Source organism: Arthrobacter sp. AL12, assembly GCF_029960645.1.
In the GTDB taxonomy this organism is placed as follows: Bacteria; Actinomycetota; Actinomycetes; order Actinomycetales; family Micrococcaceae; genus Arthrobacter.
In genome coordinates, this window is sequence record NZ_JASBQY010000004.1 from 111629 (window position 1) to 167454 (window position 55826).

The 55826-nt window shown below is 62.6% G+C and carries 59 protein-coding genes, 1 tRNA gene, 1 other RNA gene and 1 pseudogene (1 of these 62 cut by a window edge); 20 read left to right on the forward strand and 42 right to left on the reverse strand.

Annotated elements, in window-relative coordinates; all coding sequences use genetic code 11:
* Nucleotides 1–28 precede the first annotated feature (28 nt).
* Together QK291_RS06545 and ppk2 are read right to left on the reverse strand one after the other, a co-directional pair.
* Nucleotides 29–742: an alpha/beta hydrolase gene (locus QK291_RS06545; protein WP_282380215.1), complete on the reverse strand. Its 714-nt coding sequence runs from the start codon at nt 740–742 to the stop codon at nt 29–31.
* Between the two features lie 82 nt (nt 743–824).
* A complete protein-coding gene (ppk2, locus tag QK291_RS06550; RefSeq protein ID WP_282380216.1) occupies nt 825–1751 on the reverse strand; it encodes a polyphosphate kinase 2 in 927 nt (308 codons plus the stop codon).
* A 136-nt stretch (nt 1752–1887) separates the two neighbouring features.
* Between ppk2 and QK291_RS06555 the strand changes: the two genes are divergently transcribed.
* Together QK291_RS06555 and QK291_RS06560 are read left to right on the forward strand one after the other, a co-directional pair.
* A complete protein-coding gene (locus QK291_RS06555) occupies nt 1888–2868 on the forward strand; it encodes a 1-phosphofructokinase family hexose kinase (RefSeq protein WP_282380217.1) in 981 nt (326 codons plus the stop codon).
* Nucleotides 2865–3386 (forward strand): hypothetical protein, encoded by a 522-nt coding sequence (locus tag QK291_RS06560; protein WP_282380218.1) that lies wholly within the window; start codon nt 2865–2867, stop codon nt 3384–3386. Before QK291_RS06555 ends, QK291_RS06560 begins: the two co-directional genes overlap by 4 nt.
* A 36-nt stretch (nt 3387–3422) precedes the next feature.
* Here the strand turns inward: QK291_RS06560 and QK291_RS06565 are convergent, their stop codons facing one another.
* The 3 genes from QK291_RS06565 to QK291_RS06575 form a co-directional block, all read right to left on the reverse strand.
* The gene (locus tag QK291_RS06565) at nt 3423–4226 is read right to left on the reverse strand and encodes an HNH endonuclease family protein (RefSeq protein ID WP_282380219.1); all 804 of its coding nucleotides are present in this window, start codon (nt 4224–4226) and stop codon (nt 3423–3425) included.
* Between the two features lie 130 nt (nt 4227–4356).
* Entirely contained in the window at nt 4357–4566 is a 210-nt protein-coding gene (locus tag QK291_RS06570) for a hypothetical protein (RefSeq protein ID WP_282380220.1), read from the reverse strand.
* Nucleotides 4567–4644: 78 nt separating this feature from the next.
* The gene (locus QK291_RS06575; RefSeq protein WP_282380222.1) at nt 4645–6141 is read right to left on the reverse strand and encodes a glyceraldehyde-3-phosphate dehydrogenase; all 1497 of its coding nucleotides are present in this window, start codon (nt 6139–6141) and stop codon (nt 4645–4647) included.
* 226 nt (nt 6142–6367) lie between these two features.
* On the opposite strand from QK291_RS06575, the gene QK291_RS06580 reads away from it, so the two are divergent.
* Entirely contained in the window at nt 6368–7240 is an 873-nt protein-coding gene (locus QK291_RS06580) for a glycerophosphodiester phosphodiesterase (RefSeq protein WP_282380223.1), read from the forward strand.
* A 5-nt stretch (nt 7241–7245) separates the two neighbouring features.
* Here the strand turns inward: QK291_RS06580 and QK291_RS06585 are convergent, their stop codons facing one another.
* Both QK291_RS06585 and rnpB read right to left on the reverse strand, forming a co-directional pair.
* Nucleotides 7246–8856, reverse strand: a complete 1611-nt coding sequence (locus QK291_RS06585) for a GMC family oxidoreductase N-terminal domain-containing protein (RefSeq protein ID WP_282380225.1) — start codon at nt 8854–8856, stop codon at nt 7246–7248.
* A gap of 207 nt (nt 8857–9063) precedes the next feature.
* An RNA gene (gene rnpB, locus QK291_RS06590) (RNase P RNA component class A) lies at nt 9064–9457 on the reverse strand.
* 72 nt (nt 9458–9529) lie between these two features.
* Between rnpB and QK291_RS06595 the strand changes: the two genes are divergently transcribed.
* Together QK291_RS06595 and QK291_RS06600 are read left to right on the forward strand one after the other, a co-directional pair.
* Entirely contained in the window at nt 9530–10447 is a 918-nt protein-coding gene (locus QK291_RS06595) for an alpha/beta hydrolase-fold protein (protein ID WP_282380226.1), read from the forward strand.
* Between the two features lie 104 nt (nt 10448–10551).
* Nucleotides 10552–11316: a peroxide stress protein YaaA gene (locus tag QK291_RS06600; RefSeq protein ID WP_282380228.1), complete on the forward strand. Its 765-nt coding sequence runs from the start codon at nt 10552–10554 to the stop codon at nt 11314–11316.
* A gap of 60 nt (nt 11317–11376) precedes the next feature.
* Here the strand turns inward: QK291_RS06600 and QK291_RS06605 are convergent, their stop codons facing one another.
* Nucleotides 11377–12114 carry a C4-type zinc ribbon domain-containing protein gene (locus tag QK291_RS06605; protein WP_282380230.1) on the reverse strand — a complete coding sequence of 246 codons (738 nt, stop codon included), beginning with the start codon at nt 12112–12114 and terminating at the stop codon, nt 11377–11379.
* Between the two features lie 123 nt (nt 12115–12237).
* A complete protein-coding gene (locus tag QK291_RS06610) occupies nt 12238–13155 on the reverse strand; it encodes a Nif3-like dinuclear metal center hexameric protein (protein ID WP_282380232.1) in 918 nt (305 codons plus the stop codon).
* A 79-nt stretch (nt 13156–13234) separates the two neighbouring features.
* On the opposite strand from QK291_RS06610, the gene msrA reads away from it, so the two are divergent.
* The 3 genes from msrA (at nt 13235) to epsC (ending at nt 15381) form a co-directional block, all read left to right on the forward strand.
* Nucleotides 13235–13759 carry a peptide-methionine (S)-S-oxide reductase MsrA gene (gene msrA / locus QK291_RS06615; RefSeq protein ID WP_282380234.1) on the forward strand — a complete coding sequence of 175 codons (525 nt, stop codon included), beginning with the start codon at nt 13235–13237 and terminating at the stop codon, nt 13757–13759.
* 68 nt (nt 13760–13827) lie between these two features.
* Complete coding sequence (gene cysK / locus QK291_RS06620) at nt 13828–14763, forward strand: cysteine synthase A (RefSeq protein WP_282380236.1); 936 nt, start codon at nt 13828–13830, stop codon at nt 14761–14763.
* Between the two features lie 33 nt (nt 14764–14796).
* Complete coding sequence (gene epsC, locus QK291_RS06625) at nt 14797–15381, forward strand: serine O-acetyltransferase EpsC (RefSeq protein WP_282380237.1); 585 nt, start codon at nt 14797–14799, stop codon at nt 15379–15381.
* A 37-nt stretch (nt 15382–15418) separates the two neighbouring features.
* On the opposite strand, the gene QK291_RS06630 is transcribed toward epsC, so the two are convergent.
* Together QK291_RS06630 and gndA are read right to left on the reverse strand one after the other, a co-directional pair.
* Nucleotides 15419–16252, reverse strand: coding sequence for an oxidoreductase (locus QK291_RS06630; RefSeq protein WP_282380238.1), 834 nt, complete (start codon nt 16250–16252; stop codon nt 15419–15421).
* 140 nt (nt 16253–16392) lie between these two features.
* Nucleotides 16393–17829, reverse strand: a complete 1437-nt coding sequence (gene gndA, locus QK291_RS06635; RefSeq protein WP_282380239.1) for an NADP-dependent phosphogluconate dehydrogenase — start codon at nt 17827–17829, stop codon at nt 16393–16395.
* A 238-nt stretch (nt 17830–18067) separates the two neighbouring features.
* Between gndA and QK291_RS06640 the strand changes: the two genes are divergently transcribed.
* Complete coding sequence (locus QK291_RS06640; protein WP_282380241.1) at nt 18068–18796, forward strand: FadR/GntR family transcriptional regulator; 729 nt, start codon at nt 18068–18070, stop codon at nt 18794–18796.
* A gap of 244 nt (nt 18797–19040) precedes the next feature.
* Here QK291_RS06640 and QK291_RS06645 read toward each other — a convergent pair whose 3' ends face one another.
* The 5 genes from QK291_RS06645 to QK291_RS06665 form a co-directional block, all read right to left on the reverse strand.
* Nucleotides 19041–19331 (reverse strand): hypothetical protein, encoded by a 291-nt coding sequence (locus tag QK291_RS06645; protein ID WP_282380243.1) that lies wholly within the window; start codon nt 19329–19331, stop codon nt 19041–19043.
* 141 nt (nt 19332–19472) lie between these two features.
* Nucleotides 19473–19548: transfer RNA gene (locus QK291_RS06650), tRNA-Val, on the reverse strand.
* Nucleotides 19549–19657: 109 nt separating this feature from the next.
* Nucleotides 19658–20578 (reverse strand): NAD-dependent protein deacetylase, encoded by a 921-nt coding sequence (locus QK291_RS06655; RefSeq protein ID WP_282380245.1) that lies wholly within the window; start codon nt 20576–20578, stop codon nt 19658–19660.
* A 4-nt stretch (nt 20579–20582) separates the two neighbouring features.
* On the reverse strand, nt 20583–21077 hold the full coding sequence (locus QK291_RS06660; protein WP_282380490.1) for a peroxiredoxin: 495 nt from the start codon (nt 21075–21077) through the stop codon (nt 20583–20585).
* A 20-nt stretch (nt 21078–21097) separates the two neighbouring features.
* Nucleotides 21098–21514 carry a DUF3052 domain-containing protein gene (locus QK291_RS06665; protein WP_226761795.1) on the reverse strand — a complete coding sequence of 139 codons (417 nt, stop codon included), beginning with the start codon at nt 21512–21514 and terminating at the stop codon, nt 21098–21100.
* 397 nt (nt 21515–21911) lie between these two features.
* On the opposite strand from QK291_RS06665, the gene aceE reads away from it, so the two are divergent.
* The 6 genes from aceE to fabF all read left to right on the forward strand — a co-directional run bounded on the left by aceE (nt 21912) and on the right by fabF (nt 30022).
* Nucleotides 21912–24692, forward strand: coding sequence for a pyruvate dehydrogenase (acetyl-transferring), homodimeric type (aceE, locus tag QK291_RS06670; protein WP_282380249.1), 2781 nt, complete (start codon nt 21912–21914; stop codon nt 24690–24692).
* A gap of 213 nt (nt 24693–24905) precedes the next feature.
* Nucleotides 24906–26150 (forward strand): helix-turn-helix domain-containing protein, encoded by a 1245-nt coding sequence (locus QK291_RS06675; protein ID WP_282380250.1) that lies wholly within the window; start codon nt 24906–24908, stop codon nt 26148–26150.
* Nucleotides 26151–26237: 87 nt separating this feature from the next.
* Nucleotides 26238–27167 carry an ACP S-malonyltransferase gene (locus QK291_RS06680; protein WP_282380252.1) on the forward strand — a complete coding sequence of 310 codons (930 nt, stop codon included), beginning with the start codon at nt 26238–26240 and terminating at the stop codon, nt 27165–27167.
* Entirely contained in the window at nt 27164–28225 is a 1062-nt protein-coding gene (locus tag QK291_RS06685) for a beta-ketoacyl-ACP synthase III (protein WP_282380253.1), read from the forward strand. The genes QK291_RS06680 and QK291_RS06685 overlap by 4 nt, the downstream gene beginning before the upstream one ends.
* A 131-nt stretch (nt 28226–28356) precedes the next feature.
* Nucleotides 28357–28602 carry an acyl carrier protein gene (locus tag QK291_RS06690; protein ID WP_079554778.1) on the forward strand — a complete coding sequence of 82 codons (246 nt, stop codon included), beginning with the start codon at nt 28357–28359 and terminating at the stop codon, nt 28600–28602.
* Nucleotides 28603–28786: 184 nt separating this feature from the next.
* Nucleotides 28787–30022: a beta-ketoacyl-ACP synthase II gene (gene fabF / locus QK291_RS06695; RefSeq protein WP_282380261.1), complete on the forward strand. Its 1236-nt coding sequence runs from the start codon at nt 28787–28789 to the stop codon at nt 30020–30022.
* Between the two features lie 149 nt (nt 30023–30171).
* Here the strand turns inward: fabF and QK291_RS06700 are convergent, their stop codons facing one another.
* The 4 genes and pseudogenes from QK291_RS06700 to QK291_RS06715 all read right to left on the reverse strand — a co-directional run.
* Entirely contained in the window at nt 30172–30675 is a 504-nt protein-coding gene (locus QK291_RS06700) for a DUF3145 domain-containing protein (protein WP_056426723.1), read from the reverse strand.
* Nucleotides 30676–30975: 300 nt separating this feature from the next.
* Nucleotides 30976–31902 carry a tyrosine recombinase XerC gene (locus QK291_RS06705; protein ID WP_282380262.1) on the reverse strand — a complete coding sequence of 309 codons (927 nt, stop codon included), beginning with the start codon at nt 31900–31902 and terminating at the stop codon, nt 30976–30978.
* Nucleotides 31903–32013: 111 nt separating this feature from the next.
* Nucleotides 32014–33204 (reverse strand): DNA-processing protein DprA, encoded by a 1191-nt coding sequence (dprA, locus tag QK291_RS06710; protein ID WP_282380264.1) that lies wholly within the window; start codon nt 33202–33204, stop codon nt 32014–32016.
* Between the two features lie 73 nt (nt 33205–33277).
* A pseudogene (locus QK291_RS06715) lies at nt 33278–33889 on the reverse strand (ATP-binding protein); the annotation flags it as partial.
* A 37-nt stretch (nt 33890–33926) separates the two neighbouring features.
* Between QK291_RS06715 and QK291_RS06720 the strand changes: the two are divergent.
* Nucleotides 33927–35384, forward strand: a complete 1458-nt coding sequence (locus QK291_RS06720) for a recombinase family protein (protein ID WP_282380266.1) — start codon at nt 33927–33929, stop codon at nt 35382–35384.
* Here QK291_RS06720 and QK291_RS06725 read toward each other — a convergent pair.
* The gene (locus QK291_RS06725) at nt 35381–36049 is read right to left on the reverse strand and encodes a hypothetical protein (protein ID WP_282380267.1); all 669 of its coding nucleotides are present in this window, start codon (nt 36047–36049) and stop codon (nt 35381–35383) included. The genes QK291_RS06720 and QK291_RS06725 overlap by 4 nt on opposite strands.
* A 284-nt stretch (nt 36050–36333) precedes the next feature.
* On the opposite strand from QK291_RS06725, the gene QK291_RS06730 reads away from it, so the two are divergent.
* The 3 genes from QK291_RS06730 (at nt 36334) to QK291_RS06740 (ending at nt 39536) form a co-directional block, all read left to right on the forward strand.
* Complete coding sequence (locus QK291_RS06730; RefSeq protein WP_282380269.1) at nt 36334–36552, forward strand: hypothetical protein; 219 nt, start codon at nt 36334–36336, stop codon at nt 36550–36552.
* Nucleotides 36553–36831: 279 nt separating this feature from the next.
* A complete protein-coding gene (locus QK291_RS06735) occupies nt 36832–39015 on the forward strand; it encodes a type IV secretion system DNA-binding domain-containing protein (RefSeq protein ID WP_282380270.1) in 2184 nt (727 codons plus the stop codon).
* A complete protein-coding gene (locus QK291_RS06740; RefSeq protein WP_282380271.1) occupies nt 39015–39536 on the forward strand; it encodes a hypothetical protein in 522 nt (173 codons plus the stop codon). The genes QK291_RS06735 and QK291_RS06740 overlap by 1 nt, the downstream gene beginning before the upstream one ends.
* Before the next feature lie 49 nt (nt 39537–39585).
* On the opposite strand, the gene QK291_RS06745 is transcribed toward QK291_RS06740, so the two are convergent.
* The 16 genes from QK291_RS06745 to QK291_RS06820 form a co-directional block, all read right to left on the reverse strand.
* The gene (locus QK291_RS06745) at nt 39586–39927 is read right to left on the reverse strand and encodes an Lsr2 family protein (protein ID WP_282380273.1); all 342 of its coding nucleotides are present in this window, start codon (nt 39925–39927) and stop codon (nt 39586–39588) included.
* A gap of 115 nt (nt 39928–40042) precedes the next feature.
* Nucleotides 40043–40249: a hypothetical protein gene (locus tag QK291_RS06750; protein ID WP_282380275.1), complete on the reverse strand. Its 207-nt coding sequence runs from the start codon at nt 40247–40249 to the stop codon at nt 40043–40045.
* Nucleotides 40250–40251: 2 nt separating this feature from the next.
* A complete protein-coding gene (locus tag QK291_RS06755) occupies nt 40252–41142 on the reverse strand; it encodes a hypothetical protein (RefSeq protein WP_282380277.1) in 891 nt (296 codons plus the stop codon).
* Between the two features lie 24 nt (nt 41143–41166).
* Nucleotides 41167–41781, reverse strand: coding sequence for a hypothetical protein (locus QK291_RS06760; RefSeq protein ID WP_282380279.1), 615 nt, complete (start codon nt 41779–41781; stop codon nt 41167–41169).
* Nucleotides 41778–42086: a hypothetical protein gene (locus QK291_RS06765; RefSeq protein ID WP_282380282.1), complete on the reverse strand. Its 309-nt coding sequence runs from the start codon at nt 42084–42086 to the stop codon at nt 41778–41780. Before QK291_RS06765 ends, QK291_RS06760 begins: the two co-directional genes overlap by 4 nt.
* 84 nt (nt 42087–42170) lie before the next feature.
* The gene (locus tag QK291_RS06770) at nt 42171–42707 is read right to left on the reverse strand and encodes a hypothetical protein (protein WP_282380284.1); all 537 of its coding nucleotides are present in this window, start codon (nt 42705–42707) and stop codon (nt 42171–42173) included.
* 34 nt (nt 42708–42741) lie between these two features.
* The gene (locus QK291_RS06775) at nt 42742–45255 is read right to left on the reverse strand and encodes a hypothetical protein (RefSeq protein ID WP_282380286.1); all 2514 of its coding nucleotides are present in this window, start codon (nt 45253–45255) and stop codon (nt 42742–42744) included.
* 12 nt (nt 45256–45267) lie between these two features.
* Nucleotides 45268–45672 carry a hypothetical protein gene (locus QK291_RS06780; protein WP_282380288.1) on the reverse strand — a complete coding sequence of 135 codons (405 nt, stop codon included), beginning with the start codon at nt 45670–45672 and terminating at the stop codon, nt 45268–45270.
* A gap of 38 nt (nt 45673–45710) precedes the next feature.
* Complete coding sequence (locus QK291_RS06785) at nt 45711–46475, reverse strand: phage tail domain-containing protein (RefSeq protein ID WP_282380290.1); 765 nt, start codon at nt 46473–46475, stop codon at nt 45711–45713.
* The gene (locus QK291_RS06790; RefSeq protein ID WP_282380292.1) at nt 46472–47989 is read right to left on the reverse strand and encodes a hypothetical protein; all 1518 of its coding nucleotides are present in this window, start codon (nt 47987–47989) and stop codon (nt 46472–46474) included. The genes QK291_RS06785 and QK291_RS06790 overlap by 4 nt, the downstream gene beginning before the upstream one ends.
* Nucleotides 47990–48161: 172 nt before the next feature.
* Nucleotides 48162–48599 (reverse strand): hypothetical protein, encoded by a 438-nt coding sequence (locus QK291_RS06795; RefSeq protein ID WP_282380293.1) that lies wholly within the window; start codon nt 48597–48599, stop codon nt 48162–48164.
* Nucleotides 48600–48663: 64 nt separating this feature from the next.
* Entirely contained in the window at nt 48664–49626 is a 963-nt protein-coding gene (locus QK291_RS06800; protein WP_282380295.1) for a phage tail tube protein, read from the reverse strand.
* A complete protein-coding gene (locus QK291_RS06805) occupies nt 49613–49789 on the reverse strand; it encodes a hypothetical protein (RefSeq protein WP_282380297.1) in 177 nt (58 codons plus the stop codon). The genes QK291_RS06800 and QK291_RS06805 overlap by 14 nt, the downstream gene beginning before the upstream one ends.
* Before the next feature lie 37 nt (nt 49790–49826).
* Nucleotides 49827–50336 carry a hypothetical protein gene (locus QK291_RS06810; protein WP_282380298.1) on the reverse strand — a complete coding sequence of 170 codons (510 nt, stop codon included), beginning with the start codon at nt 50334–50336 and terminating at the stop codon, nt 49827–49829.
* Nucleotides 50329–50781 (reverse strand): hypothetical protein, encoded by a 453-nt coding sequence (locus QK291_RS06815; protein WP_282380299.1) that lies wholly within the window; start codon nt 50779–50781, stop codon nt 50329–50331. Before QK291_RS06815 ends, QK291_RS06810 begins: the two co-directional genes overlap by 8 nt.
* Nucleotides 50781–51686 carry a phage protein Gp36 family protein gene (locus QK291_RS06820; RefSeq protein WP_282380300.1) on the reverse strand — a complete coding sequence of 302 codons (906 nt, stop codon included), beginning with the start codon at nt 51684–51686 and terminating at the stop codon, nt 50781–50783. The genes QK291_RS06815 and QK291_RS06820 overlap by 1 nt, the downstream gene beginning before the upstream one ends.
* Nucleotides 51687–51729: 43 nt before the next feature.
* Between QK291_RS06820 and QK291_RS06825 the strand changes: the two genes are divergently transcribed.
* The gene (locus QK291_RS06825; protein WP_282380301.1) at nt 51730–52299 is read left to right on the forward strand and encodes a hypothetical protein; all 570 of its coding nucleotides are present in this window, start codon (nt 51730–51732) and stop codon (nt 52297–52299) included.
* A 56-nt stretch (nt 52300–52355) separates the two neighbouring features.
* On the opposite strand, the gene QK291_RS06830 is transcribed toward QK291_RS06825, so the two are convergent.
* The 5 genes in view from QK291_RS06830 to QK291_RS06850 are tightly spaced (at most 50 nt apart) and all read right to left on the reverse strand, a layout consistent with a single transcriptional unit that may run on beyond the window.
* Nucleotides 52356–52595: a hypothetical protein gene (locus QK291_RS06830; protein WP_282380303.1), complete on the reverse strand. Its 240-nt coding sequence runs from the start codon at nt 52593–52595 to the stop codon at nt 52356–52358.
* Between the two features lie 18 nt (nt 52596–52613).
* On the reverse strand, nt 52614–53507 hold the full coding sequence (locus tag QK291_RS06835) for a Mu-like prophage major head subunit gpT family protein (protein ID WP_282380305.1): 894 nt from the start codon (nt 53505–53507) through the stop codon (nt 52614–52616).
* Nucleotides 53508–53534: 27 nt separating this feature from the next.
* Nucleotides 53535–53933 carry a hypothetical protein gene (locus QK291_RS06840; protein ID WP_282380307.1) on the reverse strand — a complete coding sequence of 133 codons (399 nt, stop codon included), beginning with the start codon at nt 53931–53933 and terminating at the stop codon, nt 53535–53537.
* A gap of 16 nt (nt 53934–53949) precedes the next feature.
* Nucleotides 53950–55104: a phage protease gene (locus QK291_RS06845; RefSeq protein ID WP_282380309.1), complete on the reverse strand. Its 1155-nt coding sequence runs from the start codon at nt 55102–55104 to the stop codon at nt 53950–53952.
* A 50-nt stretch (nt 55105–55154) separates the two neighbouring features.
* Nucleotides 55155–55826 carry the 3' portion of a hypothetical protein gene (locus QK291_RS06850; protein WP_282380311.1) on the reverse strand. It continues 138 nt past the right edge of the window, so the window shows 672 of its 810 coding nt (coding positions 139–810); its start codon lies beyond the right edge, outside the window — the gene reads right to left on this strand; the stop codon is at nt 55155–55157.

The following is a 55826-nucleotide window of genomic DNA, read 5'->3' on the forward strand; positions in this document are numbered from 1 at the left end:
GGTCCCGGCTCAATTCTGCCGGTTACTTCTAGCGGCCTACGGCTCCCCGGTCGACGGCCGCCAGGATCGCCGCCCCCAGTTCGGCCGGCTTGGTGAACTGGGGCCAGTGCCCGGTGGGAAGGTCCACGTAGTCGACGTCGCGGACGCGCCCGAGTTCGGCGACGTACGGGTGACCGGCCGCGATCATCTCGATCAGCATGGCGGACGGGAACTCGCAGGCGATGACGGTGGCCGGGACGCCGAAGCGGGCCTCATTGTGCAACCGCTGCTGGTCCTGGGCCACGCCCTTCGGCTCCGGGACGGCGCGGGCGCGGAACATGGCCCGCAGCTCCTCGTTGAGGCCGGTAAGGTCCTCATCCTCGAACAGCTCCCACGGCGGGAGCGGCACGTCGTCGCCGTCCTCCGGGAGCTCGTCGTTGATCACCCCGCCCTCGCCGAGCGGACCACTGTCAACGTAGATCGCCCGGACCACGCGGTCCGGGCGGGCGTCGACGGCGCCGTGGATGATGGCGCCCCCGCCCGAATGGCCCACCAGGACCACCACGTGATCAAGCGCGTCGATCCTGGCCACGACGGCGTCGATGTGGGTGCGCAGGCCAATGCCGGCGCGGGGCGCGTCGACCGATTCCAGCCCGGGCAGGGTCAGCGGGTGGACCTGATGCCCGGCGGCGGCGAGCGCCGGAGTCACCTCCGCCCACGACGAGGCGTCCAACCAGAATCCGGGAACCAGAATGATGTCCATGCCGGTACCCTACCCGCCCCGGACCGCGGGCGGCACGGTCCGGGTAAAAATTCCCATCCGGGCTGGTACAGCCACCCCTCGTCTACTCCTCGTCGGATTTCTGCAATATCGAGGCGTGATCCGGAACGTACCGGAACAACTCCCGCGGCGGGCGCGTGTAGTTGACGGCCTTGGGCCTTTCCGGCAACGTCACCTGCTCCGTCCGGACCTCCGTGTAGTCGATGCTGGAGAGCAGATGGGCGATCATGTTGATCCGGGCCCGGCGCTTATCCTCCGCCTCGACCACATACCAGGGCGATTCGGCAGTATCAGTCTGCATGAACATGTCGTCCTTGGCCCGGGAATAGTCTTCCCAGCGGAGGATCGCCTCCCGGTCCATCGGCGAGAGTTTCCATTGCCGCATCGGATCATCCAGCCGGGACTTGAAGCGCCGTTCCTGTTCCGCGTGGCTGATCGAGAACCAGTATTTGAACATCAGGATGCCGTCCTGGACCAGGAGGCGTTCAAAGACCGGGCACTGGGCCATAAAGCGCTTGTGTTCCGCGGGCGTGCAGAATCCCATCACATGTTCGACGCCGGCCCGGTTGTACCAGGAACGGTCCATCAGGACGATCTCCCCGGCGGCGGGCAGATGCTGCACATAGCGCTGGAAATACCATTCACCCCGCTGCCGGTCCGTCGGGGCCGGCAACGCCACGATGCGGGCGACGCGCGGATTCAGGTACTCCGTCAGCCGTTTGATCGCGCTGCCCTTGCCGGCGGCGTCGCGTCCCTCAAAGATCACCAGCACCCGCGCCCCCGTGCTGCGGACCCATTCCTGCAGCGCGACGAGCTCGGCCTGGAGCCGGAAGAGCTCGGCCTCATAAACGCTCAGGGGCAACCGTCCCGGGCGTTTCGAGGCACGCCCCTTGGCGCCTTTCCGGCCAGATTTTCCCTTGCCGGAGCCGGACTTGCCGTTGCCGTCCTTGCCGGAGCCGGATTTGCCGGCGCCGTCCTTGCCATCTGCCATGGTTCCCGTCCCACTCGTTGCGGCGGACGTTCGTCCCGCCAGTCCTGCCGCGCCCATTCTCGCCGAGCCGGCAACTGCGGCACAAGGGGACTTGCCGCCGAAGACACCGGCAACCTCATGCTCCTATGCTTGGGCCATGGAAGCCCCCCGACCGATGCCGATGCAGCCCATTCTCACGCTCACCGTCAACCCCGCCCTGGACGTCAGCACCACCACGGAGCAGGTCATCAGCGGCCACAAGCTGCGCTGCGGCACCAGCCGCCTCGACCCGGGCGGCGGCGGCGTGAACGTCTCCCGGGTGGTCCAGCGCCTCGGCGGCAGGACCCTGGCGGTCTACACCGCCGGAGGACCCACCGGAGAGGCGTACCGCCGGCTCATCGAAGCCGAACGCGTCCCCACCCTGGCCGTGCCGATCCAGGGAAGCACCCGCCAGGACTTCACCGTCGATGAGACGACGACGGGCAAGCAGTTCCGCTTCGTTCTACAGGGCCCGGAATTGAGTGAGCCCGAGTGGCGTTTGTGCCTGGCGCTCGTGGCGGATTCGATTCCCGCGGGCGGGTATGTCGTGGCCAGCGGAAGCCTGCCGCCGGGCGTCCCGGAGGACTTCTACGCCCGGGTGGCCAGGCTCGCGCGGCAGCAGGATGCGCGCTGCATCGTGGACGCCTCCGGGCCGGCCCTGGCCGAAGCCCTCGCCGAAGGCGTCTTCCTGGTCAAGCCGAGCCGACGGGAGCTCGGGCTGCACTTCGGAACGACGCTCGAGAACAATGAAAGCCAGGTCGCCGCGGCCGCGGCGCTGGTCGCCGACGGCTCGGCGGAACATGTCGCCCTGACCCTGGGCGGCCAAGGTGCCGTGCTCGCCTCGAAATCCGGGATTCTGCGGCTGGCCGTGCCCCGGGTGAAGGTGACCAGCACCGTCGGAGCCGGCGACAGCTTCCTCGCCGCCTTCGTCCTCCGCCTGGCCCAGGGCCGCACCCCCGAGGAGGCACTCCGGGCCGCCGTCGCCGCGGGAAGCGCCACAGTGACGACCGTTGCCACGGAGCTCTGCCACCGCGCGGACGTCGAACGGCTGGAGGCGCAGCTGACCGCCCAGGCCCTAGACGGGGGTCCCGGAGAGTGAAGACGGGACCGGCCGGGCTGGCTGCCGCGATGCTGCTGGCTGTGGCCAACGCCGGCTGTTCCGGGCCCGTACCAAACGCCTGCCCTGCCATTGCGTGGTTTAACACCCTCACCGTGTCCCTGGATGGCAGCGTTGAGAAGGTCAGCCTGGTGGAGTTCTGCGCGGAAGGCGTCTGCTCGATCCGCGCGGACGGCCCGGTGCCCGCTCCCGGGACGTCCCTCACCCCGGGCACCGTGCCCGCCCCGGCCACAACCCTGGCGGTCACCCCTGCGCCGTCCCGGTCCGTGCCTGACTACAGTCCCTTCACGGCGGCGCGGGTCGACGACCGGACCTGGCGGGTCAGCCTGATGATGCGGTCCCCGAAGACGGTGACCATCAGGGCGTACTCCGCAGATGGCAGCGTCCTGGCCGGGCGCGACGTGGAACCGGGCTGGACCCGGGTGGGCGGCAGCGAGGCCTGCGGCGGCCCGGAGACCGCCGGCCCCGTCAGGCTCCAGATCCAGGCAATCAAACGTTAGGCAATCCCGCCCGTGTCCTGCCCCCGGCGGGCGTGGTTACCGGGCGGCCGCGACAACCGTCTGCTGCCCGGGACAGGAGTCGAGGATCCGGCGCATGGCGTCCTTTTCCGCCGGAGTGACCCACAGCCGGTAGGCGGCCTTGACCGAGATCTGCCGGGCAACGTAGTGGCAGCGGAAGGCCTTGTTCGGCGGAAGCCAGGTAGCGGCGTCGGAGGCGCTTTTGTCCTGGTTGGCCGGGCCGTCGACGGCGATCAGGTTCAGCGGATCGTTCGCCAGGGACTCGCGTTGTTCCGCGGTCAACTGCTGGGCGCCCTTCTGCCAGGCATCCCCCAGCGCCACCACGTGGTCGATCTGCACGTCCACGCTGCTCCCGGCTCCCCTGCGGAACGTGAGCTGGCGGCCGGTGTACGGTTCCCGGAAAGTGCCGCCGGCCACCCGGCAGCGGGAATCCGCGGTGAACTCGGCGCCCGAAAGGTCCCGGCGCAGGATATCGTTGCGGGTGTCGCAGCCGTTGCGGTCCACGTCCAGCCAGGCCTGCCCGAAGGCGCTGCGGTCGTAGTTGTCCCGGCCCGCCCGGCCCTTGACCGGGAGCGTGTCCAGCAGCGCCGCGGCGGGGCCCCGGGGAACGGGTCGCACCGCCGGGACGGGGTTCATCCAGCCGGCTGCCAGCACCGGCGCCTCACGGGGCCCGTCCGTGGGTGGCTCGGCAACGGCAAACTGCCCGGCGGTGAAGAACCAGCCGAGACCCGCGACGACGGCGAGTGCCGCGGCGGCCAGCAGCGCCCACGCCTGGCGGGACCGGCGTCGTTCCCGCCGGAATTCCGGCCAGGTGAGCGTCAAGACGGCCCCCGCGCAGGGAGTCCGGGTCCGGTGCGTCCCGGGGCGGGCCGAATTCTTACCACCCTTGAAGCCTAGGCCCGGCCTCCGCCGTCGCCGGCGTTATCCACAGTGTGGAGGACGGGTGGCCGTGCTAGTTCTCTTTCGTCACCCGCACCAGGTCTTCGTTGGCGAGGGCCAGAAGGGATTCGAGTTGCCGGACCCGTGCCTCGTCGACGTCGCCGGCCGCATGTTTGGCACGGGCATCGTCGAGAAGCCGTGTGGCTTCCTTGGCGTTCCGCCGCGCAACGTCCAGGGCGTGTTCCAGGGTGGTTTCGTGCTCCACAGCCGAGTTCTGTTCCATTGCACCATTGTGGTGCCCTTTCCCGGCCGATTCCAGAGGAACCGGCCGGGAAAGCGGAACGGATTCAGTGAGGCGGTGTCAGGCCGTGACCTCGACGGGCAGGCCGGCTGCCTCCAGGGTTGCGGCTGCGTCCTTGGCGGGGAACGACGGCGGGTTCACGCCGGCCATTTCCTCCATCACGCGGACCACCTGGCAGCTGTAGCCGAACTCGTTGTCGTACCAGACGTAGAGCACGAGGTTCTTCTCGTTGGAGATGGTGGCCAGCCCGTCGACGATCCCAGCGCGGCGGGAGCCGACGAAGTCCGTGGAGACCACCTCGGGCGAATCGATGTAGTCGACCTGCTTCCGCAGTTCCGAGTGCAGCGACATTTCCCGCAGGTAGTCGTTGACCTCGTCCTTGGTGGTGCCGTTTTCCAGGCTCAGGTTCAGGATGGCCAGGGACACGTCGGGGGTGGGGACGCGGATGGAGCTGCCTGTGAGCTTGCCCAGCAGTTCCGGCAGGGCTTTGGCCACGGCCTTGGCGGCACCGGTCTCGGTGATGACCATGTTCAGCGCGGCGGAGCGGCCGCGGCGGTCGCCCTTGTGGAAGTTGTCGATCAGGTTCTGGTCGTTGGTGAAGGAGTGGACCGTCTCGACGTGGCCGTGCACAACGCCGTAGCGGTCGTTGATCGCCTTGAGCACCGGGGTGATGGCGTTGGTGGTGCAGGAGGCCGCGGAGACGATCTTGTCCGAGTCGGTGATGGTGCCGTGATTGATGCCGTGCACGATGTTCTTCAGGTCGCCCTTGCCCGGGGCGGTGAGCAGCACCCGGGCAACTCCCTTGCTCTGCAGGTGCTGGGAGAGACCCTCGGCGTCGCGCCAGCGTCCCGTGTTGTCGACGAGGAGGGCGTTGTGGATGCCGTAGGCGGCGTAGTCGACCGTCGCGGGGTTGTCCGAGTAGATGACCTGGATCTGGACGCCGTTGGCGGTGATGGTGTCGTTCTCGAGGTCCACCTTGATGGTTCCTTCGAATGAGCCGTGGACCGAGTCGCGGCGCAGCAGGCTGGCGCGCTTGGTGAGGTCGTTGTCCGAACCCCGGCGGACCACGATGGCGCGCAGGCGCAGGCCGTGCCCGCCGCCGGCCTTTTCGATCAGGAGGCGGGCCAGGAGCCGGCCGATGCGTCCGAAGCCGTAGAGCACGACGTCGGTGCTGGTGCGGTCATCGCCGCCGCGCTTGCCGACAACCTCGGCGAGTTCCGTGCGGAGGAACTCGTCCAGGGTGGCGCTGTTGCCCTCGACGCGGTACTTCTCGGTGAGGCGTGCAATGTCGATGGCTGCGGCGCCGAGTTCCAGTTTGGTCAGGGCGTCCAGCAGCGGGGCGGTCTCTTCGAGACGCAGCTCTTCCTTGCTCATCCGGCGGGCGAAACGGTGTGCCTTGAGGATGCTCATGGTGGACTTGTTGATCAGGCTGCGGCCGTGGATGGACGTGACAACGTTGTTCTCACGGTACAGCCGGCCGATCACCGGGATCATGGCCTCGGCGAGCGCCTCCCGGCCCATCCACGTATCAAGACAAGAATCTGAAGTCTGGCTCACAGAAATACCTTCCTAGAATCCATCACATACGGCGTCGTATGCGGATGTCGGCTGCCGGAGGGTATCCGGAACCTCGGCGCCGGCAGGGATTCGGTCCACCCCCGGGCGCCTGTGTCGAGCAAAGAAAAAACGCCGGCTGCGAACGCAGACCCGGCGGCAGAACTTCTACGTTCACCGTCCAGTCTACCGGCGGCCCGGCGCGGTCCTGTCGCCGGTGACGCGTGAAATGACTCACACAAAGCCGGGGGCCAGCTACGCTGGGGCGATGTTCAAGATGGGGGCTCTCCTGCTGGGCGTCGTGCTGTGCACCGGCTGCGCCGCGGCGGCACCGCCGGCTGGCCCGTCGTCGGCGGCGGCGACGGCGGCGTCCTCGGGTCCGGCGGCGTCAAGTCCGGCGTCGGCGGCGGCGTTTACCCTGGTGGCGCACCGCGGCGGAGCGCTGGTCTACCCGGAGTCCTCCGCGGAAGCCTTCGAGGCCGTGGGCAAGACCGCGTTCCCGATCGAAACGGATCTCCGGCAGCTCCGCGACGGTACGCTTGTTCCGCTGCACGACGACGTCGCCGGGCGGACCATGTCCGGCGTCAGCGGCCGCCCCGGCGGCATCACCGTGGAGCAGTGGGCGGCGGCCCGCATCAGGCACCCGCTGGGCGGCGCCGAGGGCAGTCCGACGACGTGGGAAGCCATGCTGGATTTGTACGGCGGGCGGAACGTCCTGGTCCCCGAGCTGAAGGACACCGCCATCGATCCGGCAGCCTTCGCGGACTCCATCCTGAAGCGCGGTATCCAGGACAAGGTGGTCGTGCAGACGTTTAGCTTCCCTGCTGCCCGGGCCCTGGCCCGGTCCGGGTTGCAAGTGCTCTATCTCCTCCGGGACGGGGAGGAACCCGATCCGGCCTCGATCAGCTCCAGCGGCATCAGCCACGTCGGCCCGCATCAGGACATCAGCTCAGGCTACCTGCGCAGCCTCAAGGACGCCGGGCTGACCGTCTGGCCCTATACCGTCAACGACGAAACAACCGCGGCAAGGCTGCGGGCCGAAGGGGCTGACGGGGTCTTCACCGACACGCCATGGGAGCTCGCGAAGCAGCTGGGTCTTTAGCCCGCCTAACGGTCGTCCTGGAGAATCAGATCAACGGCCTTCTCAGCAATCATGATGGTGGGCGCCTGCGTGTTGGCACTCACGAGCCGGGGCATGATCGACGAGTCAACGACGCGCAGTCCCTCCAGTCCGTGGACCTTCAGCCGCGGCGAGACGACGGACTCATCGGTGGTTCCCATGGCGCAGGTACCGACCGGATGGTAGGAAGTCCGCCCGAAGGAGCGCACGAACCTCACGTACTCGTCGCGGGTTTCCACCCGGCTGCCATCGCCGATGTGCTCCGCCTTGGTGAGCGCCGCCATCGACGACTGCTCCATAATCTCGCGGCTCTGCTGCACCCCGGCGATGGCCATCTCCAGGTCATAATCGTCGGCGAGATAATTCGGATCGATCAGCGGCGCCTTGCCGGGATCAGAGGACACCGGCCGGACGGTTCCCCGGCTTCGGGGCCGCAGGAAGTAGGAGTTCATCGTGGCCCCAAATCCGGGTTTCAAGGCGGTGGCGCCAGTCCCTCCCCGGGCGGCAGGCAGGAAGTGGAACTGCAGGTCTGGGGTCTTTTCGTCCTTGTTCGCGTAGCTGAAGCCACCGGCCTCGACCAGCGTGGAAGCGAACGGGCCCGAGCGGAAAGCGAGGTATTCGACGCCGGCCAGGACGGTGGCCGGGCGCATCTGGTTGAGCCTGTCCAGGCTTTGGTAGTCCGTAAGTTCGTAGACGATGTCGACGTCGCAGTGGTCATGCAGGTTCTTGCCGACGCCCGGCAGGGCATGGACGGTCTCGATGCCGGCAGCGGCAAGATCCTCCGGGTCGCCGATGCCCGACAGCTGCAGAAGCTTGGGCGAACCGAAGGCGCCGGCAGAGACAATGACCTCGCGGTTGGCGCTGTAGGTTCGCACGCATCCGCCTTCGATCGCGTGGACTCCCACGGCCCTGCCGTTGCTGATGATCACTTTGGAGACGGTGACGTTGGCGCGGACCGTGAGGTTCCGCCGCCGGCGGGCGGGCCGGAGGTAGGCGGCGGCCGCACTGCACCGGAGGCCGTTCTTCGTGGTGGTCTGGTAGAAGCCGACGCCGTACTGCAGGGCGCCGTTGAAGTCGCTGTTGTAGGGCAGCCCGAACTCCTGGCCCGCCTTGACGAAGGCCGCCGAGAGCTTGTGCGGACGCAGCAGGTCGGAGACTCCGAGCGGACCCTCGGTCCCGTGGTGCGGTGCCGAGAGCCGGATGTTGGACTCCGAGCGGACAAAGTACTTGTTCACCTCGTCCGCGGACCAGCCCTCGCAGCCGTAGTCCGTGACCCAACTGTCATAGTCTTCGGCCACGCCGCGCGTGAAGACCTGGGAGTTGATGGACCCCCCGCCGCCGATCACGCGGCCTTGGGCGAGCGGGATGCGTCGGCCGTTGCTGTGCTTTTGCGGGACGCTCGCATAGTCCCATTGGTACGGCCCGCCCTTCAGCTTCGGGAAGCCGGACGGGACGTGGATGAGCGGGTGCCGGTCGGATCTGCCTGCCTCGAGCAGAAGGACGCGGACTGAGGGGTCTTCGCTGAGCCTGCCGGCTAGGACGCTGCCGCCGCTGCCGCCCCCTGCTATCACATAGTCGTATGCTGCGTCGTTCGCCACTTTGGCTCCTAGGCACTCACTGACTTCACCGTTGCTTGAAACGTTTACCGCAGTGTCTGTTCACGCGCGGATGAAGTCAAGGCCTTCGGGTGAAGCCGTTTCCGCAGGCACGAGACCCTCGGCGCCGGAAACGGTGGCAGGGACTCCCCGCGGAGTGGGAGGCAGGGACTCCCCCGAGTGAACGGCAGGGACTTGCAGCGATGTGAATGGATGGGTTGACCGATACGCCGGGTTCTGTGTTCCCGCGCCGTTGCCGGCACGGGAGTAGCGGCCATCCATCTACGAACGCCGTTGCCGACGCCCTCCAGCAGCCTACCCGGGCACTCGGGCGAGCAGCCCTCAAACGTGCCCTGTCTGGCCTTGCTCCGGGTGGGGTTTACCTAGCCTTCCCGGTCACCCGGGAAGCTGGTGGTCTCTTACACCACCGTTTCACCCTTACCTGCCCTGCGGCCTGTGCAAGCACGCGCCGCCGGCTGGCGGTCTGTTCTCTGTGGCACTGGCCTGCGGGTTACCCCGAGTGGGCGTTACCCACCACCCTGCCCTGCGGAGCCCGGACGTTCCTCGAGCCACTTGCGTGACGCGCGGCCGCCTGGTCAACCCATCCGCAGTCCATTCTACGGTCAGGGCGGACCCGTCCGGGGACACGTCCGGGCGCCGGGCCTATGATCAGGGAATGGAGGATTCCGTTCTGGGCCGGCGCCGGCTGCTGGAGCTCGCAGGAATCGGGCTGGGCGCCCCAGCGCTCGCGGCCTGCACCGGCGGCGCGTCCACCGCCTCGACACTTTCCGCGCCCACGCCGGCGCCGTCCCGAGCCTCGCCCGCCGGCCCCGCGGCGACCGCTCCCCCCGCCCCGACCGCCCGGCTAACGGTCCGGACCAGCACCGGCTCATTCGTGTCGGCCTTCCGCCCCGGAACCGCCAGCCACTGGTCGCTGGCGGCTCCTGACATGCCACCTGTCGGCAGGCCGCCCAACCTTCCGGTTGCGGTCTTCCTGCACGGACTAGGCGGCAGCCACTCTGTCCTGCTGGACGACCTGGCGGCCCACGAGGCCCTCCAACGCCACCTCGACGCCGGGGGCGCGCCGCTTGCCATCGCCGCGGTGGACGGCGGTGACACCTGGTGGCACCGCCGCGCCGACGGCAGCGACACCCAGTCAATGCTGGTGAAGGAGTTTGTTCCCTTCCTTGGCGGGCGGGGCTGCGACCTCGGCAGGGTCGGCCTCTTTGGCCTTTCGATGGGCGGCTTCGGTTCGCTCCTGCTGGCGTCCCAGGGCCGGCTGCCCGGGGTGCGGGCCGTGGCGGCCATGAGCCCGGCGGTCTGGGCGTCGTACGAACCGGGCATGGAAGGCGCGTTCGACGGCCCGGCCGATTTCGCGGCCCACGATGTCTTCGCCCTCCGGCCCAGCCTTGCGGCGCTGCCCAAGCGGATCGACTGCGGCACCGGGGACGACCTCTTTGCCACCGTGCGGAACTACCGGGCGGAACTCCCGGGCGCCGTCGACGGCGGCTTCCAACCCGGCGGTCACGACGCCAGCTACTGGCGTTTCATCCTGCCCGAGGTGTTGTCCTTCCTCGGCCGCAACCTCGGCTGAGCCGGCACTGGACGCCGGGTCTGCGGGGTTCCGGCAGCGGCCCGCGGCAGTACCATCCCGGTACCGGGACCATCCCGGCATCGGGCCGCCGCTAGGATTGGACGGTGCTGATTCTGCTGCCGCCCTCCGAAGGCAAGACCCCCGCCACGGTGGGCAACGCCGTCGACTGGACTACCCTGAGTTTCCCCGAACTGAACACCTACCGGGCCAAGGTGCTGGAGGGACTCGGGACGGTCAGCGCCCACGAGGACGCCCTGGCGCTCCTGGGCGTTGGCGCCTCGCTGCGGGCCGACGTCGAACGCAACACCCGGCTGCACGCCGAGCCGGCGGCGCCCGCCCACCAGGTCTACTCCGGGGTGCTGTACGACGCGCTGGACTACAACTCTTTGACGCCGACGCAGCGGAGGAAGGCCGAAGAGTGCGTGCTGGTCATTTCCGCGCTCTGGGGGGCCATCCGCTTCGGCGACCGTGTGCCCGCCTACCGGCTGTCGATGGGGACCGCACTGCCCGACGTCGGACGCCTGGCGTCCTTCTGGAAGCCGCACCTCAATGCCGCCCTCGCGGCCGCCACGGAGGACGAACTGCTGGTGGACTGCCGCTCCAGCACCTACGCCGCCGCGTGGACTCCCCCGCCGGCGCAGACGGTCGCCGTCAACGTGTTCACCGAGGCCGACGGCGTTAGGAAGGTGGTCAGCCACTTCGCGAAGCACACCCGGGGCGAACTCGCCCGGCACCTGTTAACCCGCCGGGGCAGGGCGCCGCGGACCCCCCAGCAGCTCAAACAAGCGGCTACCGAGCGGTGGAGCGCCGAACTGGTCGAGGGTACGGCCCGGAAGCCGCACACCCTCAACCTGATCCTGCCTAACTAGCTAGCGGCAGGGGCCGTTTTGAGAGTTCCAAACGGCCAGAACTGCAAGTCAGGTGGGTGGTTAGGCCCACTCGGCGGAGCGGACCAGGATGCAGCCGGAATCCGGGCAGAACACGACGTCGTCCTCGGCCGCGGCCTTGATTTCGGCCAGGTCACCGGGGCTCAGCTGCATGCCTGATCCCTCGGAGGTTCCGTGGAAGAGGCGGGCCGCACCGACACCGCGCCTGGCCAGCGTCTTCTCGTAGATCGCCAGGAGGCCGGTATCCATCCCCTCGGCGAATTCGGCACGCTTGCCGCGCACCACGGTGGCCTCGGCGGCGATCTCCGCGAGCTGCTCGTCCAGTTCAGTGCGGATCGAGCCGAAGGAGCCCTGGATGTCGTCAACAATCTGCTGCTGGCTGCCCTGGCGCAGGCGGAGCGAATCCAGCCGCTCCAGGACTTCCAGCTCGACGTCCTCGAGGTCGGAGCGGCGCTTGTTCAGGGACACCAGGTCCCGCTGCAGGGCCACGAGGTCTTTGGAGAGGCCGGTGCCGCTGTTGAGCCTCGCCTCGTCGCGTTCAATCCGGGAGGCGACCTGCTCCACGTCGGCCTCGGCGCGCTTGAGCTCAAGTTCGGCGTCGTGGACCGCCACCTTCGCGGCACCGAGTTCGCCGTTGGCCACGCTGAGGGCTGCTTCAAGATCGGTGATCCGGGAGTCGCTTTCAAGGCTTCGGCGGCGGTTGGACAGGGATTTGAGCTTCGCATCAAGTCCCTGCAATTCGAGCAACTTCAACTGTTCCGCCGGTGCTGCCTTGGCCACTATTTACCTCCGCTTGTTCCCTGCCGGCCGGAGCCGGGCACCTATTCGGCGCTCCCTAGACTCTAGCGCCTAGCGTGCTCCCCAGCCTCGCTACGCTCACCCGGGGCCCCTCGCACGCCAGGCTTAGCCCGGAGTCAGAATGAAGTCCCACGGATCGCTGTTGGTGGTGCTGACCCGGATCTCGACGTCGTGCCCCTGGTCGCCCAGCACATTGCCCAGCGCCTCCGCCGCGGCCGGCAGCCACAGCCACTCACTCGCGAAGTGGGAAACATCGATCAGGTACGGCCGGCCATTGACGGCCGACTCCCGGGCTTCGGACGCCGGATGGTGCCGCAGATCCGCGGTCAGGTAGACATCGGCGTTGCTCGCCCGGACCTCCGCGAAGAGCGAATCCCCGGCGCCGCCGCAGACCGCCACCCGGCGGACCAGCCCGTCCCGGTCCCCGGACACGCGCACCCCGCCGGCGACCGCCGGCAGGATGCCGAAGACGCGGGCGGCAAAATCGCCCAGGGTCTGGACCTCCTCAAGGTCACCGACCCGCCCGATGCCTTCTTCGGGCAGCCCGTTCGCGGCCGGAGTCAGCGGGGCCACGTTCTGCAGGCCGAGGGCGTCGGCCAGGACATCCGAGACGCCGCCGACTGCTGAATCACCGTTGGTGTGCACCGTCAGCAGCCCGGTCCCGGACTCAATCAGGCGGTGCACGGCCCGGCCCTTCGCGGTGGTCGCCGCGACCGAGGTGACACCCTTGAGCAGCAGCGGATGATGGGTGATCAGCAGTTCCGCGCCGAACTCGATGGCCTCCTCGATCACCTCAAGGGTGGGATCGACGGCGAAGAGGATCCTATTCACCCCGGCGGAGGGACGGCCGGCCACGAGGCCCACTTCGTCCCAGTCCTCCGCGAGGGATTCGGGCCAGAGCTCCTCGACGGCCAGCAGGATCATGCCCAGGGTGGGCGTCCCGGGCGTTTCCCCGGATCCGCTGCCGGCGGCGCCGTTTCCTTCGGCAGGGCCGGCTGAAACATCGGTGTTTACAGGTTCCATACCCCCATTTTTACCCTATCGGCCGGCCTCCCCCGCAGACGCCGGGAATCATCGGGGCCCTTCAACCATTGAAGAGAGCATGAGAACTTTTGTCCTCGGCGGAGGCTGCTTCTGGTGCCTCGACGCCGTCTACCAGAAAACCAAGGGTGTCAGCGCCGTTATTTCGGGCTACACCGGAGGCCATGACCGCAACCCCGACTACTACGCCGTCTGCTCCGGAACCACCGGCCATGCCGAGGTGGTGGCGGTGACGTTCGATGAGGAGGTCGTCCCCCCGGAAGTCATCCTGGACATGTTCTTCGTCCTCCACGACCCCACCACACTCAACCGCCAGGGCTACGACGTCGGAACGCAGTACCGCTCCTCGATGTTCTATGAGACGACTGAGGAGAAGATCCTCTTCGAGGAAGCGATCGAACGGAACCAGCTGCTCTGGGCCCATCGGATCGTCACCGAGGTCAGCCGGCTGCCGGTGTTCCACCGGGCGGAGGAAATCCACCAGGACTACTACGGCAAGTTCCCGGAGCAGGGCTACTGCCAGGTGATCATCAATCCGAAGCTGGCCAAGGCCAGGAAATATTACTCTGCGTGGCTTAATGCTTAGCTAGGGTCCGCGGGCCCTCGTTAGGCTGACCTCAGTATCACCTCTTCAACAGACAGGCGCAGACACCCATGGCACGGATCTATGACGATGTTACCCAGCTGGTCGGCGGCACCCCGCTGGTCCGGCTCAACCGCCTGGCCGAAGGCCTTGATGCCACCGTGGCCGTCAAGCTGGAGTTCTACAACCCGGCCAACAGCGTCAAGGACCGCATCGGTGTCGCGATCGTCGACGCCGCGGAGAAGTCCGGTGCCCTCAAGCCCGGCGGCACCATCGTCGAAGGCACGTCCGGCAATACCGGCATTGCCCTGGCCATGGTGGGCGCGGCCCGCGGCTACAAGGTCATTCTGACGATGCCGGAGACCATGTCCACCGAACGCCGTGTCATGCTGCGCGCCTACGGTGCCGAGATCGTCCTCACTCCCGGTTCCGAGGGCATGCGGGGCGCCGTGGAAAAGGCCCAGGAGATCGTCGCCCACACGGAGAACTCGATCTGGGCCCAGCAGTTCGCCAACGAGGCCAACCCCGAGGTCCACCGCCAGACCACGGCCGAGGAAATCTGGTCCGACACCGACGGGAAGGTGGACATCTTCGTCGCCGGCGTCGGCACCGGCGGAACCGTCACCGGCGTCGGGCAGGTGCTCAAGGCGCGCAAGCCCGAGGTGCAGATCATCGCCGTCGAGCCGAAGGACTCCGCCATCCTCAACGGCGGCGCACCGGGCCCGCACAAAATCCAGGGCCTTGGCGCGAACTTCGTCCCGGAAATCCTGGACACCAACGTCTATGACGAGGTCATCGACGCCACCCTCGAGGACTCGGTCCGCGTGGCCCGCGAACTCGGCGTCAAGGAAGGCATCCTCGGCGGCATCTCCTCCGGCGCGATCGTGTGGGCCGCACTGGAACTCGCCAAGCGCCCGGAGAACGCCGGTAAACTGATTGTTGCCATCGTCTGCGACTTCGGTGAGCGGTACATTTCCACCGTGCTGTACGACGACATCCGCGGCTAGGTCCCTGTCCCAAGATTTCGTAGAAAGGTCTTTGTGAGCTTTTTCGCAAGACTGAAGGAAGACCTCGATGCCGCCCGGTCACACGACCCGGCGGCTCGAGGTTCTTTCGAGAACTTCTTTGCCTACTCCGGCCTGCACGCGATCTGGTTCCACCGCCTGACGCACCGGCTGTGGCAGAACCCGGTGCTGCGCTTCCCGGCCCGGCTGATCTCCCAGCTGGCCCGGTTCTGCACCGGGATCGAGATCCACCCCGGGGCCACCATCGGCCGCCGCTTCTTCATCGACCACGGCATGGGCGTCGTCATCGGGGAGACCGCCGAAATCGGCGAGGACGTCATGATCTACCACGGTGTGACCCTCGGCGGCCGTTCGCTGGCCAAGGTCAAGCGCCACCCCACCATCGAGGACCGTGTCGTGATCGGCGCCGGCGCCAAGGTCCTGGGCCCCATCACCATCGGCCGGGACAGCGCCATCGGCGCCAACGCCGTGGTGGTCAAGGATGCGCCGGCAGAGTCGATCCTGACGGGCGTGCCGGCCACGTGGCGGCACCGGGACGCCCAGCGGGAGACCAAGCCCGCCGTCGACCCGGCCGAATACCTCATCGACTACCACATTTGACCGGCGCCGGCGGCAGCCGGCATCACCCGGCGGCACCCTACGCGGGGAACCGCTTGTAGATGTTCCAGATGACGACGTCGAAGGCCCGGTCCGGCAGCAGCCGCCGCAGCAGCAGGATAGCCCGGGCGCCCTTGCCCACCGGATAGCGCGTCTTAGGCTTCGCGGACGTCGCGGCGTGGACGATGGCGTCGGCAATGACGTCCGGGGGCGTGGACATGCTGGAGCCGACGGTGGACGCCAGCGCCGCGGCCACCACCTTCGCCTGGTCCATGTAGGGCCCGTGGCCGGAGGTGGCCAGCAGACTGTCCCCGGAGATGGCGCCCCACTCCGAGGCGGTTCCGGACGGCTCGATGATGGACACATCGATGCCGTGCGGCTTAAGCTCAATCCGCAGGGAATCGCTCAGGCCCTCGACGGCGAACTTGGTCGCGTGGTACCAGGCACCCAGCGGCTCGTACATCTGTCCGCCGATCGAGGACACGTTGATGATCCTCCCCCGTCCGGCGGCCCGCATTCCGGGGAGCACCAGCTGGGTCATCCGCGCCAGTCCGAAGAGGTTGACGTCGAACTGCCGGCGCCCTTCGGCCAGCTCCACTTCCTCCAGCGAGCCGTAGGAGCCGTAACCGGCATTGTTGACCAGGACGTCGACCCGGCCGTGGGCGGCAATCACCTGTTCGACGGCGGCGGTCATGGATTCCTCGCTGGTGACGTCCAGCGCCACGACCGTCACCCCGTGGGCCTTGAGGGGCTCCATTTTTTCGACCCGGCGGGCGCCGGCGTAGACGGTGAACCCGCGGGCCGCGAGCTTCCACGCGGTCTCGTAACCGATTCCGGTGGAGGCACCGGTGACAAATGCTACGGGCTGGGTCATCTGCTGCACTCCTGGGACGCTGACGGGAACGGTTGCTGTGACTGGCACTGCGTGGCGGCCGGGACGGATCCCCGGGGAAACACGAACGGCCGGTGCTCCCAGCGTAACGGGGAGCACCGGCCGCCGGCGTCAGCCGCGGACTAGTGGGTGTCCACTGCCTCGACTTCGGCCCGGTCCTCGCCCCAGCGGGTGTGGAACGTGCCTTCGGCGTCGATGCGGCCGTAGGTGTGGGCGCCGAAGAGGTCGCGCTGGCCCTGGATCACGGCGGCCGGCAGGCGCTTGCGGCGCAGGCCGTCGTAGTAGGCCAGCGAGGAGGAGAACACCGGCACCGGGATGCCGAGCTGGACCGCGGTCGAGACCACCCGGCGCCAGGCAGGGAGGACGTCGGCGATCGCCTTGGTGAAGGCCGGGGCGAACAGCAGGTTCGCCGGCTTCTCGGCCGCGGCGTAGGCCTTGGTGATCTCTTTGAGCAGTTCGGCGCGGATGATGCAGCCGCCGCGCCACAGCGAGGCGATCTCGTCCAGCTTCAGGTCCCAGCCGTATTCCTTGGCGGCCGACGTGAGCATGTCCAGCCCCTGCGCGTAGGAGACCAGCTTGGAGGCGTAGAGCGCCTGCCGGACATCCTCGACAAAGCTCTCGGGGACCTCGACGTCGGCCTCGCCGCCGGCGAGCAGCTCCTGGGCCAGCTTGCGCTGCTCCGTCTGGGAGGACAGCGCCCGGGCGAAGACGGATTCGGCGATGCCCGACGTCGGGGAGCCCAGCTCGAGGGCGGAGATGACGGTCCAGCGGCCGGTGCCCTTCTGTCCGGCGGCGTCCACGACGACGTCCACGAACGGCTTGCCGGTCTTCGCGTCCACGTGGCCGAGGACCTCGGCGGAGATTTCGATCAGGAAGGAGGCCAGGTCGCCCTTGTTCCACTCAGCGAAGATCCTGGCCTGCTCGGCCGGTTCGATGCCGGCGCCGGAGCGCAGCAGGTCGAAGGCCTCGCCGATGACCTGCATGTCGGCGTATTCGATGCCGTTGTGGACCATCTTGACGAAGTGGCCGGCGCCGTCGGTGCCGATCCAGGCGCAGCAGGGCTTGCCGTCGACGTGGGCGGCGATCTTTTCCAGCAGCGGACCCAGGGCGTCGTAGGACTCCTTCGAGCCGCCGGGCATGATCGAGGGGCCGTTGAGGGCGCCTTCCTCGCCGCCGGAGACGCCGATGCCGACGAAGTGCAGGTCCTTCTTGGCGAGCGCTGCCTCACGGCGGCGGGTGTCCTCGTAGTGGGAGTTGCCGGCATCGATGATGATGTCGCCCGCTTCCAGGAGCGGCTCGAGCTGTTCGATCACGGAGTCGACCGGCTTGCCGGCCTTGACCATGATCAGCACCCGGCGCGGCTTCTCCAGCGAGTCGACGAGCTCCTGCAGGGTCTCCGTGCGGACAAAGTCGCCGTCGTGGCCGTGCTTCTCCAGCAGGGCGTCGGTCTTTTCGACGGAACGGTTGTGCAGGGCAACAGTGAAGCCGTTCCGGGCCAGGTTGCGGGCGAGGTTGGCCCCCATCACCGCAAGGCCGGTGACACCGATGTGTGCTGACATCAAAACTCCAATTCATTTTTGTGCAACATGTGCAGTTCGTCCCGCGCGTGAGGCGGAACTGTCTTCTTGGGATCAGTGGCTGTCAATAAACCATATGTATTTCCGCCGGTTGCTGGAAAGCAGTGCCCACGTGGCGGAATATGGCGCGTCACAAACAGTCTATGATTTCCCGCCTGCCTGCGCCCGTCCGGGCCGGAACGGGGGCTGGATCCGCGTCCGTCCCACTATGCTTACGACTATGTCAACCAGCCTCCACCACCGCGCGATCGAGCACCTCGGCACCCGCATCGTCGCGGGCGAGCTCCAGCCCGGCCACATCATGCTGGCCGAGCACCTCGAGGACGAACTCAAAGTCTCCCGTTCGGTGGTCCGCGAGGCGGTGCGGGTGCTGCAGTCGCTCGGGCTGGTCGAAACAACCAAGCGGGTGGGTATCCGGGTGCTGCCGGCCAGCCGCTGGAACCCCTTTGACCCTCAGGTGATCCGCTGGCGCCTCGCCGGCGAGGGCCGCGGCGCGCAGCTGCGCTCCCTCGCGGAGCTGCGCACCGCCGTCGAACCCGTGGCCGCCGAACTGGCCGCCACCAACGCCCCGGAGGAGATCCGCCGCGGACTCGTGGAGGTCTCGCACGCGATGCGCGACGCCGGCCAGGCCGGGGACGTGCCGCGGTTCCTGGAGCTGGACATTTACTTCCATTCCCTGCTGCTGACCGGCTCCGGGAACGAGATGTTCGCCAACATGGTGGGCCAGGTGGCGGAGACGCTGACCGGCCGCACGGTGCACGGACTGATGCCGGACCACCCCCGCGACGCGGCGCTGCAGTGGCATGTGGACGTGGCTGAGGCGATCGCCGCCGGAAACCCGGCGGGTGCCCGCGAGGCCTCGGACCGAATCATGCGGGAGACCATTTCGGAGATGGAACCCGAATGGAAGGACCAGCCCCGGGTGTTCGTCCCGGTCCAGCGGCTCTAGCACCCCCCGGCGTCCGGCCAGTCCAACTTCAGGCCAGGCCGTCAAATAGCCGCCAGTTACGCCATCGAATAGGCATTTCCCCAGCTCAGACTCGCCGCGGCGTGTTTCACATTTGCTAATATTCACGGTATATTCGTAGACAAGCCTTCCACCGCGGCATCCCCCAATAGTCGCGGTGGAAGGCTTTTCCAATGCCCCGGCACCTGCGCCCCCGACGCGGGGATGTGCTGGGTTTTTGCCGCCTCTATGCCGCGTCCGCGATCGCCCCCCGGAGCCGCCAGCCGCCGCCCAGGCCATCACGGATGATTTCCATCGTGGTGAGGGCCGAACCCGGGTTACGGCCCAGTCTCGCCTGGACTTGCCAGACCTCGACGTCGACCCGGCTCAGCCCCTTGGGCATCCGCCGCTCCGCCTCCCACCAGCTCACCCGCTCAAACCAGCGCACGGGCTCCGCGCCGACAATCCACTCGCGGCCTGCGCGCACTACCGTGCGGGGCCTGCCATCCGGGCCTGATTTCACCATGACGTGTTCCATGCCCGCAACGGTAGGGCGGGGCTCCGACAATTTCCGCGGCGCTGGGGCGAACCCGCCGCTGACAACGGCCTGCCGGATTCGGTCAGCGCACAAAAAACCCCGTCATGTAGGCTTCTCGGCCTGACATGACGGGGTATTTTCTGGTGGGTCCTACCGGGATCGAACCGATGACATCCACGGTGTAAACGTGGCGCTCTACCAGCTGAGCTAAAGACCCAAACCGCGGTTTCCGCGTTTCCGCGCTTCAACCAACGAACAGCTACTGTACCGGACGAACCCGGCGGAGCGCCAATCGACCGAGCGGTCCCGCGACGGCCCCCAGCGGCTCAGAGCTGTGGGAGCTCGTCGGCGAGCCAGGTGAGGGCTTCACTGACGCCGGCGTCGAGCTTGATCGTGGCAAGCTCGTCCCCGCGGGTCCGGCCCCTGTTGATGATTACCACGGGCTTTCGGTGTTTGGCCGCGTGCCGGGCAAACCGCAGGCCGCTCATCACCGTCAGCGAGGAGCCGGCCACCAGGAGGGCGCCGGCCTCATCCACCATGGCGTAGGCGCGTTCCACCCGGTCTTTGGGCACGTTCTCACCGAAGTAGACGAAATCGGGCTTGAGGGTGCCGCCGCAGGCCGGGCAGTGGGCGACGATAAAACTCTCGATCAGGTCCTCGTCCTCGACCGTGGCGTCGGCATCCGGCGCCATTTCGACCACACCGGCGGCCAGGGCCCGTTCCAGGAAGCCGGGGTTGAGCTCCGTCAGCACCCCCGCCAGCAGCGTCCGGCTGTACCGCCGGTGGCAGGCAAGGCAGACCACCTGGTCGAAACGGCCGTGCAGGTCCACCACGTTAACGCTGCCCGCGTCCTCGTGCAGCCGGTCCACGTTCTGGGTGATGAGTCCGGTCAGCAGCCCGCGGTGTTCCAGCCGGGCGACGGCGGCGTGGCCGTCGTTGGGATCGGCGCGGCGCAGGTGGGACCAGCCGATGTGGTTGCGGGCCCAGTAGCGGCGGCGGTTCTCCGGCTCGCCGATGAATTCCTGGTATGTCATGGGGGCCCGGGGCGCGGCGCCCGGTCCGCGGTAGTCGGGGATGCCGGAGTCAGTGCTCAGGCCGGCGCCGGTAAGCAGCGCGAACCGCTGCCCCGCCAGCATGCCGTGGATCTCCCGCAGGACCTCGAGTTCGTCGCGGGCAGGTTCCGCGGCGGGGACCGGGGGCAGGCTGGCAAAGCCAGTCATGCCGATCCCGGGCCGCCGCGTCCTCACCGCGTCAGTTCCCTGCGAGTCCCGCCAGGGCTGCGCGGTAGCCGGCGAACTCCCTGGCCTGGCCGCGGGGGTTTACCACCACGTAACGCACGATGCCGCTCGCGTCGATGATGAAGGTGCCGCGCTTTGCCATCCCGCTTCCGGGATCGAACACCCCGTACTGGCCGGCAACGGCCCCGTGCGGCCAGAAGTCGGCCAGCAGGTCGAAGGCGTAGCCTTCCTTCTCCGCGTAGGCCCGCTGGGCGAACTTACTGTCCACTGAGATACCCAGCACGACGGCGTCGGCGTCCTCGAACAGCGCCAGGTTGTCCCGGATTTCACACAGCTCCCCCGTACAGATGCCGGAGAAAGCGAACGGGAAGAACACGAGGACGACGTTGCGCCCCCGGAGTCCGGAGAGCCTGACGGGTTCGCCGTACTGGTTCACCAGCTCAAAGTCCGGGGCGGCCTCGCCGACGACGGGCACGGCGCACGGGGCGACTGCCTGGTCCGCGATCACGCGAACCGTTGCGGCTTGGGTCACTTGTTCTTCCGTGTGACCCGGGTTGCGCTCCAGTCCTTGGAGACGCCCGCAGAGGTGGTGTAGTGCAGGCCAGCGGTGGGTGCGGCGTCCTGGATGTCGGCGGGCGAGACGTAGCCCACCCGGCCGGACTTGGGGGTCAGCACCCAGATGACGCCGCCCTCGGCCAGCGTGGTCAGCGAGTCGACCAAGGTGTCCACGAGGTCACCGTCGCCGGAACGCCACCACAGAATAACGGCGTCGACTACCTCGTGGTCGTCCTCGTCGAAGAGTTCCGAACCGGTGAGATCTTCGATGTCGTCGCGCAGATCGAAGTCGACATCATCGTCATAACCGAATTCCTGGATTAGGTCCCCGGTTTTGAAACCCAGTTTCTCCGCCACATTTACCGAAGTGGCGGCGTCGGCCTCGCTCACGTGTTGCTCCTATGCTTGGTGTTTTCAATAGCTCTAGTGATTTCCATTACTCCAAGCCAACACCCTTTACGCCTGCGCTTCAAGCTGTTGGCCCCGCGATCCGCCATATTCTGCGTCACACGCGGCGATCCGAGCACCGCCGGGCGGCACATCGTCACACAACCAGTATGCCGGTCAAATACGACAGGGCCCCCACGCGACAGCTACGCATCCCCGAGCGGTCAGAGCTAGAGTGGCTGATGACGACTACGCCCGCGAGGGCGAACGCCCCGCTGACGCAGGCGGGCATAGTTGTGATTGGACCTTGCCCGGCGCACATGACCGGGCAGTTGTAACCGATACGTCGCACACGTCGTGTTCACGCCAGGCAGTTACCCTGCCGGAGCTGAGGGCGCCGATGAATGCGCTCAAAGAGAGGTTGGACGTGGCTGCAGGAGAAGAGACCTCCCATATCCTCAGCGGGTTGACTAACCAGCTGCCTGATCGTGATCCGGAAGAGACCGCCGAGTGGCTGGAGTCCCTGGATACGCTGATTCAGGAACAGGGCACCGAGCGTGCCCAGTACATAATGCGCAGCCTGCTCCAGCGGGCCGGCGCGCAGTCCGTGGGTGTTCCGATGGTCACGACCACGGACTACGTCAACACGATCCCGGTGGACCAGGAAGCGGAGTTCCCCGGGGACGAGGAGATCGAGCGGAAGTACCGGGCGTGGCTGCGGTGGAATGCCGCGGTCATGGTGCACCGGGCGCAGCGGGCCGATATCGGCGTCGGCGGGCACATCTCAACCTATGCCGGGGCCGCGACCCTGTACGAGGTCGGGTTCAACCACTTCTTCCGCGGCAAGGACCACCCCGGCGGCGGGGACCAGGTCTTCTTCCAGGGCCACGCCTCCCCCGGCATGTACGCCCGGGCCTTCATGGAGGGCCGTTTGACCGAGGAGGACCTGGACGGGTTCCGGCAGGAGAAGTCCAAGGAAGGACATGCCCTCTCCTCCTACCCGCACCCGCGGCTGATGCCGGAGTTCTGGGAGTTCCCCACGGTCTCGATGGGCATCGGGCCGATGAACGCGATCTACCAGGCCCAGTCGAACCGGTACCTGCAGAACCGCGGGATCAAGGACACCAGTGACCAGCAGGTCTGGGCGTTCCTGGGCGACGGGGAAATGGACGAGCCCGAGTCCCGCGGCCTGCTCCAGCTCGCCGCGAACGACAAGCTGGACAACCTGAACTTCGTGATCAACTGCAACCTCCAGCGCCTCGACGGGCCGGTGCGCGGCAACGGGAAGATCATGCAGGAACTCGAGGCGTTCTTCCGCGGCGCGGGCTGGAACGTCATCAAGGTCGTCTGGGGCCGGGAATGGGATGACCTGCTGGCCAAGGACGAGGACGGCTCGCTTGTGAAGATCATGAACGAGACCGTCGACGGGGACTACCAGACCTACAAGGCCGAGTCCGGCGCGTTCGTCCGCGAGCACTTCTTCGGGCAGACCCCGCAGACCAAGGAAATGGTCCAGGACCTCACGGACGACCAGATCTGGAACCTCAAGCGCGGCGGCCACGACTACAACAAGGTCTACGCCGCGTACAAGGCCGCGACCGAGTTCAAGGGCAAACCCACCGTCATCCTGGCCCACACGGTCAAGGGCTACGGCCTGGGCACCCACTTCGAGGGCCGCAACGCCACGCACCAGATGAAGAAGCTCACCCTCGCGGACCTGAAGGCCTTCCGCGACCACCTGCGCATCCCCATCACCGACGACCAGCTCGAAACGGACCTCTACCGGCCCCCGTACTACCACCCCGGCATGGACTCCCCCGAGATCCAGTACCTCATGGAACGCCGCCGAGCCCTCGGCGGCTTCGTCCCCGAACGCCGCTCCAAGCACACCGACGTCACCCTCCCGGACGACAAGGTCTACGAGGTCGCGAACCGCGGGTCCGGCAAGCAGCTGGCGGCCACCACCATGGCCTTCGTCCGCCTGCTCAAGGACCTCATGCGGGACAAGGAATTCGGGCAGCGGATCGTTCCGATCATCCCGGACGAGGCCCGCACCTTCGGCATGGACGCGTTCTTCCCGACGGCGAAGATCTACAACCCCAACGGCCAGAACTACCTGTCCGTGGACCGCGAGCTCGTTCTGGCCTACAAGGAGTCCATCTCCGGCCAGATCGTGCACGCCGGCATCAACGAGGCCGGTTCGGTCGCGGCGTTCACCGCCGCGGGCACGTCCTACTCCACGCACGGCGAACCGCTGATCCCGATCTACGTCTTCTACTCGATGTTCGGCTTCCAGCGCACGGGAGATTCCTTCTGGGCCGCCGCGGACCAGATGACCCGCGGGTTCATCATCGGCGCCACCGCCGGCCGCACCACCCTGACCGGCGAGGGCCTGCAGCACGCCGACGGGCACTCGCCCATCCTGGCCGCCACCAACCCGGCCGTCGTCACCTACGACCCGGCCTACGGCTATGAGATCGGCGTCATCATGCGCGACGGCCTCAACCGCATGTATGGTCCTGGCCTGGCGGACAACGACCCGTCGCGGAACGTGATGTACTACATCACGGTCTACAACGAGCCGATCTCCCAGCCGCCGGCACCGGCGGAGCTGGACGTCGAGGGCATCATCAAGGGCATCTACCTGCTGGCGCCGGCCAAGATTGACGGCCCGCGCACGCAGATCCTTGCCTCCGGGGTGTCCGTCCCCTGGGCCCTCGAGGCCCAGCGGGTCCTCGCCGAGGACTGGGGCGTCTCCGCCGACGTCTGGTCCGTGACGTCCTGGACCGAGCTGCGCCGCGACGCCATGGCCGCCGAGGAAGAGGCCTTCCTCAACCCCGGGCAGCCGGCCCGTGTCCCGTTCGTCACCGAACAGCTCGCCGGCGCGACCGGTCCGATTGTGGCCGTCACCGACTACATGAAGGCCGTCCCGGACCAGATCCGCCAGTTCCTGCCGAACGAGTTCGCCTCGCTCGGTGCTGACGGCTTCGGCTTCTCCGACACCCGCGCCGCAGCGCGCCGCTTCTTCAAGAACGACATCCACTCCGTGGTTGTCCGTTCGCTGCAGATGCTGGCCCGCCGCGGCGAGGTCGATGCCCAGGCTCCGGCCCAGGCGATCGAGAAGTACCGCCTGCACAACGTGAACGCCGGCACCACCGGTAATGCCGGCGGCGACTCCTAGCGTCACCGAAGCGACTGCGACGGCGGTCCCCACCGAAAGGCGGGGGCCGCCGTCGGCGGTTAATCCCCGCGACCGCTCCGGCGCCGGACGCCGGTCAGCCCGCAGGGCCGCAGTCCGCTCCGGCGCCGTGATCCAGCACTGTGATCCAGCACAACGTGCGTTGTAGCCTTTGCACAAATGGAGCTTGGGCGACAGGCCCCGTATGCTCGGTGCATGGCCGAGCCGATCACCACTCCCGCAAAACGCAAGCCCTCCTCGAGGGCCATGCCTCCGGAAAAGGTTGAGACGCTCAAGAAGCTACGGGCCAGCGTCGGCCAGCTCTCTACGACGACGCTGCGCCAGCTTGAGAAGTCCCTGCCGTGGTACAGCCGGCTGAACTCCGACGAGCGCTCGGCCCTGGGCATGGTGGCCCAGAACGGCATCGCCGCCTTCGTCACCTGGTACGAGCGCCCCAGCTCGCCGTCGTGGATCCTGTCCGACGTTTTCGGCACGGCCCCGACCGAGCTCACCCGCTCCATCAGCCTGCAGAAAGCCCTCCAGCTGATCCGGATCGTCGTGGAAGTGGTGGAGGACCAGGTTCCCGTGATAGCGCCGGAGGCGGACCAGGGCGCGCTGCGCGAGGCCGTACTGCGGTACTCCCGGGAGGTGGCCTTCGCTGCCGCCGACGTCTACGCCCGCGCTGCCGAAACCCGCGGTTCTTGGGACACCCGGCTGGAGGCGCTCATTGTGGACGCCATCCTGCGTGGCGAAAACACCGATGCCCTGAGGTCCCGGATTGCCGCCCTGGGGTGGAAGGCGCAGGAGCGGTTCACCGTAATGGTCGGCAATTCGCCGTCGGAACCGAACGCCAGCTACGTCAGCGAGCTGCGCCGCACGGCCGGGCGGTTCGCCGAAGACGCCCTCGTCGGGATCCAGGGCGACCGGCTCATCCTGATCCTCGGCGGGCTCCACGACCGTGAGAGCGCCTACCTGAAGCTTGCCGAGCTCTTCGCACCGGGCCCGGTGGTCTACGGCGCCGAAGCGGGTTCCCTGCCGGAGGCCAGCGGCTCCGCCCAGTCCGCATTCGCCGGGCTGACCGCCGCCCGAGCCTGGCCCGCGGCACCGCGCCCCGTCGCGGCCGATGACCTCCTGCCGGAGCGGGTGATCTCCGGTGACGATGCCGCCCGGCGCTGCCTCGTCAAGAACATCTACCGGCCCCTGCTCGCGGCCTCCAACGGCCTGGTGGAGACCCTCGGCACCTACCTCGAACTGGGCCATTCGCTCGAGGCTACGGCCCGGGAACTCTTCGTCCACGCCAACACCGTGCGCTACCGGCTCAAGCGCGTCTGTGACGTCACGGGCTGGGATCCGCTGTTGCCGCGGGAGGCCTTTGTGCTCCAGACGGCCCTCGTCGTCGGACGGCTTGCGGCACCGCCGAAGCCCGCCACGGAACGGCAGCCGTCGCGGAATAGCCCCTGAGAAGTTGTAGACTTCCTACAAAGTGACCCTGTGAGCTTGGTGCATGAATGCACCGATAATCTCGCCGTAGTTTGGAAAGCTGGATACGTGCTTGCAATCGTCTGCCCTGGACAGGGCTCCCAGACCCCTGGTTTCCTCGCCCCCTGGCTGGAACTGCCTCCCGTCGCAGGCCATCTGGCCTCCCTCAGCGAAATTGCAGGTATCGACCTCGCCGCCCACGGAACCACCTCCGATGAGGAGACCATCAAGGACACTGCGGTTGCGCAGCCGCTGATCGTGGCGGCCGGACTGGTGGCCGCGTCATCCCTGTTCGATGTCGAACTCGGCACCCTGCCGGTCATCCTCGCAGGCCACTCCGTCGGCGAAATCACGGCCTCCGCCCTGGCCGGTGTCCTGACGGAAACCGAAGCCATGACCTTCGTCCGCGAACGCGCCAACAGCATGGCGGCCGCCGCCGCGGCCACTCCGACCGGCATGAGCGCCGTGGTCGGCGGCGACCCGGCCGAAGTCCTGGCCGCGATCGAGGCCTGCGGTGCCACGGCAGCCAACGTCAACGGTGCCGGCCAGACCGTCGCGGCCGGGACCCTGGACCAGCTCAAGGCCCTCGCGGAGAACCCCCCTGCCAAAGCGCGGGTCATCCCGCTGAAGGTCGCCGGCGCGTTCCACACCCGGCACATGTCCCCCGCCGTCGCGGCGTTGCAGGCCCTCCGGCCCACACTGCACCCGCGGAACCCGCAGGTCCCCCTGCTCTCCAATTTCGACGGCGCGGCAGTCACCGATGGCGCCGCCGCCGTCGAGAGCCTGATCGCCCAGGTCTCCCGCCCGGTCCGCTGGGACCTCTGCATGGAAACGCTGGTGAAACGCGGCGTGACCGGCGTGATTGAACTGGCTCCGGCCGGGACGCTTGCCGGACTCGCCAAACGCGGCATGCCGGGTGTAAAGACCGTGACCGTCAAGACCCCGGATGACCTGTCCGCCGCCCTGGCCCTATTCGCAGAACTGGAAGGACAGGCATGAGCGTGCCCACGTTGAAGCAGGCCCCCCTGCACGAGAACACCCGCATCATGGGGATCGGCGCTTACCGGCCCACCGTGATCGTCACCAACGATGACGTCTGCCAGTGGATCGACTCCTCCGACGAATGGATCCGCCAGCGCACCGGCATCATCACCCGCCACCGCGCCCCCGCGGACATCAGCGTGATCGACATGGCCGAGGGCGCCGCCCGCGAGGCCCTGCAGAAGGCCGGCATCGAGGCCTCCCAGCTCGGCGCCGTCATCGTCTCCACCGTGACGCATCCCTACGCCACGCCATCCGCCGCCGCGAGCCTCGCCGACCGCCTCGGCGCGACGCCGGCGCCGGCGTTTGACATCTCCGCCGCGTGCGCCGGGTACTGCTACGGCATCGCCCAGGCCGACGCGCTGGTCCGCTCCGGCGCGGCCGACTACGTCCTGGTGGTCGGTGCGGAGAAGCTCTCGGACGTCATCGATAACACCGAGCGCACCATCTCCTTCCTTCTCGGCGACGGCGCCGGTGCCGTCGTGATCGGCCCCTCCGACACTCCGGGCATCGGCCCGTCGGTGTGGGGCTCGGACGGCAGCAAATGGAACGCGATCGGCATGACCGGCTCCATGCTGGACCTCCGCGAGCTCGCCACGGCGGGCAGGCAGCGCGGTGCCCTCAGCGCGGAAGAAGCCGCCGTCACCGACGCCGCGCTCTGGCCGACACTGCGCCAGGACGGCCAGACGGTGTTCCGCTGGGCGGTCTGGGAGATGGCCAAGGTGGCCCAGCAGGCGCTGGACGCCGCCGGTATCAGCGCCGATGACCTCGCGGCCTTCATCCCGCACCAGGCGAACATGCGGATCATCGACGATATGGCCAAGAAGCTGAAACTCCCGGAGTCCGTCATCATTGCGCGGGACATCGCCGACGCCGGCAACACCTCCGCAGCGTCCATCCCCCTAGCCACCCACCGCCTGCTGCAGGAAAACCCGCAGCTCAGCGGCGGGCTTGCACTGCAGATCGGCTTTGGTGCCGGACTGGTTTTCGGTGCCCAAGTGATCGTGCTTCCTTAGGCGCCCCTGTCTTCCCCGTCTTTCCCCCAGCTTCAAACCCCACAGCAAACCGAACCCTCGGTTTGAACCATTTCCGCCCGAAGCTGCCGGCACCCCGGCAACCCACGGCAATAACAAGAAAAGGAGCCATCATGGCTAGCAACGAAGAGATCCTGGCCGGCCTGGCTGAAATCGTCAACGAAGAGACCGGTCTGGCCACCGAGGCCGTCGAAATGGACAAGTCCTTTACCGAGGACCTGGACATCGACTCCATCTCGATGATGACGATCGTCGTCAACGCCGAAGAGAAGTTCGGCGTGCGCATCCCGGACGAAGAGGTCAAGAACCTCAAGACCGTTGGCGACGCCGTCAGCTTCATCTCCAACGCACAGGCCTAATACCGGCCCCGGCCGGTCCGGGGGCGCAACTGCACCCCCGGACCGCGCCATTGCAACACCATCCAGTGCAACACCATCCAGTGCAACACCATCCAGTGCAACACCCCAGAGTTTTTCAAACGCAGGCCCCGGCAACCTTTCCCAAGTCCCGGATACGGCTGGCGCACCGACAGAGAGTGATCCCATGGCACGCAAAGTAGTCATTACCGGTCTGGGTGCCACCACACCCATCGGCGGCGATGTCCCCACAATGTGGAAGAACGCGCTGAAGGGCGTCTCCGGAGCGCATACGCTCGAGGACGACTGGGTGGCCAAGTACGAGCTGCCCGTCCACTTTGCCGCCCGCGCGTCCAACGCCGCGACCGAGGTCCTGAGCCGGGTCGAGGCCAAGCGGATGGACCCGTCCACGCAGTTCGCCGTGGTCGCCTCCCGCGAGGCGTGGGCCGACGCCGGCATCACCGAGGTCGACCACGACCGCCTGGCCGTGGCTTTCGCCACCGGCATCGGCGGCGTCTGGACCCTCCTGGACGCCTGGGACACCCTGCGCGAAAAGGGCCCCCGCCGCGTCCTGCCCATGACCGTGCCCATGCTGATGCCCAACGGCCCGGCTGCCGCGGTCAGCCTTGACCTGGGCGCCCGCGCCGGCGCCCACACCCCCGTCTCCGCCTGCGCGTCCGGCACCGAAGCCGTTCACATGGGCCTGGAGCTGATCCGCTCCGGCAAGGCCGACGTCGTCGTCTGCGGCGGCGCCGAAGCCGCCATCCACCCGATGCCGATCGCCGCGTTCGCCTCCATGCAGGCGCTCTCGCGCCGCAACGACGATCCCGAGCACGCCTCGCGCCCCTACGACCTTGGCCGCGACGGCTTCGTCATGGGCGAAGGCGCAGGCGCCCTGGTGCTGGAGGCCGAGGAGCACGCCCTCGCCCGCGGCGCACGGATCTACGCCGAACTGGCCGGCACCTCGGTCACCGCCGACGCGTACCACATCACCGCCCCGGACCCCCAAGGCCTCGGCGCCACCCGGGCGCTGAAGGCTGCCATGTTCGACGGCCGGATCCAGCCGGAGGATGTGGTGCACGTCAACGCGCACGCCACCTCCACTCCGGTCGGCGACAAACCCGAGTACGCGGCCCTGAAGGCTGCCCTGGGCAAGCAGCTGGACAGCGTCGCTGTCTCGGCCACCAAGTCGCAAATGGGCCACCTGCTGGGCGCCTCCGGTGCGGTCGAAGCCGTGCTGACCGTCATGGCCATCTACGACCGCAAGGCGCCGGTGACCATCAACTTGGAGAACCAGGATCCGGAGATCCCGCTCGACGTCGTCACGACGGCCCGTGACCTGCCGTCCGGCAGCATCGCGGCCCTTAGCAACTCCTTCGGCTTCGGCGGCCACAACGCCGTCATCGCGGTGCGGAGCATCTAGCTCCAACTGCCCGCACGCCGGGTTGACAGATGGCGGCCATGTTCCTGGTGAACATTGCCGCCATCTATCGTTTGGCGTTGCTATGGAGTGTGCTTGCGGCAGGACCTGAGGGCCCAGTCGACCTGGAGTGTTCTGGCAGACCTGTTGTGCTAGCCGACCTGATGGAGCCAGCGCACCGGCGCGCCTTCTGCGGCGTGCCGGAAGGGCTCGAGTTCCTCGTCCCACGCCTCGCCGAGGGCCAGGGAGAGCTCATGGTAGACCGCTGACGGGTCACCGGCGCCGGATTCGTAGGCGTAGCGGATGCGGTCCTCGGAGACCATGATGTTGCCGTGCACGTCCGTGACCGCGTGGAAAATGCCCAGCTCCGGCGTGTGCGACCAGCGGCCACCGTCCACGCCCTGGCTGGGCTCTTCCGTGACCTCGTAGCGCAGGTGCGCCCAGCCCCGGAGGGCAGACGCCAATTGAGCCCCCGTGCCCGGGTTCCCGGTCCACGACAGCTCGGCCCGGAACATTCCGGGCGCAGCAGGCTGAGCAGTCCACTCAAGGTCCGTCCGCTTGTCCACAACAGAACCTATGGCCCACTCAACGTGGGGGCACAGGGCAGTTGGGGCCGAGTGAACAAACAACACACCGCGGGTCAGTGCAACAGACATTCCATCCTCCATAGCTGTAGGTACGTCTTCCCCAACGACCTCTGCCTGGATGTCTGTCTGTTGCGCGGGTCCGCCGTGAGAGGGGTGGTCCTAGCCAGACTATTAAGCTATTGCCCGGTTCCTCGGAGGAACTTGATGCTCATGAGCTTCAAGCGACACTTGAAAGTCGCCGGGCGTGAGTCCCATTCTGCCGTACGCCTCCGCATTACGCCAGTGTAATTCGGCGCGTCTGCCCCGGCGCGCCGCGCGGCGTGACGTATGGGCCGCTTCCGGCGACAGGCCCGGCGTGTGCCGGCGGGCTCAGGCCCGGGGATGGGCCTGCTGGTAGCTCTGCCGGAGCCTCTCGACGGAGACGTGGGTGTAGATCTGGGTGGTGGCCAGACTGCTGTGGCCCAGGATTTCCTGCACGGCACGGAGGTCGGCCCCGCCGTCGAGCAGGTGGGTGGCCGCGGAGTGCCGGAGGGCGTGGGGACCGGTGGCGGCGGTGTCCCCCAGGGCTTCCAACAGATCGTGGACGACGCTGCGGACCTGCCGCTGGTCAACGCGTTTGCCACGGGCACCGAGGAAGAGTGCCGGGCCGGAGGTGTCCCTGGCGAGGGCGGGCCGGCCCCGGCGAAGCCAGTCGTCCACGGCGAGCGCCGCGGGCAGCCCGTAGGGCACCGTGCGTTCCTTGTTGCCCTTGCCAAGCACCCGCAGGGTCCTGCGGTCAGGGTCGAGGTCGTCGATGTCGAGGCCAGCCAGTTCCCCGACGCGGATGCCGGTGGCGTACAGCAGTTCCAACATGGCGCGGTCCCGCAGCGGCAGGGCACCGCCCTCGGCGGCCGCGGATTCCGCGCCTTCGACGAGCCGGAGGACCTGCTGCTGGTGCAGCACGCCCGGCAGCGACTTCTCCCGCTTGGGCGCCTTCAGGCGCAGGGCGGGGTCCGTGTTGATCAGTTCCTCGCGGATGGCCCAGGCGGTGAAGGCCCTGGCCGTGGCGGCGCGGCGCGCCAGCGTGGCGCGGGACATCCCGGCTTCGCTCTGCGCGCCGAGCCAGCGCCGCAGGGTGCCGAGTTCCAGCCCGGCGAGGTCGTCCACCCCTTCGGAGGCCGCATACTCCAGGAGGCTTCCGACGTCGGAGAGGTAGGCGCGCACCGTGTGGACCGAACGTCCGCGTTCCGCCTCCAGGTAGCGGCCGAAACCGTGGGCGGCCGCGGCCAGTGCGGCGGGGATCTGCGGTGTGGACACCCCCTTACTCTCGCAGGAATCGCCCGGTGATCAAGGAGCCCGACGGCGCGCCGCGCGCCGGTGCCGGACGGGACCTGCCGCCGCGCGACGCCACCGGTCGCCGGCGGCCGCTCAGCCCGGAGTGCCGGACCGCTTCCAGCCCCCGCGGTGCGACTCGGCCAGGCCCAGCAGCCCGAGCCTGCCCAGGCCGGCGCGGACCGAATCCGCGGACAGGCCCGCGACGGCGGTGAGCTTTTCGACCGAGGTGGTGGCCCGCAGCGGCAGGGCATCCAGCAGGATGAGGTCCTCCAGGGTCAGCCCATCCTGGACTGCCGCCCGGCCGGTTTTCACCTCGGGAAGCGATTCGCCGCTGGGCGAGGCGAGTTCCGCGATCTCCCCGGCGTCGGTGACGCACACCGCCCCTCCCTCCCGGAGCAGCCGGTGGCAGCCAGCGGAGTTGGCGCTATGCACGGACCCAGGCACGGCGCTGACGGCGCGGCCCAGCATTTCCGCATGGTGCGCTGTGTTCAGCGCGCCCGATCTCCACCGGGCCTCCACGACGACCGTGACGGACGCCAGCGCAGCGATGAGCCGGTTGCGCTGCAGGAACCGGTACCGCGTCGGCGCGGAACCCGGCGGAACCTCGGCCAGGACCGCGCCCTGGTTCGCGACGGTCCTCAGCAACTCCTCATTGCCGGAGGGGTAGAAACGGTCAACTCCCCCGGCCATCACGGCAATGGTGGGCATGCTACCCGACGAGCCTCCGGCGAGGGCTGCCCGGTGCGCGTGCGCATCGATCCCGTAGGCGCCGCCCGAGATGATCGTCAATCCCCGTTGCGCCAGCGAATATGCGAGGTCGCCGGTGACGGAGGCGCCATAGGAGGTGCTGTCCCTGGAGCCGACCAGCGCAATGGATCTGGCAGGGGCAGGCAGCTCCTGTTCGATGCCGCGCCACCACAGGCAGATCGGTTCCTGGAGCCCGAGGTCCGCCAGCTGGCGGGGCCATAGTTCGTCCGAAGGGATGATCAGCCGCCCGCCAAGCCGCTGCATGGTGGCGAGGTCCCGTGCGGGTGCCAGATCAGGGACCCGCGGCGCCCAGCGCTGCCGGGCTGTGGCCAGGCCCGTCCAGCCGCTGCCTGAGCTGTTCTCGTCCAACAGCTGGAAGACCTCCCGTTCCAGCGCCGCTCCGGCAGCCAGCTGACCGGTGGCGATCTTCAGCGCGTCCTCCGCCCCGGCGATTTGGACGAGCGCGAGACCGGTAGCATCCTGCGGCTCAAACAGCCGGGACAACGCTGCCCGGGCTGTCCGTTCGCTCTCTGTCATGGTGTGGTCCTTTCGCACGCTGGTGGCCAGTGATGGCACCGCACTGTCGCGGCGGCGCCGGCGGAACGTTCTGCTAGGCGGCGGCTGCGGCCTGCCGAAGACTGAGGGCCAGCCCGACATCGTCCGGCTCCGGGACGTCCCGCAGGGCCAGGTCGGCCAGGGTCCATGCCAGGCGCAGCACGCGGTCGTAGCCGCGGGCTGTCAGCACGCCGCGTTCCATGGCGTGGTCCAGGATCCGGGTGGTGGGCGCGCCCAGCCGCAGGGCGCCCCGGAGGACGCGCCCCGGGACCTGGGCGTTGGTTTCCATGCCGAAGCGGAGCAGCCGTTTGAGCTGCCGTTGCCGGGCGGCATGGACGCGGGCCGCAATGGTAGCGGTGTCCTCCTCGGCCCCGGGTACTCCAAAGTCGGCCAGCGACACCCGCTCCACCTGCAATTGGATGTCGACCCTGTCCAGCAGCGGCCCGGACAGGCGGGCCAGATACCGCCGGCGCATGGTCGGGGTGCAGACGCAGTCGACGCCCTTACCGGTGGCCTTGCCGCAGGGGCACGGGTTGGCCGCGAGCACGAGCTGGAAGCGGGCAGGGTACGCCGCCGTTCCTGCGGCCCGGTGCAGCACGAGCTCCCCGCTCTCCAGCGGCTGCCGGAGCGCATCCAGGACCCGGCGCTCGTATTCCGGGGCCTCGTCAAAACTATTGACGGCACTCCCCGGAAGGCTCATAATCATGCGCGGAACTGAATATATGCAAAGACCCCGATTCGCCATCTACACCAGGATCAGCCGCGACCGCGTAGGCGCTGGCTTGGGTGTGGAGCGGCAGCAGCAGGATTGCCAAGCTCTTATCGCTCAGCTCGGTGGTCACATCGTTGGCAGCTACTCCGACAATGACATCAGCGCTTATTCAGGCAAGCACCGTCCAGGCTACGAGGCGCTTCTTCAAGCCATTAAGGACGGCCTTGTGGATGCAGTCGCCGTTTGGCACCAAGATCGTCTGCTCCGCCGCACGATTGATCTCGAGAATTACATCGCGGTCTGTCAGCCACTCGAAGTAGCCACTCACACTGTCAAGGCCGGCCGACTTGATCTCACGACGCCCGCTGGTCGGGCAGTCGCTAAAACACTCGCCGCCTGGGCGTCGTATGAAGTCGAGACTTCAACTGATCGAGTAAAGGCCGCGAAGCTCCAGGCTGCGAAAGCAGGCAAGTCATCTGGAGGTAACCGCGCCTACGGTTGGCTCCAGAACGGCGTCGACCAGCACCCAGATGAAGCGCCGGTTGTCTGCGAGATCGTGAAGCGGTTCATCTCGGGCGATTCGTGGAACAGCATCGCCTTAGATCTAAACAAGCGCCGTATCCCTACAGCCAAGGGAAAGATGTGGACTGCTATCAACGTCAGCAACGTTGCGCAGCTTCCACGTCACTATGGCGTTCGCTCTCACAATGGTCAGGAATACAAGGCGGCCTGGGCGCCGCTCTTGAGCCAAGACACACGGGATGAACTCCTACTCGTCATCAAACGAGGTCAGACGATCCACGGACGGCGCACACACGCACGCAAACATCTGCTGACCGGCTTTGTCTTCTGCGGCATCTGCGGCAACAAGATGAACATCATCAACGCACAGCAGCGCGACGGTAGCTACTCCCCTGCGTTCTCCTGCCGCAAAAAGGACCATCGTGGCCAGGAAGTCGGTTGCGGCAAAGTGAAGCGGAAGAAGGACCCTGTGGAGGATCTGCTGATCGACTGCATCATGTACCGGCTTGATACTCCTGATCTTGCTCGGATGATAGCCAATCAAGGGACCGACACAGCTGAGCTCAAGGCGCGTATGCGCGACTACGACACGCAGAGCTTGCGCCTCCAAGAAATCCTGAGTCTTTACTCCACCAACGAGATGACCTTTGACGAATACAAGACGGCCAAAGTTGCCGCTACAGCACGCCTGGAAGCCCTGGGACGCGAGCTGGAACAGAAGTCGCCTCGCAACTCCATGGGACTGATTCCTGCAGATCAAAGCGTCCGTGAAGCGTGGGACTATGGCGATCTTCATTGGAGGCGGCAGCTGGTAGATGTTCTCGTTGAGAAGGTTCTCATTTACCCGAAGCGGCCCGGCGATGGCAAGGCTCGCTACAAGCAATGGATATTCAACCCTGAGCGAATCGAGATCGCCTGGAAGAACTAGCCTTCCTGTCCGTCTCTAACGTTCATTTCGAGATTGAACGCTCGGTCAAAGATCCGTGTAGAAGCGTCTTCAAATTGCCTGGTCGTCTCCTCGTCTACCTGACGGGTGCTCCACTCCATACCCTTTCGCAGCGCTTCAGCTTCTAGCGGTTTGCCCTCGGCCAATAGCTCCAAAAGTTTGTCGGTAAATCCCGCCAGCCTGCTGACGACCATTTCAAGGTCGCCGACCCTCTGCTGCAGATATTGCAGGTGAGCGGGCGACGCCGGCTCACGCGCCACCTCCCGGTCCTTGATTTTCATCATCAGAGCCGCAAGCTTCGCCGCCCCATCCTGCTCATGCCGGACCAGAGTTCGGTAGCTGATGTCCCTCTTCGTTAGCAAGTCGTTGCGACGCTCCGTCAGCGTGGCATGGGCGGCGTAGGAACCAAGCGCCCAGAGCATCGCCTCTTTATGAGGACCATCAACCAGGAGGTCCAAGCTCCTTTCAAGCAGCGTGACGAACAGATCCTCGTCATCGAGTCCAAAAGCCTGCAACGTTGCGTCAGGTACGCCGATCTGAGAGGGATGCTGCAGAAAAGCCGGTCCCTGACAAAGAGATCGAATGGCTTCAGTTCTGGCGTCATCCGCCGAGTCACCGTCAACCTTGTCCAGCTGTTTCAAAGTCATGCCTCCTACTTGCAGGATGTCATCTATTGACATGTAGATGACATGTCGCCTAGTGTCATCTTATCAGCCGGCAGCTTGGTAACTAAATAGAGAAGGTCGAAATGGAAGACAGGCAAAAGTCTCCAACTGAACTGGCCGCTTACAACGCGGGCAGGGAACTGTTTAGACGCTTGGAACAGCAACAAGAGCCCAAGCAGGAAGAAGCCCCGACCGTCGCGTACGTACTCCCCATAGGCGGCAAGCAAAGCAAAGCAAGCCTCAACTAGAGAAAGCAGCTGATCACCATGAACACTCCCCTGGAAAACCTAATCGCCATCACCGTACTGTTCGGCCCTATCCTCCTCGTCGTAGCTTTCATTATTTGGTACAACGTCACCGGACGAGGAGTCGCCCGACTCCACCGCAAGCGGGAACAAGAGGTTGAGACCCAGACGCGACTGGGAGTGGCAGATGAGGCGGTCATCCAGCGAGTCGCGGACAAGATCATTTCCGAAAGAACGTAAGCCAAGATGCGAAAGGTCTGGGAAGTCCTAGCACTCTTCATTGTGGTGATTGTCATCGTCAGCGTTGTCAACGATGCTATCCAACCGTTCCTCCCTATTATCGGCATTATCGTCAGCGCAATGATTGTCATTACAGTTGCGGTAGTTCTGACCAGACTCGCTATTACAAGAAAGCGTTTCTGGTAGAAATAGCCACGTTGTGCCAAAGTAAAATCAGGCATGACGTGGCTATTTCTTTGTCTAACCCTCGCACCGACACTCTTGATCGGAGTGATATTGATGAAGATTAAAAGCCAGGTCGAACTTGACAGCGACCGTAAAACCTACGTCCTTACCTTCCCGCAGGATCTCGCTGAAGACCGTGTTCAAGCGTGGTTGCGCTCCGTCAGCGGCACTCTGCACGCTAAACCGTCACTCTTTGACGGCGTCCCAACTATCGTCTTTGAGACGTGGTCTACCTCAGCCGGCATCGAGCACCGTATAAAGGTTCCGTGGCAGCACGCGGACGACATCATGAGCCAGCTCCGTACCCATCTCCGCGGCCTCCGCTATGAACCCGCGACCATCTTCCCCAGGCAGGAGTGGACTTACGCCGTTGAGATCGGCGAGAGCAACCCTGAACGTAGTCTGCGCATTCACAGCTCCAACGACACGGCCGCTTCAATCCTGACGTCAATCGGACAGCTGCACGGCGATGAAGCCGTGCTCATGCAGTGGGTGGTTGCCCCGAGTAGACCTACGCGATTACCAGAGGACGGCGCGAAGACTGCTGCCTTCAGCTTCAAGTCCCTGCTTGGTATCCCTGATGCAGGTAAGGACGAGCTCAACGATCGCCGTAAGAAACTCAGCGAAGCCAATTACAGGGCCGTCCTACGAGTGGCAGCAAAGGCGAACACGCGACCACGAGCCGAAAAGCTGGTGAGCAATGTCCGGTCTTCCTTTACTGCGCTGAACTCCCCCGACAACCGCTTTATTGAAACGCGGGTGTCTAAGAACAAACTCCAAGACAATATTGATCGCGCGGCAACCGTGTTGTACTTCCCGATGACACTGGCGATCTCTGAACTTATCCCGCTGATCGCATACCCGATTGGCTCCCCGATGGTGGCTGGACTCCCCCGATCAGCTAGTCGCCACCTTCCAGCGGCAGTGTCCATTCCAGAGACGGGCATCATCTTGGGCCGCAGCAACTTCCCCGGTAGTGAACGTCCTATAGCTCTGAGCTGGCAGGACATCACCAAACACATGCACGTCGCCGCACCGACAGGTACAGGTAAGACCGAGTTTTTAACCACGATTGGTCGGCAGATCATCGAGGCCGGGCTGGGAATGATCCTCATCGAAACCAAGGACGATCTGTTTGATCGCCTGCTGGAGTCGATCCCCAAAGAACGAATTAACGACGTCGTTGTCATTGATGTCAACGATCCGGCCGCTCCAGTGGGCTTCAACGTCCTGGATGACGGTGACCCCTTCAGGACTATTGAGGATATTGAAGGCATCGTGTCTAACATCCACGGCGACAAGGACGGCGTCTGGTTCAAGAAGGTGGTCTACCACGGTCTGCGCACCCTGATGACTCGGCCGGGCGCGACAGTGGCGGACTTGGTCCCGCTGCTTCAACCTCGCTACGACGAACTGCCGTGGCGCGACGAGATCATCAAGAACCTCAAAGAGCCTGAGCTGATTCACTTCTGGCAGGAGCTGGAGAACCAAGGCAAGCAGAAAGAAATGCAGATCGTCCAGCCAGTTATCGACCGCTTCTGGCACTTCAACTCTCGCCAGTCAGTCCGAGACATCTTCGGACAGAGCACCAGCAGCATCACCATGGCTCAGGCGATTGCTCAGAACAAGATCGTCCTGGTCAACGTGACCAACATCGAGAAGAGCACGACTAAGTTCATCAGTTCATTGCTCATCAACTCGGCATGGAAAGCGGTTAGAGCCAACCGGCCAGACAAACCGTTCTTCTTCATGGCGGATGAGGTCCAAAATCTCATGCACCTGCCTATCAGCCTTGACGACATGCTCGCCCAGGCGCGTAGCTACAACTTCCCCATCATCATGGCGAACCAGTCGGTCAGTCAGCTACCGCTGCCGATTCGACAGGCCGCCCACAACAACGCCAGGACCAAAATCGTCTTTCAGCTTGAGAGCGACGACGCCAAGAATATGGCGACTCAGTTTGGCAGCTCGGTCACGGACAGCGACCTGATGAACCTTGGCCAGTACGAGGGGATAGCCAGGATCGCCACCAGCGACGGCGTCAGTACGCCAGTCAGCTTCATTGCTGCTCCCCCGAAGCAACGGCACAACCTGGGATGGAAAGTCCGCGAGGCCAGCCGCAAGAACTACGGACGGGCACCCGCAGCCATTGCAGACGAGATCAGCCAGCGCCGAAAGGCCACCCCTACACCTACCAAGCAGCGTCCAAACATCGGGATCAGAAAGTGGGAGAAGTAATGAATATCAACCAGTATCAGGAAGCAAGGCTCAACCTGAGCATGTTCGTCACAGACATGGCCCACAAACGAGCGCATGAACTGGGATTCAGCTGGGTGCCGGCGGTCGATGCGCCGGCTACCTACCGGGAGCTGATGACTGTGTTCGCGGACTCGGTCCAGACTCGAAGCGCGTTGCCCGTGTACTCGCTCTACTGCGACCTCTCCATCTTCAAGAACGCCGAGACCAATATGGCGCTCCGGTTCTGGCATGACAGCCTCCACATCCAGACTGGACTGACGTTTAGCCTTCCCGATGAACACGAGTTGGCACTTGAGCACCTGCGCATCATGGAGGTTGAAGGAATCAAGAAGCACAGCATGGAGTGGGAGATGCTGCGGATTGACCTTCTGGGGCAAAACTACCTGCGGGCCATGTGCAAGAAGTTCCCCGATAACCAAGAGCGGTTCGTCCGGCGGTGCCTGGAGATCGGCTTTGACGAGGGTGTTCTTGAAGAAGTCAGGCTCCTCAACGCGGCATAGGCACAGAAAAAGCCCGGCTCGAATATCTGAGCCGGGCTTTTTCTATGTTCTAGTGTGCGGCGCGGTAAGCGTCCTGGACCGTCTGAGCTACACGGCCACGCTCCGATACGTCATAGCCATTGTCTTTAGCCCACTGGCGGACCTTCTGGAGCTCTTCCTTGTTGCTAGAGCTACGTGCGGCGGAAGTCGAAGCGCTACGTTCGCGGGGAAGTCGAGCCGTTACCTTGGATGCAACGTCGATGTACTTGCCGAGGAAGTCTTCGAGTTCCTTGGCGTTCTTCTCGCTCAGATCAATCTCATACTGATCTTTACCCCAAGCGAATGTGTAGGAGGATGCGTTGTCCGATCCATCGAGGTCGTCAGTAATCTTTGTAATCGTAGTCTTTGCCATTCAATAAGCCTACACACCAAAAAGCCCTAAGACGACGCTTAGGGACTTTGAAGGTGGATACACAGTCAACTTTCAGCTTAGAGCGCCTCATAGCGCGTCTCAGAGCCTCCAAAGACTAGATATTCGCTGTCTGATTGCTGAGGAAAGTCTTCTGCACGAACACAAGCGCCGTGTTGATGAAGACTGTCGTTGGTCCGAAGAGCTCAGGATCGTTTGTTGTTGCTGTGATGATGTAGGCCAGGACTGCTGATACTGCCGACCACGCCGCAGCTTTCAAAGTCTTACCCACGTTAGTGTTCCAAAATTGTGTTGATGGTTTCATGTCTATGCTCCTAAGTTAAATATTCTTTTTATAGCTGCCCATATTTGCTTGAGCAGGCTGTTGTTGTCTCTGGCTAGGACGAGTGCTTCATCCTTTGCTGCTTGGGCGGCAGCGTCGGCGACAGCAGATGCACGGTCACGTTCTGCGCGGTCAGCATCCAGTCGTGCTTGTTCTTCCGCGGCCTTCTTAGCAGCATCCAGGGCGGCTTGAGATGCCTGAGCCTTACGAACCTTTAGATCGGCGTACTCGTTGGAGTTACGGAGTTCGTTCTTAATGCGTTCTATGTCGAAGCCGCTACGGAGGTATGTATCCATACCGCCTTGGTCGTAGGAACGCTCAAGGACTTCTAGGTACGCCGCAGCTATCTGTGCCGCAGTCACCTTTGGTGTCGGTGGCGTGATTGATCCGCCCTTACCCCAGTCCGTCGCATGCGAGAACTTGTTCCGAGCTTCACGATCTAAGCGACCAAGGTCGTAGGGCGTGCAACGGGTGTTGACGTACTTGTTGTGCGCCACAAGTGGCAGATCGCCATAGGCCGAACGGATGTCAGCGATCAGTTCAGCGATGAGGTCGAAGTCTGCGTCGCTTTGGGCGGGATCGCACTCGATTGAGATGGTGTACGGGTTACCTGGGCCAGTCGCCCATGAGTTGTGCAGTGGATCAACTAAACAAGCCACGCGGCGTCCGTTGCCCGTAGCGACGTAGTGAGCAGATAGTCCGCCGGCCTTCAGGAAGCCGCCGACGACGCCTTCGAACGATGCGCCCGCATCGGGTGCGTTCCACCAGTGGATGGCGATTTCTTTGATTTGACGATTGACGCCCCAAGACTGCGGCGTCAGGTTGGCTGGTGTGAAGTTGGGGCTATCCCATTGTGTTAGATATTGGTAACTCATTCATAATGTCTCCGTTTATGGTTGCTATGCTGCCTCTCTTAGATCGACCGGTTCTTGGCACTCTGACCAAACAGGAAGCTTGTAGAGGTCCTTGTACAGGTCGTCATCCTCATCCGTGTACTTCCATGCCACGTAGCGGGTATCGACGTTGGTGGTCGAACGGATGACGCAAGAGATAAGTGGGGAACGGCCGGCTGCTCCAGCTATGCCGTCTTTCCCGTCAGCGCCAACGCACCGATTGGATGCGCAGTAGGCGATGACCTGGGCTTGGATCTGTGCATCAGTCAGGGCGGGTGCGTCCTGCCCATCAGAGCCGTCAGTCCCTCGACAAGTAGTCTCTTGGCAATAGCTCGTGACCGCGGCATATACCGCCTCGACAGTTGGAGATGATCCTTCACATAGGCCGGTCTCGGCGCAGTACTCTGCGACTGCTAGTTTGACTTCCTGAGCTGTTGGCCGGTCACCCTTATCCCCTTTGTCACCCTTGTCGCCCTTGATGGGTGAACCTGGGGTGATGCTTACGGCTGGCTGGTTGCGCTCAATAAGCTGGTTCGTGAAGAAAACGTTGCCGCCCACTACTAGCAGGGCCAGCACGATGACGGCAGTTCGCATTACGCCTCTTTTGGACAAAAACTTCATAGAGACTTCACTCCATTGATGAGGAGCTGATAGAGCGTCGCCAGGAACATGACGCCCATCCCACCGGCGACCCACCAAAAGAACTTGCGGATAGTTTCATGCGGCGCGAGGCGTATCTCAAGCCGGTCGTTACTGACATAGTTCTTCTTGATCTCGTCAGTGTTCGCTCGAATGGATGAGCCAACGTCTTTGAGCAGCTGCTTGATTTCTTTGTTGTCTTCAAGAGTGCGCTCCTGGTACATCTCAAGATGCTCGGCCACGCGTTCGAGCTCATGCCGCTTTACGGTTGTATCGCTGTCAGACACAAGCGATCCCCATAGCCAGCCCCCGGAGCGCAGATCCGGCGACGATTGCTGTTCCGATGGCTCCAAGCAGATCCACATCGGCTCCTATAGTGGAATCACGCTTATGACACGGTCTACGAACGTACCCGTTCCAGAACCGACTTTATATTTGGCCGTGAATGTCGTTGACCCTGCATTCAAACCCGTAACCAGGAAAGCGCCAGATAAGCGCGAAGTGACAGTGTTAATGAGTATGCAGTTCACGTCATCGGCTGCGACAGTAGTTGCGCCGCTAATAGCGAATCCCATGCTGGTCTGCGCGGAGAACATCGTAGCATTCAAAAAGACAAGTGCCATGCCATTTGCACTGATCGTTACCGTAACGGCCGGACCGACGGTGGTCAAGTCAGTGTAAGACGTACTTGACGTTGCTTGTCCTGTTACTACCTTGCTGGACTGCGCCCCTAAGGACAATTTCGAAGAAGGGATGGAAGCATTCGGAATGTTAGCTATAACTGCCGCTGCCAGACCTCCCACTGTTGTTTTTTTAGTAACAGAGCCTGAAACGTCCACTAGAGGAACGAGGTCGGTTGCATCCGCCACTGCAAGTAGTCCTAGGTCACTGATCTTTTTGTCGGCCATACATTTCTAATCCTTTATATTCCTTAATTTAACATCAAACAGGTGCAGTGGGAAGGTTTTGATATTGTTCGCCTTGCAACTCGTCACTTATCTCTTCAATTCTTTCGTGTTGCGCCTGAAGGACGTCACCTACTTCGAGCGTCACGGCAGTCGGCGTGTAAGAAAGGCTCACTATTTGCAGCAGCAGCCCATCCACAAAGTTGTCGTAGTTAGCAAACCCGACGACTTGGCCCTCCTTGATCGATTCAAGATCGTACCGGGCCGAGGTGATGGTTATCGGCGTGGTGTAGATAGGGTTCTTGAATCGGTTTATCAGCTTCATGGCTTTGCGCTGCATGGCTGCCGGGTCAGTGAATCGACGATCGACGATCCGATGCAGGCCCACTCCCCACTGCGCGATGCTGGCAGCGTCTTCGTACTTCTTGAACACAGGAACGCCTCCCACTTCTCCGCCGATGAAGTAGACCCGATTAATCAGCTGCTCCTTGGAGCGCGTGAGATCAAGAGTCTTGACGTGGTAACCCTTCTTGAAGATGTGGTGGGGTGTCGACGCTGTCGGTTGCATGTAGATGAAGTTGTCGGCCACGTCGCCGTACCAGTACCAACCATCCGGTGACTGCTCGTAGACGCGCTCCACAGCCTCGAGTTTCGTACTCAGCTCAAACTTGAAGGCCGCGGACACGCCTGGGGCAGCTATCGAGTCAGTGCTGTAGGTCGTCACTTGAGGGTTGGTGTCGAGGACGCTCTTGAGCGTCGTCTGTAGTGGCTGAGATGAATAGTTGATGGTCGTCGTCTCACCGCTGCGCACGAGCTCGTTTGATAGGGCCAGTCCATGAGATGCCAGGGTCACGGTGACACCAGTCTGCTCGGCATAGGTAGATTGGTAATCGAGGATCGTGCCGCTGAACACTCGGACGCCGCTCGGTGCGCCGGATGCTGCCAGCAGATACTCTCCGTCTTCAGTAGTCAGGGGCTCCCCCGCTTCGGTGACGAGACGCTGGAACTCTCCATAGTGGACATAGACATCCACCTTGTAATTGATATCCACATCCGTGCCTTCACCCACTGAGTTGTTCGTTTGATAAGTGACGGACAACCTGTCTCCGTCTTCCGTAGTGATCGGTTCGCCGGCCTCCGTCGTCAGATTCGCGCGGACTTCCTTCGTGGTGTTCGGCGACCGAGCAAGGAGGACCGTCGTCGTGGTTCCTGGAGTGTTGATCTTGCGCGTGAACTTCAGATTGTCTTTGACGTCAGTCCAGATCCCGATGAACGCGCCGGTCGATGAGTAGACCTTGTAGACGTAGACCTTCTCGTCTTCCTTGCCGATAGCTTCCCAGTCAGTCGGAGGGGGTGGAGGTGGCGGCAGCTGCGTGAGAACCGGAGCGAAGACAGAAGCCGTGGAGTCGATGAACGTGCCGCCGGATAGGTACATAGTGTTCGTCATGCCATAGACGGTCGCTGTACTGCTGATAAAGGATGGCTGCATGGTTGCAACGCCAGGGATGAGTGTTGACTGGTAGACCGTGGCCGTGGAGTCAATGAAGCCCCAGGTAGGGATTGGTGGCGGCAGAAAGTTCCAGCCGCTGTTGTTTCCGCTGTTCGTGCCTCCGACAGTGTTGAAGGTGGCGCCGCCTGTGGCAACTGAGTCTTTGATGTTCAGATACTGACCGTTGACTGTGCCGCTGGTCTTGACGAACACGTGCTGTAGCCCGACCGATGAGGATTTGATTGTGATCGGTGCTACTGCTGTGCCTGCCGCGATGAAGTTACCGACGAACTGTGTAGTCGCCGAGCTGCCGCCGACCGTCGAGATAAAGGAAGAGCCCGGCATCAACCAGAGCTTGCCAATCGTGTGCGACGTCGTGATGGTCGTAGTTCCATAAACCTGAAGCTCTTTGACATCAGATGAGTCCAGGTTGAAGTTGCCTGTCCCGCTGCAAAGAAAGGTTGCATCCTCAGCGTCGAAAGTCGTCCCGGTCGCATTGATCAGATTGATGCCACTGCCAGTCAGCGAAACGAAAGAAGTAGTGAAGTCGATTGCCCCGGCTTTGTAGAAGGACATGCTCCCTACGTCGATCAGATGGCCATTGGAGTTAAGCGATCCGTTGGTTATGGTCGATACGACGCCAAAGTTCAGGGCGCTAGCGCGAAAGGCATCGGTAAGCCTAAGCGTTGCATTATTTCGAACAGTAACCGTGGCGTTGATGGTGGCGTCATTCTGGTCAAAGGAACAGAGGAAAGATTCGATTTGGAGATTAGCTGTCACAGTGACCTTGCTCGATAAGGTAACGTCGCCATGGATGAAGATCGAATTTGGACCACTTAGGGTGACGTTGTAGGCCACTGTTGCAAATGACAAGTCGTCCACCGAAAGAGTTGCGGCATTGACGCTGACAGACTGTCCGTTTGCAGTGAAGCTATTAGCGTCGAAAACAGCATCATCACTGCTAGTAGGAACTGACGCACCACTAGCACCACCACTGGTAGTAGACCAATGACTTGTATCGGTCCAGCTTCCCGAACCACCGCGCCAAAATCTGCTTGCCATCTAAGTCAGCACCTACAACTTAAAGATGCCGCTAGCGTTCCAGGCGGTCGCGATGTCACCACCGTTCGGAGTGATCGGGATGCCACCCACACCACTGTCGATGTAGCAGATCAGGCGAGACGTGCCGGCCGTTCCTGTGTCTTTGTAGAGGACGATGGCTTCAACTGAAGCACCAGTAACAGCTGCGAAGGTGATGTCAGCTGCATCAGCGACGCCGTTGGTGACGGTCTTGCTTGCCAGGTTGGCACTCGTTGCTACACGCGCACCTGAGGCGATGTCACTGAGGTACTGGTTCGTCGTCAGGCTCGGCGTATAGAGCGCCGTATCAACGAGGACGGCCTTGATGTTATCTGAGCTCCAGTTAATTTGTCCGGAGAGGAATCCTTCTCTTGCCTTATCAAAAAGTGCGTTAGCCATATTTAGTTTTTCCTATTTAATTCTGTCTTTAATGTAACTTACAACCATCGTCTTGTGTAGCTGCTAGTGATCGTAATGCTGCGGGTAGTGAAATCGTCGAGATACCCTAATCCCCCGTCACCAGGTTCAAAACTAAGTAGCTGCCCAGTGAAGTCATGGGCCGCACCGTTGACGAGAACAAGACCTTTCAGGGTGTCGACCTCTAGGACGTCGCCGGCTACCCATGTTCGCGTCACGGCTATTGAGCGGAGAGTCGCAGCGTTAGAGAGGGTGATGGTCTTACTCGTTCCTCCAGTTACCGCGCCCACTGTCACCTTGATGTACGGGTCAGCTTTGTACGAGCCACCAACGCTGAGTGAGACGGTCGTGTTCGAGGTCGTGTTGCTGGCGCTCGTGATCAGCGACGTAGATTCAAGATCCCAGCCCATGCCATCAGGCGAGAGGAACTCAATCGAGAACCCGACGCTCGTGATGCCGCGACTGCTGATGATGTTGTTCTGGACTGACGCAAGGTAGCGACGGATGCCGCCTGCGTAGGCGACGTCAAAGCCCTGGTTTTTCTTCGACATCGCCAATTTGAACGCGTCGAGTGTCTGCTCCAGTTCTTGCTGGGTGGCTTTGCGGATGAGTCCCTCTACTTTGAAGGCCTTCTTCTGGAACTTCTGTTGGACGATCAGCGCACCGTCGCGCTCTGCGAGCTCATCTGCCTGGATGCTATTGGTTGGTGCTGAGTAGACGTCGGTAGCCGTCACAGTGACACCATTCGCCTGCATGTTGAAGTCACCGTAGCTGACACCGATCATGAGGCCATTCCAAACTTGGCTAGGCGCTGCGTCTTGTCGAGGCGGTTAAAGAATGCCTGGACCGCTTCTGCGGACTGGAACGTGAAGTTGCCGCTCAAGATGTTTGTGACGCCTCCTGAGCCTTCTGACGCAAGCTCATTGCGTGTTCTATAGGCCTGGGTAACCGACGCACCACGTGGCATGTTTACGATCTCCGGACCATTCTCACCAACGAGGGTGGACCCGCCAGGCGAGTAAGCAGTACCGGATGCATTGCCGCGTGCATAAATATTATTCAAACCTCGTTGCGCTGTGGCTTTACGTTCAGCAGATGCCGGACTGTTCAAGACGCTAAGGAAGACTTGCTTATCTTTCTCATCAGATGCAGAAAGACGGGCCTTGGCGGCTGTTGCTTCTTCTACGGCAGCTCTCGCATTTTTGGCAGCGTTATACACCGCCATTAATGCACCAATCGCAGCGGCGACCGCTATAGCTGGCATGACAATTGGCGAAGCTACCAGAGCAGCGAGACCAGCGAAGCCGGTGCCGACTGCCCCAATTGAAGCCAGGGATACAACCTTGAACAGCGTGAAAACTGGGCCAAGTCCAGCTGCTGCTAATGCGAGTGTCCCTACTGCCGTCGTCAGTCCGACCACAGCAGTTGTACCGATTACAAGACCCGCGGATAGCTCTGGATTCTTAGATACCCAGTCTGCGACCGCTGTGATGATTGGAGTCATGGTCTGAAGCAGCGAAAGCAGCGCGGGCTGGAGAGCCATGCCGATCTTCTGATTCAAGACCTCTGTCTGCGCTGCCCACACCGCTTGCTTGCCGGCCGCGCTGTCAGCAAGCTTCGCTGCGTCACCCGACTGAGCGTTGGTCTCTTTGAGGATGCCACTAAAGAGTGCCTGCCTAACGCCTGCATCAGTCGTGGCTTTGGAAAGGTCCTGGGCGCTGTAGCCCGCCTCCGTCAGCATGTTGCTCAGGTTCTTGGTAACACCAGCATTGTCTACCAGGATGCTGTTGCCGTTCTTGATACCTTCCGTAGCACTGGACACAGCTTGACCGAAACTCAAAGCGCTTTGGCGTCCGAAAGCGGCACTGTCCTTGAACCGCTTCATCAGCGTGACTGCCTCATCAAGGCTAAATCCTGATGCCAATAGATTCTTGAGTCCTATCGCAGCATCGGTAACTGTCATCAGTCCGTCTTTAGCAAGTGACTGTGCAGCGCGCTCTGCCAGGCCCGCATCGTGCCCAAAGGCGGTTGCCACGCTGTTCAGTCCGGTCAAAGCGGCTTGGTACTTGTTCGCAGAACTGATGCTGCGGTCCATCATGCCGATAAGACTGTAGGTAGCGACGCCAGCGGTGGCGGTCACGCCCGCGAGTGCGCCCATGTGGTCGTTGAGACCACCTATTGACTTAGCGCTGGCTTGTGATTTCCTACCGGCACCGTCAATGTTATCCCCAACATCCTTAATCACCTTAGAGGCGTTATCTTGGGCTTTAATGAGGATGGATATTGTATTGGATGCCATGAAATTATGTGTTAAGTGCCGCTAGTTCTTTCTGTCTCTAATTTAGCACGGTCACTATCTAACGACCATATGTAAAAGGCGCGCTCTATTTCTGCCCACGGCGTTTCAAACGCTGCCTGAATATAGCTTTGATTCAGCCGCTCCATGTAACGGAACAACATGATCTCCAGAACTACTGCGTCTGGGACTCCTGCGCTGATTCCTCTGACGATGTAGTTTCTGTAGTGTTCGGCTCGCTCGTCAGCAAGGCGCTCTCCATCGCTGCCTTGCGTAAATCTTTTGGGTCCAGGTCAAACCCCATGATGTCGGCGTAGAGCTTGTCGTTGACTGCGATGCTGGCATCGATGTCGTCAAGCGTCATGTCTACCAACTCGAACTCAGAGCCGTTGAAGGCTTTGATCTTGCCACTAATGAAGTGATCTTTGACCATTTTTGTCTGCCACTCAACCTGATCGCGCTGCTTCATCGTTGAGAAGTCAGCCTCAGTAACCGCCATGTTGTCTGCATAAGTGGCCGGCTGCACGTAGGCATAGCACTCTTCGCCCCACTCTTCGCTAAGTCCTGTTAATGATGATTTCTTTACAGCTGCATATCGCTTCACTTCGGTCATAGATACTCCAATTAAAAATAGTGCCTTCATTTAAACACGAGGCACTATTTTTATAAAGGGTGAACTAAGCTGCTACGTAAGATGCGCGGGTGTTCTTCAGGACCGGGACATTCGATGCACCGACAGTAGTGTCGTACTCGCAGAAGAACTGGATAGTCGCCGTAACGACGTCGTTCTTGTCTCTCGACTGTTCAAGCTCGCGGTAGCGGACCTTAGTAGCGGTGATCTCTAGACTGTCGTTGCCATTGGTCATAGCGATGCGTAGGGCTTTGATGGTGTTTGCCAAGAAGGCTTCCTCATACTCCGTGGATTTCAAGCGGACCACGAACTCACCGTTAGCCTTGTAGCTGCCACGGTCGAACTCAACCTCGTCCAGGGTGCCAAGTGGATTGACGGCTTCAGATGGACGCTCTGACATGAGTTTGAGGCTCAGGGCGCTGACGGCTGATGCCGCATCTAGGGCGCCGCTGTTGTCCGCGATCTTGAGCGTGATGTGCTTGCTCGTGAAGAGGTTCTGGGAAGTGTAGGCAACTGTTTCGCTAGAGCTAACACCGACGCGGGCCTTGACTGCCGACGAGAAGTTCACGTAGCCGTTTTGCTCTGCTGTGATCTCCAGAGTTTCAAAGACACCGTAGCCATGACGCTGGGACTGCAGCGGACTAGCGATGGCCAGGCTGACGGTCGTTGGGATGCTGGATTGCTTGACGCTAAAGGTATGTGGATAGACCCCTGATACCGCTGCACCTGTAGTCACAGCCCCATAGTGTCCAAGGAGGAAGAAGCCCATATCGACGGCGCTGATCTTGCCACCGAGCGTGCCTTCTGACCAGCGAGATGTGATGCCGCTGTCGCTGATCTCATCGACGACGCCCATAGCGCTGTCATCTTCGACCACGTTCGTCTTTGGTTGAAGATCGTTTGTGTCCCAACGAAGGAACGTTTGTGGCGCGACCGTGACTCCTGGAGTGGCCTCAATGCCAATCCCAACGCCTATGCGCCTGCCTATATGTTGATCAGCTGTTGCCATCACCTACCTCTATTTCTTGATTAGTTTTGTCTTTAGCGACTATCGCCTCTACGTCCGCCAGGTCTGTTGCCTCTATCGTCCGCAGGATCGATGGGACAAAGAAGTATTGAATGGAAGCATTCACCGCTTTAGTCTTAATGTGCTTTGCTAGCTTGTTTACCATGTCTTTAATCTAAAACAATTGACAAGTATTTAAAAGCCTATGATGCAACTGGTATATCCACTGGGTAACTAATGGTGAATGTCACGTGGCCTTCAGCAGTGAGATCGGCCAGACCTTCACCAGAGATGCGGGGGTTGATTCCGTACTCAACGTTCATGGTTCCAGCAATGGCCGTGATGCCCTCTAGCGCCATAGTGCGTATCGCGCCCTTGACGGTTCGCGGCAGATAGAGCCCGGTGTCCTGGTCACGCTCAGCAACGAAGTTCCTGATCTTGCGCTCGGTCATGTTCAGCGGATTGACCTTGTCGTTGTCGAAGTCGTCCCGCTTGTTAAGGATGATCTTGACGGTCAAAGTGTCTTCCACCTCGTCCTGCTGCCAGGAGTCCGAAGTAGTAGTGTCACTGGTCTGCGTCACCACGATGGCAGGAAGGTTGAAGACCGGAATGGCTTCAGGATCACCGTCGTAGTAGGTCTTGAACGTGTCTCCAAAGGTGTCCTTCATCAGGTGAAGGATGCGCTGGACGTTGTCTTCGTACTGACTAAACATCGGCGGCCTTCATCTTTCCGTTGATGTCTTGCTCTATGAAGCCGACGATCGAACGCTCGCGCTTCTCGTCGACGTGCATCATCACGCGCTCCGGCACTCCCCTACCTTCCTGGTGGTAGTCGAAGTACTCAGCCTCGTTCCATAGGCTTGCGGTCAGCTTTGTGGACTTGTGCTTGAACGATCGGTTCATAAGGCCAGACCGGATGAGGGGTGGCCGGCCTGGAAAGGTTCGCGCCTTGAACGCTGCATAGTTGTCGTTGAGTGCTGGCCATGGTTTGCCGAACACCTGCCCGCGTGAAGCAAAGACTTCACCGGAGAAGAAGCGCGTCAGGTAGTTGCCCGTTTCATCCATCGAGTCGCTGAGGTCAAGGACAGATACCCCAAACTTGCGCAGCTTGGTTACGAGCTCTCTATCGCCTTCGACGACAAGGTTGATCGTTGCCATCAGAATTTGTCGCTCATTCTAAAGTAACGAGGAGCCTCACGATCTGGTGCACCTGGAAAGCCACTGATCGACTCAGCGTTAGACAGTGCAGTGCCGGCGTCGTCGGTAAGGATCGTCGCCCCGAGCTTGTAGCTATCGATGGCTGCCCGCGCATCCTTGAGCTTTTGCCGGCTGCTTGACGTATCACCGTAGGCGTTCGCAAGCAGGAGGGCCGCTGCGAGTTGGATGGTCAACGTTCGCACGATGCCAGGGACGGGACTGAATGGGACGGTATAAGCGCCGCTCAGTGATGCGTTGATCTCTGACTCTGCCGCACGCCGCTGTTGATCGATGTCGCTGTCGGCCAAGTTGGTTGCATGCTTGAAGCCGGCCTCGTTACGGATTTCGGACAGGCTGGCATAGTGGGCGAAGTCGTCACCGCGGAAGGCATCGAACGCGTCAAGTGGCGTCTCATCAAGGGTCAGTGGATTGAAGTAGGTGTAGCGGTACCAAACGGCCGCAGATCCGGTCGGGTCAATGTAGTAGGTCGATTGCTGGTCAGGATCAATAGTCCTGGTCGTGAGTACGGCGAACTGATCATCATCAGGCACCGAACCGTTCAGGTCGGGCGCACTGTAGATCTGGATCGAGTCACCAAGTACTGCTGTGACGGGCTCATAGCGCGCGTGTGGCAGCTTGAGTGCTTCGGACAAACTGATAGTCGTCTCATCAACTACGGCGTCAATGACGGCCTTCTCAATGCCCTCACGCGATAATTGACCTAAGTACACTGTCTGTCCGGCTAGCAAGCCGGCACTACTACGAACTACAACGACATCTGATCCGATCGCAGCATCAACGGTTAGCTCGCTGCGTTCAACTATGTTCAGCTCGTCAAAGGAATCTATTCGTACAGTTGTTGCCATATAGTTCTAATTAAACATAGTTGCGCGAGAAAAGGAATGAGAATTGGATTTATGGGGGTTTCTCACGAGTGCAACCGCACCTTGGTGGGCATCACTTTTAGGTATAGTCATCGGTTCCGCCGGTTCGTTTTTCATAGCAATGTGGACCGACAAGAGAAAAGTCGCACAACGCGATGAAGAGTTGAAGTATCAGCGAGAGACGGCAAGACTATCCGAGCTCAAGTCAACCGTTGCGGCCCTCGACGCGGCTGGTGAAAACTGGTGGATGGGATACTCGACCGAGCGGACCGTTCGTCAAGCTCTTCCTGAAGCTCGTTCCCTCCCCCCAGGAACGAACAGAGATCAGGCTCTTGCCAGCATCATGGACAAGTTGGAGGCTGGTGCAAAGCAGGCCCAGGAAGCGGTCAAAGAGGTTGTTTCTCTTTCGTCGCTTATCTTCCTGATCGCTGACGACGAAGTAGCCACGAAGGTTCGCTCTATACTAATCAAGACGGTCTCGCTTCATTCGAACAAGGTCAATGAGGCAGAGATCGACCAGGTAGCGAACAATCTGCGTAAGGCACGGCTTGAGCTCACTGAACTCACGAAAGCAAAGATCGCTGTGCACAACTGAGCCAGCAGAAACAAAAAAGACCACCTATTTTGGGTGGTCTTTTTGTTTTCTTGCCGCTACTTATTATCGGCTTCTGCCTTGGTTTTCCCTTCGGCAGCCTTGGCAGCGGTTTCTGCCTTGGTTTGCTTCTCGGCTTCAGTTTCAATCCTCTCGACAGAGAACACCTTGTCAGCCTTGATAGCCTTCAGCTGCTCGGCGGCGAGCTCGCCTTCGTATCCATGCTCTTTGTTCACTACGATGCCAGCACGGATGCGCTGCTCGTATGGGAACTCTCGTGGAAGGGTGACTTTATACATAGGTCAGTACTGCGCTTCCTAAGAGGCGACAGCTCCTACGATCAGCTGATGGTTGCCGTACCCGACGTTGTGACGAGCGCGTGTGCCCCAAGTGAAGATGTCCTTGTCGAACGCACGGTCGCTGTTCAAGTCAGTCTTCGCTACTAGTGAGATAGCGACACGGATCTGGACGATGAACGGTAGAAGACCTTCGCTAAGGTCAGCTACAGCCCAAGTCTTGTTGGTGCCCAGGTGAGGCAAGACGACGACTTCGTAGCGTTGGTAGTTAGGGTTGTCGACAGCGACGCCGCCCTCAACGATTGTCTTTGAGTTGACCAGTTTGTTAGCTGCAGCTGATAGCTCAGGACCACAGATGATCGCTGTTCCCTGGTAGCCAAGGTACTCACCGCGGTCGTCAGTCTGCTTGTTCAACAGAAGCTCAGCAGCGGCAACGTTCGTCGCGTCAAGAGCTTTGGCTGTACCGAGGTAGTTGCTACCAGTGGTGTGATCAGCGTCAAAGAAGTTCTGTCCGTCGTAGATTGGCGTTGATGCAGCTAGTTCGAAGGCTTTGGCAGTCAGAATCGTGTAGTGCTTAGCAGCTTTGGTGGCTAGGCCGGTAACAGCAAGCATGATCTGGCCAGTGCTGTCGTCTTCGATCACATCGCGGTCAACATCAAGAGTTGATTCCCATTTCTTGTTGCTGATCTCATAGTTGAAGCCAGACAGTGTGCCAGGGATGCGCTCAGACTTGAACTCACGGAGTCCAGGTACGGTGCCAAGGAACGAATACTTCTCGCTGAGGCTTTTACTGTTGATCGGCATAGCGATCTTTTTCCAAAGTTCAGCGTTTGGGGCGCCTTCGAAACGTTTTTGCCACGTGACCTTGATGTTCGTATCAAGGGCTTCTAGCAGTTCTCGTGTGATTACAGACATTTAAAATGTTTCCTTTCTGTATTCGTCTTAGATTTTTACGCGTACTTCGGTTGCTGATACGAAGCCAACGACTTTGCCGACCTTGACATCGTTGGTTGTGGTTGCAGCTAGTGCGACCAGGTTGTCATCGACGGCATAGACGTCTTGGCCTACCCATGCTTGAGTAGCGCCAGTACAGCCCATCGAGCTGACACCTTCTACCCAGACGCGGACGATCTTGTCACCGGCAGCGCCAGCGCTGTTGTCCACTGTTTCCATTGCTAGTCCAGCGAATTTCTCGCTTGCTGTGTCGCCCGCTTTGGTAGCGAAGCCGGCAGCGTTGAAGTTGAGGTTTGAACCCTTGAATACCTTGACGGCCGCAAGCTTCACATCGATCAGGATGCCTTCTTGTCGTTCGTCAGCTTTTGATGCAGTTAGATTGCTCATTGTCTATAGACCTTTCTTATTTACTTTCACTTTGTGCTTTTTTGAACGCGGCGATGTCTTCAGCACTGTTGCCGAAGTCAGAACCTAGGTCCTTCTCTTCGTCAGTGATGACTACTTCTGTCTCAGCTTCACCCTTGCCACTGCCCGCTTCTGCCTTGAGCATCGGGTTCTCAGGCAAACTGGTGATGAATGCCTCTAGCGCAGTACGGTGCTTGCCGCTGGATGCGAGTAGCAGCGATACGGCGTTGTCCTGCTGATCAGACTTCACTCGGCCAGATGCAACGCTTGCCTGGACGAATTGGACAGCTTCATTCTTAGCTAGTTGCTCTTTGGCTTCACGGCCTGCCTTAGCGTCTGCCTGGAGCTGCTTCAGGTCGATACCAAGCTTCTTTGCGCTGGCCTCCAGCTTTTGGGATGCCTCAGCTTCTTGAGCCTCAGCAGCGGCCTTGTCGGCAGCTTCTTTGTCCGCAGCCTCTTTCTCAGCGGCTTCCTTGGCAGCAGCAGCTTTTGCCGCTTCATCGTCTTCTTCTAGTCCGTAGGTCTTCAGCTCTTCAGCAGTCAACTCAGACTTGTGCTCGGCTAGGAACGCTTTTTCTTCGTCCGTTAGCTCTGCAACTTGTTTCGCGCGAATTTCTTCTAGCGTCATAGTTTCTCCTTTATGTTTATCGCCGTCACCGGCACGGGCCGAGGCCATCACCGGTTTCAGTTTCTTTAGTAATGGATCGTTGGTGAGGGTGGCCCCAGTCACCACGTTCTTCAGCATCTCTCCTTCGACTTCTGGATTTTCGAAGGGCATCGATGCAGGGTAGAACTCGACGGATATGTAGCGGTACTCATCCCGTTCGATCTTTTCCTTGCCGAGTGTCGTCCAGTCGATAGCGGCCAACATCCGGTCGCCGGCACGACGAAGGGCGTTGATTCGGAAGGCCGCTGGGCTATCGCCACCTAAGTGATCAAGCGTTCCTGGGAGTGGCTCTGTTCCGCGGACGCGGTAGACACCAGCGTCAAAGTGGCCAACTGCCTCATCAATGTCGGCTTCAGTGACGTCGAAGTCTCCGTGCCAAGGCGTTCTCCACGAGCCAGTATGGATCAATTCGATTTCTTGTGGCAGCTCACCACTGACGCTTGCTTGCACCCTTTGCGTTAATCGAATTGATTTGCTCGTTTTCATCTAGTTATTAATTTGGATTAGACGAACAATATAGTCAAGGGTGAAATTGGCTAATAGCTATAGATGAGACTGCACCTACAGCGCGGATGACCCGCTGGCCGATCTAGCTCTCGTCCATTTGCCAGGATGAATAACTCATCAATAGGAACCGTCTTGCCAATAAGTGGGGAACAGATCTGACAAGCGCCTTTGAGTCCATCCCACGTCTTTTCCTTTGCTCCGGTTTGGACTGCATAATGCTTCAGCCCTGTTTGGTATGCGTTAACTGGCTCGGTCAGTGCGATCAGCTGGGCTCGGATCGGGTTGTCGATGACGTTCATCAGGCGCACTGTTGCGAAGTCGGCTGTCTCGCCCAAGGCGATGCTCTTAGCCACGGATTCACGGATGAGCTTGCGAGTAGTGTCGGTGACATTAGAAACCATCTGCGCCGTGTGCTTCCTTGCAGCATGCATGATGGCTTCGTCTAAGGACGCGAACTCAAGCGTCGAGTAGCCAGTCGGAATGCCGTAAAGCGTCTCCCCTGCCATTGCTCCCGTAGCCACCAGGTCGGTGATGATGTCGATGACTGCAGCGGTCAGAAGGATCTGCTCTTCCTTCCAGACTGGATCGTCGTTGTTAGCCACGGGGCCAGCGTCGGCTTTGATCGATGCGCGGTACTGCTTCCAGTCCACAGATTCAGCGGCTCGTATCGATAGATCGTGCAGATACTCGCCTGTAGCCGT

Coding starts and splice junctions, on each gene's coding strand:
- QK291_RS06720 (WP_282380266.1), top strand. CDS start 33,927: ATGCGCGGAACTGAATATATGCAAAGACCCCGATTCGCCATCTACACC.
- QK291_RS06595 (WP_282380226.1), top strand. CDS start 9,530: ATGGAGGATTCCGTTCTGGGCCGGCGCCGGCTGCTGGAGCTCGCAGGA.
- QK291_RS06580 (WP_282380223.1), top strand. CDS start 6,368: ATGACTCACACAAAGCCGGGGGCCAGCTACGCTGGGGCGATGTTCAAG.
- QK291_RS06725 (WP_282380267.1), bottom strand. CDS start 36,049: ATGACTTTGAAACAGCTGGACAAGGTTGACGGTGACTCGGCGGATGAC.
- QK291_RS06755 (WP_282380277.1), bottom strand. CDS start 41,142: ATGAGTTACCAATATCTAACACAATGGGATAGCCCCAACTTCACACCA.
- QK291_RS06780 (WP_282380288.1), bottom strand. CDS start 45,672: ATGGCTAACGCACTTTTTGATAAGGCAAGAGAAGGATTCCTCTCCGGA.
- QK291_RS06800 (WP_282380295.1), bottom strand. CDS start 49,626: ATGGCAACAGCTGATCAACATATAGGCAGGCGCATAGGCGTTGGGATT.
- QK291_RS06790 (WP_282380292.1), bottom strand. CDS start 47,989: ATGGCATCCAATACAATATCCATCCTCATTAAAGCCCAAGATAACGCC.
- fabF (WP_282380261.1), top strand. CDS start 28,787: ATGGCACGCAAAGTAGTCATTACCGGTCTGGGTGCCACCACACCCATC.
- QK291_RS06820 (WP_282380300.1), bottom strand. CDS start 51,686: ATGGCAACAACTGTACGAATAGATTCCTTTGACGAGCTGAACATAGTT.
- QK291_RS06555 (WP_282380217.1), top strand. CDS start 1,888: ATGGAAGCCCCCCGACCGATGCCGATGCAGCCCATTCTCACGCTCACC.
- QK291_RS06760 (WP_282380279.1), bottom strand. CDS start 41,781: ATGAAGTTTTTGTCCAAAAGAGGCGTAATGCGAACTGCCGTCATCGTG.
- QK291_RS06840 (WP_282380307.1), bottom strand. CDS start 53,933: ATGAGCAATCTAACTGCATCAAAAGCTGACGAACGACAAGAAGGCATC.
- QK291_RS06645 (WP_282380243.1), bottom strand. CDS start 19,331: ATGGAACACGTCATGGTGAAATCAGGCCCGGATGGCAGGCCCCGCACG.
- dprA (WP_282380264.1), bottom strand. CDS start 33,204: ATGACAGAGAGCGAACGGACAGCCCGGGCAGCGTTGTCCCGGCTGTTT.
- QK291_RS06685 (WP_282380253.1), top strand. CDS start 27,164: ATGAGCGTGCCCACGTTGAAGCAGGCCCCCCTGCACGAGAACACCCGC.
- QK291_RS06690 (WP_079554778.1), top strand. CDS start 28,357: ATGGCTAGCAACGAAGAGATCCTGGCCGGCCTGGCTGAAATCGTCAAC.
- QK291_RS06545 (WP_282380215.1), bottom strand. CDS start 742: ATGGACATCATTCTGGTTCCCGGATTCTGGTTGGACGCCTCGTCGTGG.
- QK291_RS06700 (WP_056426723.1), bottom strand. CDS start 30,675: ATGTCTGTTGCACTGACCCGCGGTGTGTTGTTTGTTCACTCGGCCCCA.
- gndA (WP_282380239.1), bottom strand. CDS start 17,829: ATGTCAGCACACATCGGTGTCACCGGCCTTGCGGTGATGGGGGCCAAC.
- QK291_RS06750 (WP_282380275.1), bottom strand. CDS start 40,249: ATGAAACCATCAACACAATTTTGGAACACTAACGTGGGTAAGACTTTG.
- QK291_RS06795 (WP_282380293.1), bottom strand. CDS start 48,599: ATGACCGAAGTGAAGCGATATGCAGCTGTAAAGAAATCATCATTAACA.
- QK291_RS06835 (WP_282380305.1), bottom strand. CDS start 53,507: ATGTCTGTAATCACACGAGAACTGCTAGAAGCCCTTGATACGAACATC.
- QK291_RS06740 (WP_282380271.1), top strand. CDS start 39,015: ATGAATATCAACCAGTATCAGGAAGCAAGGCTCAACCTGAGCATGTTC.
- aceE (WP_282380249.1), top strand. CDS start 21,912: ATGAATGCGCTCAAAGAGAGGTTGGACGTGGCTGCAGGAGAAGAGACC.
- QK291_RS06745 (WP_282380273.1), bottom strand. CDS start 39,927: ATGGCAAAGACTACGATTACAAAGATTACTGACGACCTCGATGGATCG.
- QK291_RS06815 (WP_282380299.1), bottom strand. CDS start 50,781: ATGGCAACGATCAACCTTGTCGTCGAAGGCGATAGAGAGCTCGTAACC.
- ppk2 (WP_282380216.1), bottom strand. CDS start 1,751: ATGGCAGATGGCAAGGACGGCGCCGGCAAATCCGGCTCCGGCAAGGAC.
- QK291_RS06830 (WP_282380303.1), bottom strand. CDS start 52,595: ATGTATAAAGTCACCCTTCCACGAGAGTTCCCATACGAGCAGCGCATC.
- QK291_RS06785 (WP_282380290.1), bottom strand. CDS start 46,475: ATGATCGGTGTCAGCTACGGTGACTTCAACATGCAGGCGAATGGTGTC.
- QK291_RS06570 (WP_282380220.1), bottom strand. CDS start 4,566: ATGGAACAGAACTCGGCTGTGGAGCACGAAACCACCCTGGAACACGCC.
- QK291_RS06730 (WP_282380269.1), top strand. CDS start 36,334: ATGAACACTCCCCTGGAAAACCTAATCGCCATCACCGTACTGTTCGGC.
- QK291_RS06845 (WP_282380309.1), bottom strand. CDS start 55,104: ATGAAAACGAGCAAATCAATTCGATTAACGCAAAGGGTGCAAGCAAGC.
- QK291_RS06675 (WP_282380250.1), top strand. CDS start 24,906: ATGGCCGAGCCGATCACCACTCCCGCAAAACGCAAGCCCTCCTCGAGG.
- QK291_RS06805 (WP_282380297.1), bottom strand. CDS start 49,789: ATGGTAAACAAGCTAGCAAAGCACATTAAGACTAAAGCGGTGAATGCT.
- QK291_RS06735 (WP_282380270.1), top strand. CDS start 36,832: ATGAAGATTAAAAGCCAGGTCGAACTTGACAGCGACCGTAAAACCTAC.
- QK291_RS06630 (WP_282380238.1), bottom strand. CDS start 16,252: ATGACCCAGCCCGTAGCATTTGTCACCGGTGCCTCCACCGGAATCGGT.
- QK291_RS06775 (WP_282380286.1), bottom strand. CDS start 45,255: ATGGCAAGCAGATTTTGGCGCGGTGGTTCGGGAAGCTGGACCGATACA.
- QK291_RS06640 (WP_282380241.1), top strand. CDS start 18,068: ATGTCAACCAGCCTCCACCACCGCGCGATCGAGCACCTCGGCACCCGC.
- QK291_RS06770 (WP_282380284.1), bottom strand. CDS start 42,707: ATGGCCGACAAAAAGATCAGTGACCTAGGACTACTTGCAGTGGCGGAT.
- cysK (WP_282380236.1), top strand. CDS start 13,828: ATGGCACGGATCTATGACGATGTTACCCAGCTGGTCGGCGGCACCCCG.
- msrA (WP_282380234.1), top strand. CDS start 13,235: ATGAGAACTTTTGTCCTCGGCGGAGGCTGCTTCTGGTGCCTCGACGCC.
- QK291_RS06810 (WP_282380298.1), bottom strand. CDS start 50,336: ATGTTTAGTCAGTACGAAGACAACGTCCAGCGCATCCTTCACCTGATG.
- QK291_RS06610 (WP_282380232.1), bottom strand. CDS start 13,155: ATGGAACCTGTAAACACCGATGTTTCAGCCGGCCCTGCCGAAGGAAAC.